The sequence below is a fragment of the Pseudomonas lopnurensis genome, from assembly GCF_015070855.1.
Taxonomy (GTDB): Bacteria; Pseudomonadota; Gammaproteobacteria; order Pseudomonadales; family Pseudomonadaceae; genus Stutzerimonas; species Stutzerimonas lopnurensis.
Genome location: NZ_JADDIX010000011.1, coordinates 1 through 48125, shown reverse-complemented (window position 1 = coordinate 48125; position 48125 = coordinate 1). Strand labels below are relative to the sequence as shown.

The window sequence follows — 48125 nt, the reverse complement described above, 5'->3', positions numbered from 1 at the left end:
GCCCCCACATCGGTGCGGCTGTTTTTTTCGCGGGCATGGCCCGCTCCTACGACGGATCGGCTGAACGAGTCCGGGGTCTGTTGCCATTTCGCACCGCGTGCCCTGGCTCGTGTCCGCAGCGCTGAACGCCTGCGCCGGTGCGAGCCTGCAGCACCTGGCCCGCTTTCGTAGGAGCAGGCCACGCCTGCGAACAGGGCCCCCACATCGGTGCGGCTGTTTTTTTCGCGGGCATGGCCCGCTCCTGCGACGGATCGGCTGAACGAGTCGATGACCGCCCCATGGCAATGCGAAGCACATCGAATCATGGCAATAGTCCCTTGACGTTGATCGGCTCCGCCTCGGCCTGCGCGGCTCCCTTGGGTTTGCCGGCGATCGCCAGGCCGGCGACGCGGTAGAAGTTGTAGTCCGGGTTCTTGCCGGGACCGGCGATCAGCAGGTCTTCCTTCTCGTACACCAGGTCTTGGCGTTTGTACTCGCCCATCTCGAAATCCGGCGTGAGCTGGATCGCTGTGGTCGGGCAGGCCTCCTCGCACAGCCCGCAGAAGATGCAGCGCGAGAAGTTGATGCGGAAGAACTCCGGATACCAGCGGCCATCCTCGGTCTCGGCCTTCTGCAGGGAGATGCAGGCCACCGGGCAGGCCACCGCGCAGAGGTTGCAGGCCACGCAGCGCTCCTCGCCGTCGGGATCGCGGGTCAGGACGATGCGGCCGCGGTAGCGCGGCGGCAGGTAGACGGGCTCTTCGGGATATTGCAGCGTGTCGCGCTTGCGAAAGGCATGGCCGAAGACCATCACCAGGCTGCGCAACTGGGTGTAGGTGCCGTGCAGCACGTCGCCGATGTACTTGAACATGTCGTGTCCTCCTTACTGCGTGGCCAGCACGAGCGTGCCGGTCAGCAGCAGGTTGAGCAGGGTCAGCGGCAGGCAGAACTTCCAGCTGAAGGCCATCACCTGGTCGTAGCGCGGCCGCGGAATCGAGGCGCGCAAGAGGATGAAGAGCATGATGAAGAAGCCGGTCTTGAGCGCGAACCAGACGAACGACAGCCATGGCAGGGCATCGAGGAAGGGGCCGTGCCAGCCGCCGAAGAACAGCGTGGTCAGCAGCGCCGAGACCAGCACGATGCCGATGTACTCGCCGACGAAGAACATCCCCCACTTCATGCCTGCGTATTCGATGTGGTAGCCGTCGGCGAGCTCCTGCTCGGCCTCGGGCTGGTCGAACGGATGGCGGTGGGTCACCGCGACGCCGGCGATGAAGAAGGTGGCGAAGCCGAGGAACTGCGGGATGATGAACCACAGGTGCTGCTGCTGGTACTCGACGATGTCGCGCATGTTGAACGAGCCGACCTGGGCCACGATGCCCATCAGCGACAGGCCCAGGAATACCTCGTAGGACACCGTCTGCGCCGAGGCGCGCAGGCTGCCGAGCAGGGCGAACTTGTTGTTGCTCGCCCAGCCGGCGAACAGCACCGCGTAGACCGTCAGCCCGGCCATGGCGAAGAAGAACAGCAGGCCGATGTTCAGGTCCGCCACGCCCCAGGTCGGGGTCACCGGCACCACGGCGAAGGCGATCAGCAGCGAGCTCATCGCCACCACCGGCGCCAGGGTGAAGATCGGCTTGTCGACGAACGGCGGCGTCCAGTCCTCCTTGAAGAACATCTTCAGCATGTCCGCGGCGAGCTGGAACATGCCGAAGGGGCCGACCCGGTTGGGGCCGTAGCGGTCCTGCCAGAGGCCCAGCAGGCGGCGCTCGACGAAGCTGAGCAGCGCACCGGCGACCACCACCACCAGCAGGATGACGATGGCCTTGAGGACCTGGACGATCACGTCGATCAGTTCGGGTGTCAGCCAGCTCATTGCGCAGCCTCCTTCAGGGCGGTGACCGTGGCACCGGCGAACACCGCCGGGATGCCCGGCAGCCCGGCCGGCAGACCGACCAGGCCGACGGCCAGTTCGTCGAGGATGCGCAGCGGCAGGCGCAGCGTGTCGCCGTCGAGCTCGAGGCTGAGCAGGGCGCCTTCGTCGACCGCCAGGCGCTCGGCTTCGGCCCTGTTCAGTGCCACGTAGGGCGTCGGCATGCGGGCCTGGATCGGCTCGGCGAGCGCCGAGGTCTCTTCGCTGCCGAACAGGTGATACAGCGGCACGGCCTGCCACTGGCCCTTCTGCGGGGCGAAGGCGGCGTTGACGGCGAACCAGTCGAGCGAGCGCCCGCTCGGCGCGAGCAGGCGCACGCCGGGATCGCCGGCGCGCAGGTGGCCGCCGACTTCGTCCTGGAACTTGTTCCAGGCCTGCGGTGAGTTCCAGCCCGGCGACCAGGCGAAGGGAATCTGCTGACGGTTTTCCGCGCTGCCGGCGTAGCCTTCCATGGAGTAGGCGAAGGCCGAGTCGTTGTCCTGCGGCTGGCGCGGTTCGCTGACGGCGATGTTCGCCCGCATGGCCGTGCGACCGCTGTAGCGGTGCGGCTCGCGGGCGAGCTTCAGGCCCTTGATGCGGAAGTCCGCCTTCGGCGCGGCGTCGCGGATGCCGGCCAGGCGCGGGAAGCTCGCGGCGCAGGCTTCGGTGACCGGGTCGAGCCGGGTCCAGTCGACGGCGCGCTTCTGGCAGGTCGCGTGCAGGGCGTGCAGCCAGCGCCAGCCCTCGCGAATCAGGATCTGGCCGTCGTAGTAGCTCGGCTCGAAGACCTGGAAGAAGCGCTGCGCGCGGCCTTCCTGGCTGACCAGGGTGCCATCGCCTTCGGCGAAGCTGGCCGTCGGCAGGACCAGGTCGGCCCTGGCCGCGGTAGCGGTCTGCTGATGATCGGCGACGATCAGCACCTCGGTGGCATCCAGTGCGGCATCGACGCGGCGGCGTTCGGCGCGCCGATAGAGATCGTTCTCCAGCACCACCAGCGCGGTGGCCTCGTTGGAGACGAGGGCTCGCAGGGCGGCATCGACCGAGCGGTCGACCCGTTCGTCGGCGAGCATCAGCGCCAGGCCCAGGCTGTTGGCTTCCGCCACCACCAGGCTGAGCGAGCCGTTCTTCTCGCGGTTCTTCAGCGCCCGGGCGATATTGCCGGCCGCCTCGATGACGGCCCGGGAACCGAGCGACGTGCCGGAAACCACCAGCGGACGCCGGGCCGCCAGCAGCGCATCGGCGATACGCCGGGCCAGTTGCGCCGCGTCGGCGTCCAGGCCGGGCACCGCCGGGGCGCTCGGGTCGATCGCATGGGCGACGGCGAAGCCCAGGCGGGCGAGGTCCGCGGGCGCGGCCTGCACGCTTTCGCTGGCGACGTCGTCGAGCCGGGTTTCGGCGAGGCTGGCGATGAACAGCGGGTTCAGCGCCTGCTGGGCGACGTTCTGCACCGCCGCCTGGTGCCATTCGGGAATCTTTGCCTGGGCGGCGATCTCGGCGGCCTTGCCCTTGACCGCCTGGCGCAGGGCGAGGGCGATCCGCGCGGCGGTCTGGGTCAGGTCCTCGCCGAGGACGAAGATCGCGTCGTGGCTTTCGATGTCGCGTATCGACGGCGTCGGCAGCGGGCCGTGTTCGAGCAGTTCGCGGATCAACTGCAGGTTTTCCAGCTCGCTGGCGGCGATACCGGCGTAGAAGTGTTCCGCGCCCACCAGTTCGCGCAGGGCGTAGTTGCTCTCCAGGCTGGCGCGCGGCGAGCCGATGCCGATCGTCCGCTGGCCGGCCAGCAGCTCGGCGGCCTTGTCCAGCGCGGCGTCGACGCCCAGCACGAGCTGCTTCTTCACCAGCAGCGGCTGGCGCGGGCGGTCCTTGCGGTTGACGTAGCCGTAGCCGAACCGGCCGCGGTCGCAGAGGAAGTAGTGGTTCACCTCGCCGTTGAAGCGGTTCTCGATCCGGCGGATCTCACCATAGCGCTCGCCCGGGCTGGTGTTGCAGCCGCTGGCGCAGCCGTGGCAGATGCTCGGGGCGAACTGCATGTCCCACTTGCGGGTGTAGCGCTGCGAATGGGTCTTGTCGGTGAATACGCCGGTGGGGCAGACCTCGGTGAGGTTGCCGGAGAACTCGCTTTCCAGCACACCGTCCTCGACGCGGCCGAAATAGACGTTGTCATGGGCGCCGAACACGCCGAGGTCGGTGCCGCCGGCGTAGTCCTTGTAGTAGCGCACGCAGCGGTAGCAGGCGATGCAGCGGTTCATCTCGTGGGCGATGAACGGGCCGAGCTCCTGGTTCTGGTGGGTGCGTTTGGTGAAGCGGTAGCGCCGGCGATTGTGGCCGGTCATCACCGTCATGTCCTGCAGGTGGCAGTGGCCGCCTTCCTCGCACACCGGGCAGTCGTGCGGGTGGTTGATCATCAGCCACTCGACCACGCTGGCGCGGAAGGCCTTGGCCTCCTCGTCGTCGATGGCGATCCAGGACTTGTCGGTGGCCGGGGTCATGCAGGACATGACCAGGCGCCCGCGGGTGTCGTTCTCGTCGCTGTACTGCTTGACCGCGCACTGGCGGCAGGCGCCGACGCTGCCCAGCGCCGGATGCCAGCAGAAGTAGGGGATATCGAGTCCGAGGGACAGGCAGGCCTGCAGCAGGTTGTCCGCCCCGTCGACCTCGTAGGCTTTGCCGTCTACGTGGATAGTGGCCATTTCTAGTGTCTTCTCACCCGCCTGCGCGGGTCTGGCTAATAGGAAAACGTTTCGCTCGAGGCTGAAGGCTCGAGGCCGGACGGGGTTCGAGTGGTTTTTTCGCCCAGCGACCAGCCTTCAGCATCTTTCAATTGTTCAAGCCGGCTGTCCGGCGGGGAGAGCCGCTTGGCTGACTCCCGCCTCGAACTCATGTCGGAAATACTTGATCGCACTGCCCAGCGGCTCCACGGCCCCCGGCGCATGGGCGCAGAAAGTGCGGCCGGGGCCGAGGAAGTCGACCAGTTGCAGCAGCGTGGCGAGGTCCTGCTCCGTCCCCTGGCCGCGCTCGAGCGCGCGCAGGATCTTCACGCTCCACGGCAGGCCGTCGCGGCACGGCGTGCACCAGCCGCAGGACTCGCGGGCGAAGAATTCCTCCATGTTGCGCAGCAGCGAGACCATGTTGATGGTGTGGTCGACGGCCAGCGCCAGGCCGGTGCCCATCCGCGTGCCGACCTTGCCGATGCCGCCGGCGTACATCTGCGCCTCGAGGTGCTCGGGCAACAGGAAGCCGGTGCCGGCGCCACCGGGCTGCCAGCACTTGAGGATGTAGCCATCCTTCATGCCGCCGGCGTAATCCTCGAACAGCTCGCCGGCGCTGATGCCGAACGGCAGTTCCCAGATGCCGGGGTTCTTCACCTTGCCGGAGAAGCCCATCAGCTTGCTGCCGTGGTCTTCGCTGCCGGGGCGCGCCAGCGACTTGTACCAGTCCACGCCGTTGCCGATGATCGCCGGCACGTTGCACAGGGTCTCGACGTTGTTGACGCAGGTCGGCTTGCCCCAGACGCCGACGGCGGCGGGGAACGGCGGCTTGGCCCGCGGATTGGCGCGGCGGCCTTCCAGGGAGTTGATCAGCGCGGTTTCCTCGCCGCAGATGTAGCGCCCCGCCCCGGTATGCACGAACAGCTCGAAGTCGAAGCCGCTGCCCAGGATGTTGCTGCCCAGCAGGCCCGCGGCTTTCGCTTCGTCGATGGCGCGGTTGAGGATGCGCGCCGCATCGACGTATTCGCCGCGCAGGAAGATGTAGCCGCGATAGGCCTTGAGCGCGCGGGCGCTGATCAGCATGCCCTCGATCAAGAGGTGCGGCAGCTGCTCCATCAGCAACCGGTCCTTCCAGGTGTTGGGCTCCATCTCGTCCGCATTGCACAGCAGGTAGCGGATGTTCAGCGCCTCGTTGGTAGGCATCAGCCCCCATTTCACGCCGGTGGGGAAGCCGGCGCCGCCGCGGCCCTTGAGGCCGGATTCCTTGACCCTCTGCACGATGTCGGCCTGGTCCATCTCGGCCAGGGCCTTGCGCGCGGCGGCGTAGCCGTTCTTCTGCCGGTATTCGTCGAGCCAGACCGGCTCGCCGTCGTCGCGCAGGCGCCAGGTCAGCGGATGGGTTTCCTCGCTGCGGGCGATGCGGTTGGCCGGGCCGACGGAGGCCAGTTGCTTCGTGACGCTCATGGATAGGCCTCCAGTAGCGCGGCGACGCCATCGGCATGCACGTCGCCGAAGGTGTCGTCGTCGATCATCAGCGCCGGTGCCTTGTCGCAGTTGCCCAGGCAACACACCGGGATCAGGGTGAAGCGGCCGTCGGTGGTGGTCTGCCCGGGGGCGATGCCCAGTTGCCGCTCGATGGCGCCGAGCACCGATTCGTGCCCGCCGATGAAGCAGGTCATGCTGTCGCAGACGCGGATGACGTGGCGGCCCACAGGCTGGCGGAATATCTGGCTGTAGAAGGTGGCCACGCCCTCGATATCGCTGGCGGGGATGCCGAGGATCGCGCCGATGGCCTCGGCGGCACCGTCCGGCACCCAGCCGCGGGCCTTCTGCACGATCTTCAGCGCTTCGATGCTGGCCGCGCGCGGGTCTTCGTAATGGTGCGTCTCGTGCTCGATGGCCGAGCGCTCGGCGTCGCTGAGGACGAAACGGTCTGTCTGGATAAGCGTGTTCATGTCAGCGGTCCACGTCGGCCATGACGAAATCGATGCTGCCCAGATAGGCGATCAGGTCCGCGACCATGCTGCCGCGGATCACCGAGGGGATCTGCTGCAGGTGCGGGAAGCTGGGCGTGCGGATGCGCGTGCGGTAGCTCATGGTGCTGCCGTCGCTGGTCAGGTAGTAGCTGTTGATGCCCTTGGTCGCCTCGATCATCTGGAAACTTTCGTTAGCCGGCATCACCGGGCCCCAGGACACCTGCAGGAAGTGCGTGATCATGGTCTCGATGTGCTGGAGCGTGCGTTCCTTCGGCGGCGGCGTGGTCAACGGGTGATCGGCCTTGTAGGGACCTTCGGGCATATGTTCGAGACACTGCTCGATGATCCGCAGGCTTTCGCGCATCTCGCCCATCTTGACCATGCAGCGGTCGTAGGCGTCGCCGTTCACGGCCAGCGGCACTTCGAACTCGAAGTGCTGGTAGCCCGAATAGGGGCGCGCCTTGCGGATGTCGAAGTCACAGCCCGTGGCGCGCAGGCCGGCGCCCGTGGTGCCCCATTCCAGGGCTTCCTTGGTGGTGTAGGCGGCCACGCCCTTGGTGCGGCCGATGAGGATGCTGTTCTTCAGCGCGGCCTTCTCGTATTCGGCCAGGCGCTTGGGCATCCAGTCGAGGAATTCGCGCACCAGGCGGTCCCAGCCGCGCGGCAGGTCGTGGGCGACGCCGCCGATGCGGTACCAGGCCGGGTGCATGCGAAAGCCGGTGATGGCCTCGATCACCTTGTAGGCGCGCTGGCGGTCGGTGAACGTGAAGAACACCGGCGTCATGGCGCCGACGTCCTGGATGTAGGTGCCGAGGTAGAGCAGGTGGTTCTGGATGCGGAAGAACTCGGCCATCATCACGCGGATGAACTCGACGCGCGACGGCACGGTGATCCCGGCCAGCTTCTCCACCGCCAGCACGTAGGGCAGGTTGTTCATCACCCCGCCCAGGTAGTCGATGCGGTCGGTGTAGGGGATGTAGCTGTGCCAGCTCTGGCGCTCGCCCATCTTCTCGGCGCCGCGATGGTGGTAACCGATCTCCGGCACGCAGTCGACGATCTCCTCGCCATCGAGCTGCAGGATGATACGGAACGCACCATGGGCCGAAGGGTGGTTGGGGCCGAGGTTGAGGAACATGTAGTCCTCGTGCTCGCTGCCGCGCTTCATCCCCCAGTCCTCGGGCTTGAAGCGCAGGGCTTCCTGCTCCAGGTCCTGCTTGGCGGCGGTCAGGCTGAACGGATCGAACTCGGTGGCGCGCGCCGGGTAGTCCTTGCGCAGCGGGTGGCCTTCCCAGGTCGGCGGCATCAGCACGCGGGTCAGCAGCGGGTGGCCGGCAAAGGTGATGCCGTACATGTCCCAGACTTCGCGCTCGTACCAGTTGGCATTCGGCCAGATACCGGTGGCGGTCGGTACGTTCAGGTCCCCCTCGGAGAGCGCCACCTTGATCATCACGTCGCTGTTCCGCTCCAGCGACATCAGGTGGTAGAAGACGCTGAAGTCGGCCGGCGGCAGGCCCTGGCGGTGGGTGCGCAGGCGTTCGTCGACCCCGTGCAGGTCATAGAGCATCACGTAGGGCTTGCTCACCTGGCGCAGGAAGGTCAGCACCTCGATGAGCCGTTCGCGCGGCACCCAGAGGACCGGCATGCCGGTGCGGGTCGGCTGCAGGGTGAAGGTTTCGGCGCCGAAGCGCGCATTCAGTTCGACGACGATGTGCTGGTCGTCAGCCTGGTAAGGCGGGATGTACAGAGCGCTGTCTGCAGTCATGGTCTCGATCGCTTTCGGTCAACGTCGGGGCGTGAGAGGGCGTTCCTGTCAGGAAAACGCAGGGCTCACACGTCGTCGGGGCTGCGCAGGTTGGTGACCTGGATACGCTGTTCGCGCCGCTGTTCCTTCTGCGACGGCATCTCGGCACGGTAGATGCCTTGATCGCCGACGACCCAGGACAGCGGCCTGCGCTCCTTGCCGATGGAGTCCTGCAGCAGTTGCAATCCCTGCAGGAACGCCTCGGGGCGGGGCGGGCAGCCCGGTATGTACACGTCCACGGGGAGGAATTTGTCGACCCCCTGAACGACCGAGTAGATGTCGTACATACCACCGGAGTTGGCGCACGAGCCCATCGAGATGACCCACTTGGGCTCGAGCATTTGTTCGTAGAGACGCTGGATGATCGGCGCCATCTTGATGAAGCAGGTGCCGGCGATGACCATGAAATCGGCCTGGCGCGGGGAGGCCCGGATCACCTCGGCGCCGAAGCGGGCGATGTCGTGCGGCGCGGTGAAGGCGGTCGTCATCTCCACGTAGCAGCAGGACAGGCCGAAGTTATACGGCCACAGGGAATTCTTGCGTCCCCAGTTGACCGCATTGCTCAGCACATCCTCCAGCTTGCCCATGAAGATGTTGCGATGAACCTGTCCTTCTAGCGGGTCGGCAACAGTCTCCTGCTGGCCGATCGGATAGCGGTCGTTGGCCGCCTCCGGATCGATCCGGGTAAGTTTGTATTGCATGGGAAAAGCCTCATTGTTTTAGCTTCGCCTGTCGTTCGCGACGGCTCGTGGGCGCCCAATCGAGCGCCCCGACCCGCCAGAGGTAGACAAGACCCGCCAACAGAATTGCTATGAATACGGTAGCTTCAATGAGGCCCGCCCAGCCGCTTTCGCGCACCGAGACGGCCCAGGCAAAGAGATATAGGGCTTCGACGTCGAAGATCACGAAGAGCATCGCGACCAGATAGAATTTTGCCGAGAAACGCAGCCGGGCGCCGCCGGTGGGGACGATGCCGGATTCGAAGGGCTCGTTCTTGCTGCGTCCCCATGCCTTGCTGCCGAGCAGGCTGGATACGCCGAGCATGAAGGCACAAAGGCCCAGAACGCCAAGCAGAAAAATAGCGAAGCCCCAATGATGGGCCGTGGAAACATCAGGCATGCCGGGCCCCTTAACGGAACGGCGTTGGAATGTCCAGCCTGTGGCTGGGGCGATTTGTCGCCCTGTCGATGGGCAGGCATTCTATGCTTCTAAAAATAGTAAATATATGTTTCTGCATGAAACTTATTGAATCAATTCGTCCGTTTTATTGATTGACTCTATCGCCTCCCATGGCAGGAGCGGGCGATGATCTGGCGTCAAATCAATCGCGGCGCAGGTTGCAGCCCATGAGCGCAGCGGACGGGGTGGTGTGTCCGTTCGCGCATTTCTTGGTTGTGTTCACGGTGGATGCTGTAGTGCGGATCGCCGGTGCAGGGCAAGCGCCATGCGCCGATCATGTTCACCACCGACCTCTCGCTGCGCTTCGACCCGGCCTACGAGAAGATCGCGCGTCGCTTCCTGGAGAACCCGAAGGAATTCGAGCGGGCCTTCGCCAAGGCTTGGTTCAAGCTGACCCACCGTGACCTCGGCCCGCGCACGCGCTACCTCGGCGCCGACGTGCCCAAGGAAGATCTGATCTGGCAGGACCCGATCCCGGCGCTCGACCACAAGCTGATCGACGCCAAGGAGACCGAGGCGCTCAAGGGCAAGGTCCTCGCCTCGGGCCTCACCACCGGCGAACTCGTGCGCAGCGCCTGGGCCTCGGCCGCTTCGTTCCGCGGTTCCGACATGCGTGGCGGCGCCAACGGCGCGCGCGTCCGTCTCGCCCCGCAGAAGGACTGGGATGCCAACGACCCGGCCGAACTGGCGAAAGTGCTGGGCAAGCTGGAAAGCATCCAGAAGGACTTCAACGCCGGCCTGAAGGGCGGCAAGAAGGTTTCGCTCGCCGACGTGATCGTGCTGGCCGGCTCTGACGCCGTCGAATCCGCCGCCAGGAAGGGCGGCTACGACGTCAAGGTACCGTTCATACCGGGCCGCATGGACGCCATGCGGGACCAGACCGACGTCAATTCCTTCGCCGTGCTGGAGCCCAGGGCCGACGCCTTCCGCAACTACTACAGCAAGGACGCCCGTCTCTCGCCGGCCGAAGCGCTGGTCGACAAGGCCAACCTGTTGACGCTCACCGCACCGGAAATGACCGTGCTCGTCGGCGGCCTGCGTGCACTCGAGGCCAACACCGGCGGCACCAGGCACGGCGTGCTCACCAGCCGTCCGGGTACGCTGTCGAACGACTTCTTCGTCAACCTCGTCGACATGTCGACCGCCTGGTCGAAATCCTCGACCGACGGGTTGTACGAAGGCCGCGACCGCAAGACTGGCGAAATCAAGTGGACCGCGACCCCGGTCGACCTGGTGTTCGGCTCCAACTCGGAGCTGCGGGCGCTCTCCGAGTTCTATGCCGCCAGCGACGCCAAGGCGAAGTTCATCGACGACTTCGTCAAGGCATGGACCAAGGCCATGAATCTGGATCGCTTCGACATCTGATCGAGCGGACGCGAGGCTGGCCCATGCAGCGCCCCGGTCGNGGGGCGTTTTGCGTTGATTTCTCCGCAGGTCGCTGCCGTGCTTCGCCGCTCAGGCGCTCCGGCTCAGGGCCTGCATGGCAGCTTGCGCAGCGACTTCGCCGATCACCAGGATCGCCGGACTCTTTAGCTGGAAAGCCAGGGCATCGCGGCACATGCCGGCCAGGCTTGAGCGGCATTCGCGCTGCTGCGGCAACGAGGCGTTCTCGATCATCGCCACTGGCGTCGAGGCGGCGAGGCCGCCTTCGAGCAGGCCCGCCTGCACCTGTTCCAGCCTGCTGACGCCCATGTAGACCACCAACGTGGTGCCGCTCTGCGCCAGGGCCTGCCATTCGGGGCTGCTGTCGTCCAGGGTGTGCGCAGTCACCAGGGTCACGCCGCGGGCGATGCCGCGCTGGGTCAGGGATATTCCGCATTGGGTGGCGCCGGCCAGCCCGGCGGTGATGCCATTGACCAGTTCGACCTCGATGCCGCGCGCGCCGAGCCATTCGGCTTCCTCGCCGCCACGGCCGAAGATGCAGGGGTCGCCACCCTTGAGGCGCACCACGCACTTGCCTTGCCGGGCGTAACGCAGCATCAGCCGGTGGATGAAGGCCTGCGGCGTGGAGCGGCAGCCGCCGCGCTTGCCCACCGCAATCACCCGGGCATCCGGGCAGTGTTCGAGTACGGCAGGGTTGACCAGATCGTCGATCATGACGATATCGGCTTCGCCCAGTGCGCGTACCGCCTTGAGGGTCAGCAACTCGGGATCGCCGGGGCCGGCACCTACCAGCCAGACTTTTGCGCTCATATGTGCTTCCTCATCGTTGTGTCATGCCCGGTGCGCGTAGCGCATCCTGTGGGGCTGCGTTTTCGTGGGTACGCTCCGCGCACCGCTTGGCGGATCGTAGGGCGGGTGAAACCCGCCGGTATGGAGCTGCCATGTGCCACGAACGGCGGGTTGCAACCCGCCCTACGTTCGCTCAGGCATCTAGGCACTCGCTGGCAAGGCTGCCTGTGCCAATAACCGTTTGATTTCCGGTACGCACGAGCCGCAGCTGGTGCCGCAGCCCAGTTCCTGCTTGAGCCCGGCGAGGTCGAGGCCACGCTCGATGCCGGCGCGGACCGTGCTCTGGCTGACGTTCATGCAGTTGCACAGCGTGCGTTCGGTGCTCACCGCGGCGCCGCCCGGCGGCGCGCTGAGCGGGGCCAGCAGCCAGCGGCGCAGCTCGGCATCGGCCGTGCCGCTTTCCCAGAGGCACCTGAGCCACTGGCGCGCGGCGGTCTCGCCGGCCAGACGCAGAGCGACGATCCGCCCGTTCTCGATGCGCACCCGCTTGCCGACCGCGCGGCGTGGGTCGTCGTAGGCCAGCACCGGCCCTGCCTCGAGGCCGAGCAGGCGATCGAGGGTTTCCAATTCCGCGGCGGTAGGCGCCTCGTGGCTGGCGGCACGGATCAGCAGCGCCGGCCGCTCGCGTCCGCCAAGGCTGAAGCTGGCGTAGGCGAACCGCTCGAACAGCGGCCGCAGCGCCTCGAAGCGTTCCTGTACCGAGCCTTCCACCAGGGCGAAGAACTGCCAGGGCAGCTCGACCGCTTCCACCTCGATGCCGGCATGCTTGAGTTCGGGCTGTTTCGACAGCGGATCGACGCTGGCCAGGGTCAGTACGTTGCTGCCCAGGCCCTTGAGGAAACGGTCGCCCCAGTGCATCGGCAGGAAGGCCTGGCCGGTGCGCAGGCTGTCGTCCTTCTGTACCGGCAGGATCAGGCTGCCGCGGCGGCTCCTCACCTTCACCAACTGGCCATCGAGCAGGCGCCGTCGGCGCATGTCGTCGCCACTCATGCCGAGCAGCGCTTCCTCGACGTGGCCGAACAGCCGGGCAGCGGTGCCGGTGCGGCTCATGCCGTGCCACTGGTCGCGCAGGCGGCCGGTGTTGAGGGTCAGCGGGAAACGCGCCTCGCGCTTTTCCTTGGGCGCCTGGTACTGCTCGGCGACGAAGCGCGCACGGCCGCTTTCGGTGGGGAAGAGGCCGTCGGCATACAGGCGGGGCGTGCCCTGTTCGCTGCCCGGCGGGAATGGCCATTGCTGCGGACCGCGCTCGTCGATCAACGCATAGCTCAGGCCGCTGTAGTCGAGGTCGCGGCCGGTGGTGAGCGGTTTGTACTCCTCGAACAGCGTTTCGGCATTCTCGAAGGCGAACAGGCTCGGCTGTTCCGGGCGCAGGCGGCGCTCCAGGCGCCGAGCGAAATCGCAGGTGATCGCCCAGTCGGCGCGGGCCTCGCCCGGTGCAGGTACGGCGCGGCGCACGTGGCTGATGCGGCGCTCGGAGTTGGTCACCGTGCCTTCCTTCTCGCCCCAGCTGGCGGCTGGCAGCAGGAGATCGGCGTGGCGGCAGGTTTCGGTGGTGAAGAAGGCTTCCTGCACCACCACGAAGGGACAGGCGGCCAGGGCCTGGTGAACCTTCTGCTGGTCCGGCAGCGATTGCGCCGGGTTGGTGCAGGCGATCCACAGCGCCTTGATGCGCCCGTCGCGTACCGCCTCGAACAGCTCGATGGCGGAAAGTCCAGACTGTTTGGGCAACTGCTCTACGCCCCAGTAGTCAGCGACTTCGGCGCGGTGTTCGGCATTGGTTGCGTCGCGATGACCCGGCAGCAGATTGGACAGGCTGCCGGTTTCACGGCCGCCCATGGCGTTCGGCTGGCCGGTGAGCGAGAAAGGCCCGGCGCCCGGCTTGCCGATCTGTCCGGTGGCCAGGTGCAGGTTGATCAGTGCGCTGTTCTTCGCGCTGCCGGCTGTGGACTGGTTGAGGCCCATGCACCAGAGACTGAGGAAAGTCGGTGCGCTACCGATCAGCCGCGCGCAGCTCTGCAGGTCGTCGACGCTGATGCCGCAAAGCTCGGCGACCATGGCCGGGCTATAGTCGCGCACCAGGCTTTTCAGCGCATCGAAGCCTTCGGTATGGGTGTCGATGAAGCGGCGGTCGATCCAGCCTTCCCACATCAGGATATGCAGCAGGCCGTGGAACAGCGCGACATCGGTGCCCGGCAGGATCGGCAGGTGCAGGTCGGCCAGCTCGCTGGTGTCGGTGCGCCGCGGGTCGACGACGATGATGGTCATGTCCGGCCGCTTCGCCTTGGCTTCCTCCAGACGACGGAACAGCACCGGATGCGCGTAGGCCATGTTGCTCCCGGCGATCAGCAGGCAGTCGCTCTGCTCGATGTCCTCGTAGGAGCAGGGCGGGGCGTCGGCGCCGAGGCTGCGCTTGTAGCCGACCACCGCCGAGGACATGCACAGCCGGGAGTTGGAATCCAGGTTATTGGTGCCGACCAGCGCGCGGGCCAGCTTGTTGAAGGCGTAGTAATCCTCGGTCAGCAACTGCCCGGAGACATAGAAGGCGACGCTGTCGGGGCCGTGTTCGCGGATGGTTTCGGCGAACACATTGGCGGCATGCTCCAGCGCGCTGTCCCAGTCGGTGCGGCTGCGGGCCAGGCCCTTGCCCAGGCGCAGCTCGGGGTAGAGCGCGCGGGCATCGAGGTCGCCGGTCAGGTGCAGGGTCGAGCCCTTGCTGCAGAGTTTGCCGAAGTTGGCCGGATGGCTGGGATCGCCGGCCACGTCGAGGATGCGCTCGCCGTCGTGCTCGATCAGCACGCCACAGCCGACGCCGCAGTAGCAGCAGGTCGAGGCGGTTGTCATACGCATGGCGTGGTCTCCAGGAAAGTATCGTCGGGTTAGGACTGTAGGGTGGGCTTCAGCCTTCAGCCCACCGGTTATCCGGCTTTCGCCACGAGTGACTCGGTGGGCTGAAGCCCACCCTACGGGCAGGTCCTATGCCGCACATTCCTTGCGCGCATTCAGCGCCAGCAGCACGCGGCCGGCCTCGATGCGCGCCTCGTGGCGATGGGCGCAGCCGACGTCGGGGGCCAGCGCTTCGCCGCTTTGCAGGTCGATCTGCCAGTTGTGCAGCGGGCAGGCGACCTGCTTGCCGTAGATGATCCCCTGCGACAGTGGGCCGCCCTTGTGCGGGCAGCGGTCGTCGAGGGCGAAGACCTGATCGTCCGAGGTGCGGAAGATGGCGATGTCGCCCTTGGGGCCGGCAACGATGCGCGAGCCGAGCGGGTTGATCTCATCCAGTGCGCAGATGTCGAGCCAGTTCATGCTGTTTCTCCAGATAGGGTGGCCGGCTGATACTCAGGCGGTTTCGGTTTCCAGCTGCTTGACGGCGATGCGGTCGAATTCCTTCTTCAGCTGCGGCTTGGAGAGCTGCTCCTGCCAGGGGTCCTGCTCGAAGGAGAGCGAGAACAGCAGGCGCTGGTGCAACGCCTGGCGCCGCTCGGCGTCGTCCAGCACGGCCTTCTTGATGTGGTCCATGCCGACGCGCTGCAGGTAGTGCACGGTGCGTTCGAGGTAGAAGGCCTCTTCGCGGTAGAGCTGCAGGAACGCCAGGCTGTATTCCATGACGTCCTCGGCAGTCTTCACCTTGACGAAGAACTCGCCGGCCTCGGTCTTGATGCCGCCGTTGCCGCCGATGTACAGCTCCCAGCCGGAATCGACGCCGATGATGCCGACGTCCTTGATGCCGGATTCGGCGCAGTTGCGCGGGCAGCCGGAGACCGCCAGCTTGACCTTGTGCGGCGACCACATGTTGAACAGCGCGTGCTCCAGGTCGATGCCCATCTGCGTCGAGTTCTGCGTACCGAAGCGGCAGAACTCGCTGCCGACGCAGGTCTTCACGGTGCGGATGGACTTGCCGTAGGCGTGGCCGGAGGGCATATCCAGGTCCTTCCAGACGCCGGGCAGGTCTTCCTTCCTGATGCCGAGCAGGTCGATGCGCTGGCCGCCGGTGACCTTGACCATGGGCACCTGGTACTTGTCCGCCACGTCGGCGATGCGCCGCAATTCGGCGGCGTTGGTGACCCCGCCCCACATCCGCGGCACCACGGAGTAGGTGCCGTCCTTCTGGATGTTGGCGTGGGCGCGTTCGTTGATGAAGCGCGATTGCGGATCGTCCTTGGCTTCGCCCGGCCAGGTCGAGATCAGGTAGTAGTTCAGCGCCGGCCGGCAGGTGGCGCAGCCGTTCGGCGTGCGCCATTCCATGAAGGCCATGGCCGCCGGGATGCTGGTCAGGTGGTGCTCGCGAATGGCCTTGCGCACCTGGCCGTGGTTGAGATCGCTGCAACCGCAGATGGCCTTCTCGCTCTTCGGCTTGACGTCCGCCGCGCCGCCGACGGTGTTGATCAGGATCTGCTCGACCAGGCCGGCGCAGGAGCCGCAGGAGCTGGCGGCCTTGGTGTGCTTCTTCACCTCGTCTACCGAGAACAGGCCGTGTTCCTGGATCGCCTTGACGATGGTGCCCTTGCACACGCCGTTGCAGCCGCAGACTTCCATATCGTCGGGCATCGACATGGCCTTGCTCTGGCCCTGATGCCCGGCATCGCCGATGGCATTCTCGCCGAACATCAGATGATCGCGGATCTCGCTGACGTTCTGCCCCTCGCGCACCTGGCGGAAGTACCAGCCGCCGTCGGCGGTGTCGCCATAGAGGCAGGCACCGACCAGTACGTCGTCCTTGATCACCAGCTTCTTGTAGACGCCGCCGATGGGGTCGGAAAGGGTGATGGTTTCGGTCCCCTCGCCACCGATGAAGTCGCCAGCGGAGAACAGGTCGATGCCGGTCACCTTGAGCTTGGTCGAGGTCACCGAACCCAGGTAGCGGGAGAAGCCGAGCATGGCCAGATGGTTGGCGCAGACCTTGGCCTGTTCGAACAGCGGCGCGACCAGGCCATAGGCGGTGCCGCGATGGTTGGCGCATTCGCCCACGGCATAGATGCGCGGGTCATAGGTTTGCAGGGTGTCGTTGACCAGGATGCCGCGGTTGCAGGGGATGCCGGCCTGCTCGGCCAGTTCGCTGTTGGGTCGAATGCCGGCGGCCATCACCACCAGGTCCGCGGGGATCACGTCGCCATCCTTGAACTTGACCGCGCAGACCCGGCCTTCGCCGTTGTCCAGCAGCTCGGCGGTGTGCTTGGGCAGCAGGAACTTCAGGCCGCGGCTTTCCAGCGCACTCTGCAGCAGGGTGCCGGCGGTCCTGTCCAGCTGGCGCTCCATCAGCCAGTCGCCGATGTGCACCACGGTGACGTCCATGCCGCGCAGCTTGAGGCCGTTGGCCGCCTCGAGGCCGAGCAGGCCGCCACCGATGACCACCGCGTGCTTGTGGGTTCTGGCGGTTTCCATCATCACCTGAGTGTCGGCGATGTCGCGGTAGCCAATCACGCCCTGCAACTGGTTGCCGGGGATCGGTAGGATGAAGGGATTGGAACCTGTGGCGATGAGCAGGCGATCGTATTCGGCCTCACTGCCGTCGTCGGCGATGACCCGGCGTTTGACCCGGTCGATCTCCACTACCTTGCGGTTGAGCATGAGGCGGATGTCGTTCTCGGCGTACCAGTTCAGATCGTTGAGCACGATCTCTTCGAACTGCTGTTCGCCAGCCAGTACCGGGGAGAGCAGGATGCGGTTGTAGTTCGGGTGCGGCTCGGCGCCGAACACCGTGATGTCGTAGAGATCGGAGGTGAGCTTGAGCAGTTCTTCCAGCGTCCGCACGCCGGCCATGCCGTTACCGATCATCACCAGTTTGAGTTTCTTCATGCCGTTCTCCGCGCCGGAGCGTCTGACGGTTGCCGTTACCCGGCCCCAAAATTTCAACAACAAAAAAGGCGTCCCACTGGTTACCCAGTGAGGACGCCTTTGTCCGTGTCCCGCTCAGTCGGGAAACCTGCCGCTCCACGTTGAGGGTCAGGTCGTATGTTTTCTTCGCCATTCGCTTTGCAGAGGTTGTGCCAACTTGGCAAAACCCTTGTTTCAATAGGTTATGAGCGGCTCTGCGAACCGGGACGGTGCTCGAGATGCACCCTTATGCGGCAGGTTTGCGCTGCCATGGTGCATATTCGGGCGGGCAGGGCAGCCCAATGGCGACGGCCGCCAGCCACTCGCTGGATGGGCTGGGCGGATATTGCCGATTGACAGTTGGCGGTCGGCTTCCTAAAGTTTCGCCCATGCGCCGATTTAGTCAGCTACTTGCGGGGCGCCTGGAGCCGATGGCTTCGAAATACCGCTAAAGCGCTGGTTCCGGTGTCGCCTCCCACCGCTGCCCAGCGGAATTCTCGAGGCGGAAGTCGAACAGCATGAACGTGAAGCACGCCCAGTTGCGCCTGGCCCCGATCACCAGCGGGCCGATCCGATCCCATTCCAAAGTCCTTCTCGGCGGTGCCCACCAGCCGTCCCTGCTGCGCTACCTCGACGGCTGGCCGCGCCGCAACGGCAAAGCCAGGGCATTGCTCGTGCAGTTCGCTACGGCGGATGAATCGCTGGCACGTTTCGCCAGCGACAGCTTCGACCTGGCGGTGATCCAGGCGCCTGCGGCCGAAGCGTTGCAGGACTGTATCCGCGAGTTGACACGGGTGGCGCGGCAAGGGTTGATCGTCCGGCGCTAGTGGTCTGCACGGGCTTCAGGGGGCAGCCTCAGATCACTCCCGAGCAAGCCGCCTGTGCACACCGCGCCCGTAGGAGCCCGGAGGGACGCCGAGTCCTTGCCGGCGATCATCGGCGTTGCGGCCGATCGCCTGCAAGCGGGCTCCTACGGTGGGCAAAAGGGTGATCCGCGTTCATGCCCGGCAGACGCGTGGGCAAGGCTTCGCCGTTGCCCACCCTACGAACCGGCGCTTGTTGCGCAGGCCTCGGCACCCCCGCGCAATGAGCCACGCTTGGGTGCATACAGGTGCCAGAAGCTCCAGCTTCGCAAGTCGGGTTGAACGTAACGAAGCCCAGCGAACGTGATGCCAGGCGGTGCTTTCGTGTGGGGTGGGCTTGATGCTGCGGATTTCAGGTGGGCTGTCCGCCCGGCCTGTGCGCTAGCCGGCTGGTTCGCTTGTTGGGCTTCGCAGGCTCAGGCTAGGCGCCCCCACCCAACAAACATCCAGAGCCGTTGATATTCCGCTACGAGCTGCAGCCAGGCGGCTGGCGACGAAAGGGACGGCAGCGATGGGCCCGTCCCGCTGCGGTGCCCGGGCGTTTCGTAGATACTCCGCGCACCGCAGGGCTGACGTCCTGCTCACCTGAACTTGCCAGTCCTTCAACTGCAATGCGCGGCCATTGCCGGCCATCAGCGCGCGGCATCTTCCTCCTTACCACATGGCGTCCCCCTGGCCTTGAATACCTTGACCACCTCGCTGACGAAACTCACCACCAGCATCCGTTCGTTTTCGGGCAGGTCCTGAATCATTTCCCCGATGGACTGGGCGTGGTCGGCAGCGTTGGTGGGGCCGGTGCGGAAAAGATCGCTCGGCGAACATTCCAGAATGTCGGCGATCTGCTGCAGCCGGGGTAGTGTCGGTGATATCACGCCGTTTTCCATGCGGCTGATCGTTTCCTTCTCGACGCCCATGATTTCTGCTACCTGTGCCTGGGTCAGCCCTTTGGCCTTGCGGCGGACGGCGATCACCATGCCCACCTCGTATATCAATCCTCTGTCCTTCATGCGCTTGGCCTCTCACGTCATTGCATATGACGTTTTGAGTTATTTTCTGAGTGCAAGCGCCACAAGCGAAGGACGTTTAACGTCTACATGATAGACGCTATAAGTCATTTTGCTGTTGACCCTCCTCACAGCGGGGAGCGATAGTTGTGCCCTTGAGGCGCTATCTAGAGAGCGCTGCCGGAGCTTTCACGGGGAAATGGAATGCTGGCCAACTTGAAAATACGCACAGGGATATCGATCGTCCTTCTCACGCTGATTGCGGCCCTGCTGGTGTCGACGTTCACCGCCTGGAGAGGCGCCAAGACCAGCATGGAGCAGATCCAGAACCTGTATCAGCAGGGGATCGAGCGCGGCGGCCAGTTGCAGAAGGCCTATGCGCGCCTGTTGCGCGCCCGTGTCGGCCTGGCCGGAGCCTTCCTGGAGACCAGCGCCGGGGAGCTGGACAAGGCGCAGGCCACCCTGGCCATCACCCAGAGACTGGTCGACGAGGCGGACGCCGCCTTCGCCGCATTCATCGGCAACAGCGCCGGGGATTCCTGGCAGGCTCTCGAGCAGAACCTGCAGCAGGCGTTCGTCGCCTACCAGGCGACCCTGGAAGAACAGCTGCGGGCGCTGCAAGCCGGTTCGCAAAGCCGCTACATCGAGGTCAACCTGACGGCCCGTGCGGCGAACGACGGCTTCGACAAGGCGCTGCAGGCCTATGAGCAGCGCATGGACAGCCATACCGCTGCGGTCATGCAGGACGCCCATGATCGTTATGCCCTGGCCTTGACCGAGGCCATCGTCCTGACCCTCGTTACCCTGTTGCTGGCGGCTGGCTGCGGATGGTTCATCGCTACCCGCGTGCTCGTGCCGCTACGTGAAGTCGGCAGCATCTTCGGCCGCATCGCCACGGGCGATCTGACCAGCCGGATCGAGGTGCGCTCCACCAACGAGATCGGCGTGCTGTTCGCCTCGCTCGCACGCATGCAGGACAGTCAGCGCGAAACGATCGGCAGGATCACCAATTCGTCGAACCAGCTCGCCTCGGCGGCCGAAGAACTCAGTGCCGTCACCGAGGAATCCAATCGCGGATTGCACCAGCAGCACCAGGAACTGGAGCAGGCGGCGACCGCAGTGAACGAGATGACCACCGCCGTGGACGAAGTGGCGCGCAATGCGGTGTCCACGGCGCAAGCCTCGAACGACTCCAATGAACTGGCGCAGCAGAGCCGCGTCCAGGTTCAGGCCACCCTCGCCGAGGTGGAGGCCATGACCCAGGATATCGAGGGCACCTCGCAACTGGTGCGGGAATTGGCCGAGCAGGCGTATAGCATCGGCAAGGTGCTCGACGTGATCCGTGCGGTGTCGGAGCAGACCAACCTGCTGGCGCTCAACGCCGCCATCGAAGCTGCGCGTGCCGGCGAGGCCGGGCGTGGTTTCGCCGTGGTCGCCGACGAAGTGCGCACCCTGGCCCAGCGGACCCAGCAATCGACCGGTGAGATCGAGCAGATGATCGACCGTATCCGCAACGGCACCGAGGAGGCCGTCGAGTCGATGACGGTCAGCACCCGCAGGGCCCGGTCCTCGCTGGATTCGACCCGCAGTGCGGGCCAGGCGCTGGAGGATATCTTCCAGAGCGTGATGCAGATCAGCGAACGCAACCTGGTGATCGCCAGTGCGGCGGAGGAGCAGGCCCAGGTGACGCGCGAAGTGGATCGCAACCTGATCAATATCCGCGACCTTTCCACCGGCGCCGCGGCGGGCGCCAACCAGACCAGTGCGGCCAGTAACGAGCTGTCGCGCCTGGCGGTGGAGCTCAATGAGATGGTGATGCACTTCAAGCTCTAAGGTCGCCAGCCCATTCCTTCGAGCAGAGGCCATCAGAGAACCGTCTTATGCCAAGCGCACGCGAACTCATGGACCTGACCCGCAAGGCGATTGCCAGCCTGCTGCGGGCGGTCTCCCTGCAGGAGCAGGTGACCCTGATCTGCCAGGAGATCGAGCGCATCGCCCCGGATATCATCGCCTTCATTCTGCGCGCCGACGAGCAGGGGGCGTTGCGTCCGCTGGCTGGCTCCGGCCTGTCTGCCCGGCAGATCCTGGCGCTGGAGGGGCTGGCCATCGACAGCCTGTACGGTATTGCAGACGACGCGCTGGCGGTTGGTACAGAAGATGCGGCGCAACCGGGCCTGCATGACCTCGGCGTGTCGCACGGAGCGAAACGCTTCTGGGCGGCACCGGTACGGTCCGGCGATGGCCGGGTGCTCGCCATGCTGGCGATACAGCCGCAGCAGACGGCTACGCTTACTGCGCTGCATCGGCGCCTGATCGATACCTGCCTCCCGCTCTGTGCCCTGGCCCTGGAGCGCGAGGAAAGCCGCACGCGAATCGATCGGCTGGCGTTCTACGACGAGCTGACCGGACTACCCAACCGCCGCCTGCTGCAGGTCCGGGCCGAGCAGGCCATCGCCCGGGCGCAGCGCGACAGGAGCCCGCTCGCAGTGCTGGTCATCGACCTCGACCGCTTCAAGCGGATCAACCATGCCCTCGGTCAGCCCGGTGGCGATGAATTGCTGCGCCTCGTCGCCCGGCGCCTGGAGGAGGGCCGGCGTTTCTGCGATATCGTCGCCCACCTGTCGGCGGACGAATTCGCGCTGGTGGTGCCGTACTGCGATGCCGAGCAGGCCGCTGCATCGGCGCGCTGCCTGCTGGCGGCCCTGAGCAGGCCTTGCCGGATTGCCGACGTACCGCTCGGATTGTCGGCCTGCCTGGGGATCAGCCTGTTTCCCGGCGACGGGCAGGACATCGATACGCTGATCCATCGTGCCGACATGGCCATGCAACGGGCGAAGGCTTGCGGACTGGGCCGCTTCTGTTTCTTCAGCGAGGAACTGAAACGCTCGGCTGTGGAGCTGTCGCTGGAAGAGGCGCTGCGGGTCGCCATCGAACGGAATCAGCTGCGGCTGCATTACCAGCCGCAGGTCTATTTCAAGGACGGTCGGTTGCGTGGCGTGGAAGCGCTGGCTCGCTGGCATCATCCGCAACTGGGCGATATATCGCCCGCCCGCTTCGTTGTCCTGGCGGAACAGTGCGGGCTGATCGACGAACTCGGGCGCTGGGTGCTGCACGAAGCCTGTCGCCAACTGGCTGACTGGCGGCGTCGAGGGCTGGCGATTCCGGCGATATCGGTCAACCTGTCGCCCTCGAACTTTCACGATGCCGACTTGCCGGCGACGATTGCCCGCACGCTCGCGCAGCACGGAATCCGGCCCGCCGAGCTGATGCTGGAAATAACCGAAAGCGTGTTGATGGACACCAACCCCTCTTTTCTGAAGATACTTCGCGAGGTCCACGCCCAGGGCGTCCTGCTGTCGATGGACGATTTCGGCACCGGCTTTTCCAGCCTGAGCCACCTGCATCGCCTGCCGGTGCAGGAGCTCAAACTGGATCGCAGCTTCGTCTTCGATCTGGAGCACGATGGTGCCAGCCGGACCCTGAGCGATGCCGTGCTCCACCTCGGCGAGAGCCTGCGGCTGTCGGTGGTGGCCGAAGGGGTCGAGACCGAGGCGCAGCGGCGCATCCTGGAACAGCTGGGCTATCAGGTGGGGCAGGGGTATCTGTTCTCCGCGCCACTGCCACCCGCGGAGCTGGAGGCGTGGCTGGCCGCCAGGCCTGGGCAGGCGAAGCGCCTTGCCGATGCGCTCATCCCTGACTGAGGCATCCCCGCAGATCATCAATGCCTACTGCGCACGCGTCAGCAATATCAGCAGCGCCAGGTTCAGCAGCAGCGAAATCAACGCCACGCTGCGCCACACCTTGAGCGGCTCGCGTTCGAGCAACGGCCGCGGCCGTGGGTTCGGTGTCTGGCGCTCGCCCTGTTCCAGTTGCAACAGCCATTGCTCGGCCGTCTCGAAACGGTGCTGCGGGTCGGCTGCCAGGGCGCGCTCGAGGATTTCGTCCAGCCAGGAGGGGGCGTCCGGGCGATAGCGGCTGGCCGGCGTCGGCTTGCCGAAGCGCGGATGCTGGAACGGTTCGATCTCGCCGTAGGGGTAGTGGCCGGTCAGCAGGTAATAGAGCGTCACGCCGGTCGCATAGAGATCGAGGCTCATGCTCGGCGCGCCGCCGGCAAAGGCTTCCGGGGCGAGGAAGCTGGGTGTGCCGGGCAATTGGTGCGGCTGGTCGCGGGATAATCCCGGGCAGAAGGCCAGGCCGAAATCCAGTATTCGCAGCTCGCCATCCTCGCCCAGGTGCAGGTTTTCCGGCTTGATGTCGCGGTGCAGGATATTGCGCCGGTGCAGCAGGCCTACCGCCCGGATCAGCCGCGGCGCCAACTGCAGCCAGTCGGCGAGCGGCATCGGGCCCTGGCTCTGGAACCGCTGCGCCAGCGTCGTCCCGGCGTATTCGCGCTGCACGTAATAGATGTGCTGGCGCTGCGGCAGCGGATGGACTTCGGCGAAGCTGCGTCCGGCGACCCGGCGCAGGAACCATTCCTCCTGCAGCAGGGCGGGCGCGGCGTCATGTTCGTCCTGGCGGCTCGACGGTAGCGTCTTCAGCAGCCAGGGTTGCGCGTGCGCGTCGCGCACCCGGTAGAGCAGCGATTGCCGGGATTCGGCCAGCAGCGCCTCGACCTGCCAGCCCTCGAACGTCTGGCCAGGGCGCAGGCGTGGCGGCAGCGGCCAATGGTCCAGTTGCGCCAGGGCGTCCGCCAGCACGGCTTCGGGCAGCCTGTCGACGCGCAGCAACAGCGCGCTGGCGTTATCCTGGCTGCCGCTCTGGTGGGCGAGATTGACCAGGGCGCGCGCCGCCGCGGGCAGGTCCGGCTGGTCGTGCAGCACATGTGCGAGGTCGCGCTCGGTAATGCTCGACCAGACGCCATCGCTCAGCAGCGCGAAGCAGTCGCCCTCGCGCAGATCGCCGTCCAGGTAGTCCATCAGCAGATGCTGGTCCAGCCCCAGCGCGCGCTTGAGTACGTGCTGCATGTCCGGCTGCTCCCAGACATGGTCCTCGCTGAGGCGTTCCAGTTGCGCGCCGTTCCAGCGATAGGCGCGGCAGTCGCCGACATGGGCGAGGGTGAAACGGCGGCCGCGCAGCACCAGGGCGGTCAACGTCGTCAGCAGCGGCTGGCCGCCACCATTGGCCTGCAGCCAGCGGTTGTGCGCCACCAGCACGCGGTCCAGCGATTGCGCCACGGCCCAGGTTTCCGGTGTCGCGTAATAGTCGAACGCCAGCGTCTGCAGGGTGGTGCGAGCGGCCAGCGCGCCGTCGGCGCACTGGCTGACGCCATCGGCGATGGCGAACAGATAGCCCTTGCCGGTTGCCAGTGAAGGGGCCGGCGTGACGATGCGGATCGCGTCCTGATTCTCCGGGCGAGGCCCGGCGGCGCTGGCCTCGCCGTAGCTAAGGTGCAGGGGCATACGGGTTTCCGGTGCGGTTGGTGCAGGTAGATTCAAACCCGTGCCACGGTTATGGCCGCCGAGCCCCAGGTGGTCCGCCAGCGACGCTTGACGCCATGCAGGCCGAACCAGGCCAGCACGCCGAGGCTGGCGAACAGCCAGAGACCGAGCTGGTAGTCGCCGGTCGCTTGCTTGATCGCGCCCAGGCCGGCGGTCAGGAGGAAGCCGCCGATGCCGCCGGCCATGCCGACCAGGCCGGTCATCACGCCGATTTCCTTGTTGAAACGCTGCGGTACCAATTGGAACACCGCGCCGTTGCCGGCGCCGAGGCTGAGCATGGCGACCACGAACAATGCCAGGGCAGCGGTCGCGCTGGGCAGGTTGAAGCCCACCGCGGCGAGGCAGATGGCGGCCACGGTGTACATCACCAGCAGCGCGCGAATGCCGCCGATGCGGTCGGCCAGCGCACCGCCCAGCGGGCGCAGCAGACTGCCGGCGAAAACGCAGGCGGCGGTGTAGTAGCCGGCCTTCACCGGGTCGAAGGCGTACTGGTCATGGAAGTAACCGGGCAAGGTACTGGCCAGGCCGAGGAAGCCACCGAAGGTGACGCTGTAGAAGAACATGAACCACCAGCTGTCGCGGTCGCCGAGGGCTTTCAGGTAGTCACCCAGCGACTTCGGCGCGGGGCGGTTGGGCGCGTTCTTCGCCACGCTGGCGAAAATGATCAGGGTCAGCGTCAGCGGAATCAGCGCCAGGCCGAAGACATTGTTCCAGCCGAACATGGCAGCCAGCACCGGGGCGAACAACGCGGCCAGCACCGTGCCGGAGTTGCCGGCACCAGCAATGCCCATCGCCTTGCCCTGATGCTGCGGCGGGTACCATTGCGAGGCGAGGGGCAATGCCACGGCAAAGGAGGCGCCGGCCATGCCGAGGAACAGCCCCAACAGCAAGGCCTGCTCATAACTGTGGATACCGTGCAACCAGGCGATGAACAGGGCCACGATCACCACGCTCTGCCCGAACAGGCCGGCGGTCTTGGGTGAGGTGCGGTCGGCGAGAATGCCCAGCACCAGGCGCAGTACCGCGCCGGCGAGAATCGGCGTGGCGACCATCAAGGCGCGCTGCTGGGTGGTCAGCCCGAGATCGGCGGCGATCTGCACGCCCAGCGGGCCGAGCACGTACCAGACCATGAAACTGAGGTCGAAATAGAGGAAGGACGCAAACAGGGTCGGCGTGTGGCCGGCTTTCCAGAAACTCGTATTCATCGGATCGGCTCCAGGGCGTTCGTTACGCGGCAATGCCCGCGAATGCTGCTCAAGCCGCCCCGGCAGTGGGGCGGAAAAACAAAAAGGCGCCGCAGCACGCCTGCCGGAGCAGGGTGTTGCGACGCCTTTGTCGTGTGTCGGAGACCGCCGTTGGCCTGCCGTGACAACGATCAAGCATCTAGCGTGCCAGTCCGCATGCGAGCCGCGCAGCAGGCGTCCAATGGGCCGCGGGGCGCAGTTTGGACGATCTGCTGCACGATTAGCGCGCATCCCTGGGCCAAATCGGGGCAGGTGATCCAATGCGGCCGGGCGAGCGCAGCCGCTGCGGTTGCTGATAGGCTTGGCGTGCGAAACGAGGAACGAGCGATGCCCTTTATTGCGACCCTGACCCTCAACCCGGCGATGGATCTTTCGGTCGGTACCGCCCGGGTGGTGAGTACCGACAAGCTGCGTTGCTCGCTGCCGCGTCATGATCCGGGCGGTGGCGGTATCAACGTCGCGCGGGTAGTCAAGACTCTGGGTGGCAAGGCGCTGGCCGTCTACCCGGCGGGCGGGCCCTTCGGCGAGCTGTTGCAGCGTTCGCTGGATGAGCTCGGCCTGGTGCACCGGCCGGTGCCCATCGGCGGCGACACGCGGGAAAGCTTCACCGTGGACGAATTGGAAACGGGGCTGCAATACCGCTTCGTGCTGCCCGGCCCGTCGCTCGCACCACAGGAACTGCAGCGCTGCCTGGACACCTTGGCGGCGCTGCATCCCACGCCGCACTACCTGGTGCTCAGCGGCAGCTTTCCGCCCGGGGTGGGTATCGGCTTCTTCGACGAGTTGCTCGCACTGACCCGGCGCATCGGCGCCAGGCTGGTGGTGGACCTGTCCGGCGAACCTCTGGCGTATGCGGCCAGCCAGGGTGGTATCTACCTGATGAAGCCGAGCCTCAACGAGCTGGCCAGCATCATGGGCCACCCGGTAACGGACGCGGCTCGGCAGGAGGAGGCGTTGCGCAGCCTGATCGCGCGAGGCAGCGCCGAGATCGTGGTGCTGTCGCTGGGCGCGGAGGGGGCGTTGGTCGCCTGCGGCGAGCACCTGGAACGGGTGCCCTCGCCGGACGTCCCGGTGCTCAGCGCCGTGGGGGCGGGCGACAGCATGCTCGGCGCCATCGTCCTGGCCCTGGCCGAAGGCCGCGAGCTCGGTGCTGCCGTGCGCTGCGGCGTCGCCGCGGGGGCCGCCACGGTGATGCGTCCGGGGACCGAGCTCTGCCATCGCGAGGACGTGCAGCGACTGATTGCCGAGCTCGGCCGCACTGGCCTTTAGAGCTTGCAGTCACGTAGGTTGGGTTGAGCCGCGCAGCGGCGAAGCCCAACATCGCACGGAGCCCAGGCCGGCTTCCCGTATGCCGAGAAATTCATATTTTGCGAATGTATCGCCTGATACCTCGCTCGTTGGGCTTCGCAGGCTCAACCCAACCTACTCGACAGCCCCTAGTCGACGCGATTGACCCGCGGGAACTTGGCGGCGAACTCCTCGGGCATGGCGATGACGCGGCCTTGCACATAGTCGTAGAAGACGAAGCCTGACTTGGCCATGGCGATCAGCCTGCCGTCGGCCGGGCGGGTGATGCGGAAGGTGATGTCGCCGCCGTACCTGTTGAAATCCATCACCCCGACCTCGAACAGCAGTGCGTCACGCGCATGGGCCTCGGCATTGTAGGTGGTGGCGAGGTCGGTGACGATGATGCCGTTGCCATCCTTGCGGGTCTCGGCGATGCCGTAGGCGAACAGGAAGCGCGCCCGCGCTTCGGAGATCATCGAAATCATCGAATCGTTGGCCAGATGGTTGGCGGCGTTGATGTCGGTGATACGCACGGTGAGCTGGGTGGAAAAACAGAACTGGTCTTCCGGGAACTGCAGGGTGAGGCGCGCCATGATGTGCTCGGTCGGGGAGGTATGGCGTGCATTCTAGGGCAGTACGTTTTCTGCGGCGAACGGCTCCGGCTTGAGCTTCGTCGGCAGTCCTGAGGCTCGCTTCGCCGCTCCCGATGTCTTCATTGGCCCAGCAGTTCGTTCATCGCGATGATCTGCTCGGCCACCTGAATCAGCTTCTGCTGGCGGCTCATCGCCTGCCGGCGCATCAGGGTATAGGCCTCTTCCTCCTTGCAGTCGCGCATCTTCATCAGCATGCCCTTGGCCAGTTCGATGCGCTTGCGTTCGGCCAGCTGCTGTTCGCGCGCCTGTAGCTGCGCGCGGATGGCCTGGTCGCTCTCGAAGCGGGCCATGGCCACATCGAGGATCGGCTTCAGGCGCTGGGCCTGGATGCCCTCGACGATATAGGCGCTGACGCCGGCGCGGATCGCCTGGCGCATGGCGTCCGGGTCGCTGTCGTCGGTGAACATGACGATGGGGTGCGGCTGGTCCCGCGTGACCAGTACCACCTGCTCCATGACATCGCGGCCGGGCGAGTCGGTGTCGATCAGCACCACGTCCGGACGAACCGCTTCCACCCGCTCGGGGAGGTCGATGGTAAGACCGGTTTCTTCGATGACTTCGAAGCCAGCCTCGATCAGCGCGCTTTTCAGGCGGCCGACCTTACGCGGGGTGTCGTCGATGAGGAGAATACGCAGCATGCCGATCTCCTTCAGAGCGCCTGGACCATGGGGTCGTCTGCCAGGGCGTGCAGGGCGAAGCTGCGTGCATAGCCGGCCGGGTCGGTACCGTCCCAGCAGCTGCCGTCCATCAGGATGGAGGTGCGCATCGGGCTCTCGGGAACGCTGATGCCCAGGGCGCTGGCGGCCTGTCGGTAGAGGGCGGTCTGCTGTACGGCGCGGGCGACGGCGAGGTAGTCGGGATCCTCGCGCAGCAGGCCCCAGCGCCGCAGTTGGGTCATGAACCAGAGGCCGTCGGAGTGGTAGGGCATGTTCACTGCGCCACCGGCGAAGAAGCGCAGGGGATGGGCGTCCTGCCAGGCGTTGCCGAGGCCGTCCTGATAGAGGCCGAGAAAGCGCGGCTCGATGGAGGCCAGCGGCGCATCGACGTACTCGCCGCCAGCGATCAACTGCGCCGCGCTGCTGCGATTCTCCTGGCCCTGGTCGATGAAGCGGCTGGCTTCGAGCACGGCCATTACCAGTGCGCGCGCGGTGTTGGGGTACTGCTCGACGAAGGCGCGGGTGCAGCCGAGTACCTTCTCCGGGTGATCCGGCCAGATCGACTGGCTGGTCGCCAGGGTGAAACCGACATCCTCGGCGATCGCCTGGGCGCCCCAGGGTTCACCTGCGCAGAAACCGTCGATGCGCCCGGCGCGCAGGTGCGCGACCATCTGCGACGGCGGCACCACCCGGGTTCTGACGTCCTCCAGCGGGTGGATACCGTGGGCGGCCAGCCAATAATACAGCCAGAGGGCATGGGTGCCGGTGGGGAACGTCTGGGCGAGGGTGAGCTGGGCACCACTTTGGAGCGCTCGGTCACGCAATGCCTCGGGATCGGTCACGCCAGCGGCCTTCAATGGTGCGGACAGATTGATGCTCTGGCCGTTCTGCGCGAGCCCCATGAGAACGGCCATATCCACCGCCGGGCTGCCGCCGATACCCAGGTGCACCGCGTAGATCAGCCCGTACAATCCGTGGGCCGCGTCGAGTTCGCCGCCGATCAGCTTGTCACGCAGGCCCGACCAGGAGTTCTGCCGATGCAGGTTGAGGGTCAGGCCGAACGGCTGGGCGAAGCCCTGGGTGGCGGCGACGATCAGCGAGGCGGCGTCAGTGAGGGGTAAAAAGCCGAGGTTCACCGTGCTCTTTTCCGGGGCATCGCTACCGGCGACCCAGGCCAGGGCGTCGGTGCGGGGTGCTGTGGCGGAGTCAGTCATGCAGGGCGTACCTTGTGAAAGTGCGGGCGCGCACTGCGGATCGCAGGTGGCGTCGAAGGAATGCTGCCATGAGCGTAGCAAGCGATATGCCAGGGGGTGGCCCCGGCCTCCCTGGCGAGCATTCCGTAGGAGGCGCCTGCGTGTCTTCGTCGCAGCGCTGTCGCGCAGCAAACAGGGTGCAGCCGCGAGAAAGCCGCATGTGCACGCGGCGATCATCGGCGTTGCGGCCGATCGCCCGCAGGCGGGCTCCTAGCGGTGGGGCAAAAGGATACGGATACAGCGGCAGGGCCGGCCATCGTAGGGTGCGCTTCACGCAGCGATATCTGCGCAGCGGCGTTCAGGGATCAGCGCGGATACAGCGGTGGCAGGGCGCTTTGTTCCTGTTCGGCGCTCGGGCTGGCTGCCGGCGGCAACGCCTGGATCGCCTGCCACAGCGCCTCGCCCTGCCAGCGCTGGCCGGTTTCGCTGTACAGCGCGCCGTTGAGGCCGTCCAGCGCATCGGACAGCGGTACGAAGCGGGCAGCCATGTCCGCGAGGGTCTCCGGTTGTTGGCGCGCCCAGGCGTCCAGGGCCTGGCGGGTGGCCTGGGGATCGTTGGCCTGGCAGGCGCGGCGCAGGTCGTCGAGCAGGCTGCGCGGCGTCGGCCCGGCCTGGAGGGCGCGCTGCACCGCCGGTTGCCGCCGTGCGCGCAGCCAGAGCCCGAAGCCGGCCAGGGTACTGGCCGCGAGCAGTACCGTGCTCAGTTGCCACGGCCAGAGCGGCGGCGGTTCGGCGCCGGATTGCAGCATGATCGGTTGCTCGGGCGGCGGCTGCAGCAGGTCCGGATTGTCGGCGACCTGCAGCGTGCGTTCGGCCAGCGTGGCGCGTTCCAGACGATCCTCGAGGGTGTTCCACCAGACCACTTCCAGCGCCGGCAATTGCAGGGTGCCGCTGCGGGTCGGAATCAGCGCTTCGCGCTGTTCGCGACTGCCGACGATACCTGTCGGGCTCACCTCGTTGGCGAGGCTGGGCTGGTCCGGATAGCGTCGCAGTTCGGCACTTTGTGGCGAGCCGATGGCCGGCAGCTGGGTGCCGGTCAGGCCTTCGGCCTTGAGCAGCAGGCTACGGGTGAGGGATTCGCCGGCCTGGGCCTGGTCCGGCTCGGGGCTCCAGGCTTCGACCAGGGTGAGGCTGCGTGCCGGCAGCCAGGGCACATCGGCGGGGTAGTCCGCGGGCTTGGTCTTGACCGACAGTGGAATGCTCGGCGATCTGACCTGGGTCGAGCGGCCCGGCCGGGGTCCGAACAGCGAGTCGTTACCGGTCGCCACGGTGGTGGCGCTGAAGAGCTGGGCGGGGATTGTCAGCTCGCCGCTCTGCTGTGGAAACAGCGCGTAGCGGACTTCGATGACGCCGTGACGAATGCCGTTGATGGTCTTCTCGTAGGTACGCGGCTCGCCGAGCCTTTCCACCAGCGCGTCGGGCATCTGCAGGGGCGACAGGCTGCTGTCGTCGTACAGCGAGACCGAGTGATAGATGCGCAGGGTGAGGGTGACCTGGGCTTGCACGTAGACGCTGTCCTGGTCGAGGCTGGCATCGATGAAAATCGGCGCCAACTGGTCGCTCTCATCCTTGGCGCGTGATTCCTGCACCAGCAGGGTGATCGGTTCGCTGCGCCATTCGCCGAGTTGCAGCGGCGGGATGATGACGTAACCGGTCTGCCGCGGGCGCAGCGTGATCAGCCAGCGGGTGATCGCCCGGGTTTCACCGTTGCTGCTGGAAAGCTGGTTGACCTGGCGCGTGTCGAAGACTTCGAACGATTGCTCCAGCGGTTGCAGATCGGGCCTGCCGAACATCGTATTGCCCTGGGATTCGAGGCTCAGTTCGAGGGTCTCGTCGATACTCAGCTGGGTACGGTCCACGCTGGCGAGCAGCCCGGAAGCGCTGGCTTGGGCGGCAAGCATGCCGAGCAGAAGAAAAGTCATCAGGCGCATCATCGGTTCACTTCCTGGCGCTTGCGTTGTTCGTAGAGGAACTTGCGCCGCAGCAGCTCACCGGGATCGTCCGGGACCTGCCGCAGCCATTGCTCCATGGCCTGCTGCCGCTCCATGTCGGGAAGCGCCTCGTGCTGCACCTGCGCCTGGGTGGTGGTCGAGTCCGCTGCGTGCGACCGTTGCTCAGCGGTGGGGGGCGGCGGCAAGGCGCCGCTGGCTTCACCGGGCTCGCTGGTCGGTTCGCCGCTGGCGCTCTCCGGCGTCGGCGGGCTGGCGGCAGCGCTGCCTTGCCGTGGCTGCTCCGGCTGCGGCTCGTCGGGCTGCGAACCCTCCTGCGGCTGCTGCCGACGTTGTTGCAGCAGCTCTTCGACCAGTGCCTTGTTGCGCTGGGCGATGTGCAGGTCGGGCTGCAGTTCGAGCGCTTGGTCATAGGCCTCGATGGCCGCCTCGAAGGCTTCGCCGCGGGCCAGGGCATTGCCACGGTTGTAATGATCGGCGGCGCTAGCACCCTCGGCGAAAAGCTCGGCCGCGCCTGAATAGTCACCGGCCCGATAGCGGGCGACTGCCTGCCAGCGTCGATCGGTGAAGCGCTCGGCGGCCTGTTCCGGCTGCTGCGCTTCGAGTAGACGCTGGCCCTGCTGATCGGGACGCAACCAAAGATCGCCGAACTCGAAGGCGCTGGCCGGTTGCGCCTGCAACAGCAACAACGGCAGGCAGAACAGCCAGCCGCGGCGGCCGGCACAGGCGGCCAGCAGGAGCAGGGGCAGCAGCAGCCAGTGGCCCTGATCCAGCCAGGCTTCGAGGCGGGTGACGTCGTCGTGCTGCAGCAGCGCGCCGGCTTCGTCGAGCAGGCCGAGCGCCGCCAGGTCGCCATCGCCCAGGCGCGCCTGTTGATAGCGCGCGCCCAGCTCGCTGGCGAAGCGCCGCAGGCCGGCATTGTCCAGGCGCGGAATCAGGATCGCGCCCTGTTCGTCCTTGAGGAAGCTGCCGTTCTCTCCGGCGATCGGCGCGCCCTGTTCGGTGCCGACACCGAGCATCAGCAAGCGCTGGCCCTGGTCGCGCATGAGCGTGGCAATGGCGCTGCGCTCCTGGCCGTCCAGGCCGCTGCCGATCAACAGCAACCGGCCCTTGCCCTGACCGGCCTGCTCGAGCAGCGCGAGGCCCTGGGCGACCGCCAGGTCGGCGCGTTGTCCCGGTTCGGGCATCAGCGCCGGGTGCAGGGCATCGAGCAGGTTGCGCGTGGTGGCCAGATCGTCCGACAGCGGCACCAGGGTATGGGCGCTGCCGGCGAACACCACCACCGCGGTCTGCACGTCCTGTCGGCTTTCCAGCAGGTCGAGCAGTTTGCGCTTGGCCTGCTCCAGCCGCGTGGGCGGAGCGTCGCCGGCGAGCATGGCGGGCGTCAGTTCCAGCAGCACGACCAGCGGGTCGGCGCGTTTCAGGCTGGGCTGCTCGAGTCGCTGCCAACTGGGCCCGAGCAGCGCCAGCACGGCCAGCAGCCAGGCCAGACCCAGAACGATCCATGGCAGGCGGCTGTCGCGCAACTGGCCGCGGGTCAGCAGGGCGGCATGGAAGGCTTCGGGCAGCAGGCGCTGCCAGCGGCCAACCTGCCGTTGCCGATGCCAGAGGCGCCACAGCAGCCAGAGCAGCGCTGGCAGGACGAGCAGCCAGAAGGGCCTGAGCAGGTGCGGCAGCCAGTCGCTCATCGACGTTGCTCCCGGCGCCAGGCCAGGCGTTGCAGCTGCGCGCTCCACAGGCTGGCGGCCACCAGCAACAGGCTGATCAGCAGCGCCGCCGCAAGCGGCCAGGCGTACAGGGCCTCGGCAAGGCGCGCCTGGGTCGGCTGCTGGGCGGCCGGTTCCAGGCGATCGAGGGTTTCGCCGATCGCTTCGAGCTCGGCACTGGTGCGTGCCCTGAAGTATTCGCCGCCGGTGCGCTCGGCGATGGCGCGCAGCGTCGGCTCGTCCAGCTCCAGCCCGGGGTTGAAGCCGAAGCGGCTGAGCACGCCGCCTTCCTCGGGATCGGCGCCGATCCCGATGGTGTGGATTCGCACGCCTTCCTCGGCGGCCAGGGTCGCTGCCAGCAGGGGCTCGATTTCGCCGCCGTTGTTGGCGCCGTCGGTGACCAGGACCAGCACACGGTTGTCGGCCGGGCGCTCGCGCAGGCGCTTGACCGCCAGGCCGATGGCATCGCCAATGGCGGTATTGCTGCCGGCGATGCCCACCAGGGCTTCGTCGAGCCAGATGCGCACGGTGCGCCGGTCGAAGGTCAGCGGCGCCTGCAGGTAGGCCTTGCTGCCGAACAGGATCAGGCCGACGCGATCACCATGGCGATCCTCGATGAAGTCGCCGAGCAGCCGCTTGACCAGTTCCAGGCGGGTGAGTTCCTCGTCGTTCCATTGCATGTCGGGGTAGTCCATCGACCCGGAAACATCCACCGCCATCAGCAGGTCGCGGCCGCTGACGGGCAGCGGCAGGGGCTCGCCGAGCCATTGCGGGCGGGCGGCGGCGAACAGCAGCAGCAGCCAGATGGCCAGGTAGGGCAATTGCTGGCGCCAGGCGGGCAGGGCGACGCGGGCGCGCCGGCCGGCGAGGCTCTGCAACTCATCGAGGAAGCTCACCCGCAAGGCCGCCTCGCCGCGATCCGCGGCCGGCAGCAGCCCGCGCAGCAGCCAGGGCAGCGGCAGCAGCAGGAAGACCCAGGGCCAGGCCAGCTCAAACATGCTTGCGAATCCAGGTATCGACGGCCTGCTCGAGACCATCGATGGCCTTGTCGTCCAGCCGGCATTCGGCGCGATAGGCGCCTTCGACGAGCACCATCCAGCGGGTCAATCCGGCTGCCGGGCAGCGACTGTCGAGAAACGCCAGCCAGGCGCGCCCGCTCAGCGTGTGCGGATGGTCGCCGGGGTAGCGGATGCGGCACAGCCGCTTGAGCAGCGCGTTGAGCTGCTGCAGCCAGTGGCTGGCCGGCTGGCCGCCGTAGGGCTTGCTCAGGCGCGCCAGTTCATCGAGGGCTTCCTGGCGCTGCGGCGCCAGCGGCGGCTCGCTCGCGGCGCGGGGGTTGCGCCGCGGCAGACGATGGCGCAGCCGCCAGAGCAGCCCCAGGCAGAGCGTCGACAACAGCCCCAGCAGCCACCAGCCGGGCGCCGGAGGCCACCAGGAGATCGGCGGCGGGCTGATCAGCGGCGCCAGTTGGTCGAGCGGGTTCATGGGCGGGCGCTCGGGTGCCGTACACTCAGATGATCGCGCAACTGCTCGACCAGATCGTATTGGGTGTCGAGCGGCATCAGCGGCACCCGCAGGCGATCGGCCAGCCGCTGCCAGCGGGCGCTGCGGGCTTCGCCCTGCTGGCGGTAGCGCTGGCGCAGCGCGGCATCGTGGGTATCCAGTTCCAGGTGCGCGGCGCCCTGGCTGAAACTCAGCAACCCGGCGGCGGGCAACGCGTGGTCGAGCGGATCGAACAGCGGCAGCAGCAACAGGTCGACGTGGCGCGCCAGCAGGCTCAGCTGCTGCTCGGCGGCATCGTCCAGGGTCCGCTCGTCGCAGAGGATCACCGAGAGGCTGCCGGGCCGCAGCACTTCGCGTGTCCTGCGCAACGCGAGGCTGAACGCTTCGGGATCGCAGGGGCTTTCCGGGTGCAACTGGCGGTTGGCCCTGGCCAGCCGGTCCAGCAGCTGCAGCAGGCTCTGCTTGCTGCGCCGTGGCTTGATTTCCTGCTGCTCGCTGCCGCCGAACACCAGCCCGCCGACCCGGTCGTTGTGGCTCAGCGCGGCCCAGCCGATCAGGCCCGCGGCCTGGGCCGCGAGCACCGACTTGAAGGCGCGGCCGCTGCCGAAGAATAGACGCCGGCTCTGTTCGGCGACGATGTAGATCGGCCGCTCGCGTTCTTCATGGAAGAGCTTGGTATGGGGCTCCTGGGTGCGGGCGGTGACCCGCCAGTCGATGGTGCGCACGTCATCGCCGGCCTGATAGATGCGTACCTGGTCGAAATCCACGCCGCGGCCGCGCAGCTTGGAGTGATGCAGGCCCACCAGCGGGCTGCGCCGGTGCGGCGTCGAGAACAGCGGGACTTCACGGACCCGGTGGCGGATATCGATGAGCTCGGCCAGGGTGACCCTGATGCCGGCCTCGTCTTCGAGCGGCTGCCCGGCGTTGCGAGCCTGCGCCTGCATCAGGCCACCGCCACCACGTCGAGGACGCGCTGGATGACGCGCTCCTGATCGATGCCGGCGGCCTCCGCCTCGAACGAGAGGATGATGCGATGGCGCAGCACGTCGAAGAGCATCGCCTGGATGTCCTCGGGGCTGACGAAGTCGCGCCCGGCGAGCCAGGCGTGCGCGCGCGCGCAACGGTCCAGGGCGATGGAGCCGCGTGGGCTGGCGCCGTAGGCGATCCATTCGGCCAGCTCGGCGTCGAACTTGGCCGGCGTGCGCGTGGCCATGACCAGTTGCACCAGGTATTCCTCCACCGCGTCGGCCATGTACAGGCCGAGGATGTCCTTGCGTGCGGCGAAGATCGCCTGCTGGCTGACGCGCTGTTCCGGCGCCGCCTCGCCATTGATCGCTTCGCCACGGGCCTGTTGCAGGATGCGCCGCTCCACCGAGGCGTCCGGGAAGCCGATCTTCACATGCAACAGGAAGCGGTCGAGCTGCGCTTCGGGGAGCGGGTAGGTGCCTTCCTGCTCGATGGGGTTCTGCGTGGCCAGCACCAGGAACAGCGGTGACAGATCGTAGGTGCTGCGGCCGATGCTGACCTGACGCTCGGCCATGGCCTCCAGCAGCGCCGACTGCACCTTGGCCGGGGCGCGGTTGATTTCGTCGGCGAGCACCAGGTTGTGGAAGATCGGCCCCTGCTGGAAGACGAAACTGCCGGTTTCCGGGCGGTAGATCTCGGTCCCGGTGATGTCCGCGGGCAGCAGGTCCGGGGTGAACTGGATGCGATGGAACTCGGCCTCCAGGCCTTCGGCCAGCTCCTTGATCGCGCGCGTCTTGGCCAGCCCGGGAGCACCCTCGACGAGCATGTGGCCGTCGGCGAGCAGGGCGATCAGCAGGCGCTCGATCAGCCGCTCCTGACCCAGGATCTGGGTGGAAAGGAACTGTCGCAACGCGATTATCGATTCACGGTGATCCATCGTCTCGATTCTTCCAGGTGGCGGTGACCCGGCCCGCCGTACCGGCGGACCCGCTTGCCGTAGCCGGCTGCAACGAACGCTCGCAGAGGGGCGGAGGGAATGCGCCACTTTACTGTATTAAGCCGTGTTAGGGGCTGTTGCCGTTTCGTCGCGAGCCGTGAACGAAATGGCAACAGCCCCTAGACTATCCTGAACCTTCGTCCTGTGGTGCCAGTCACTACCGGCAACCTTCCCCAGCAAGCCAAGCGGAGCCATACATGGCGTTCTTCTCAGCGGCCAGCAAGGCCGACTTTCAGCAGCAATTGCAGACAGCGCTGGCGCAACACGTAGACCCCCGACTCCTGCCGCAACTAGGCCTGTTCGCCGAACAGTTCTTCGGCATCGTCGCCCTGAGCGAACTCACCGAACGGCGCATGACCGACCTGGTCGGCTCGACCCTGGCCAGTTGGCGCCTGCTCGAGCGCTTCGATCCGGCCACGCCCGAGGTACAGGTCTTCAACCCCGATTACGAGAAGCACGGCTGGCAGTCGACCCACAGCGTGGTCGAGGTGCTGCATCCGGACATGCCGTTTCTGGTCGACTCGGTGCGCATCGAGCTGACCCGTCGCGGCTACAGCATCCACACCTTGCAGACCAGCGTGCTGCAGGTCCGCCGCGATGCCGACGGGACGCTGCTCGAATTGCTGCCCAAGGACACCCGCGCGCCGGACAGCCACGCCGAATCGCTGATCTTCGTCGAGATCGACCGCTGTGCCAGTGCCGCCGCGTTGCGCGAACTGGAACAGTCGCTGCAGGGTGTGCTGGCCGACGTGCGCCAGGTGGTCGCCGACTTCGCCGCGATGAAGGGCAAGGCCGAAGAACTGCAGGCGCGCCTGGAACGGGTCAACCTGCGCATCGACGCCGACGAGCTGGACGAGATAAGGGACTTCATGCGCTGGCTGGCCGAAGACCATTTCACCTTCCTCGGCTACGAGGAGTTCTCCATCGTCGAGCAGCCGGAAGGTGGGCGCATCGTCTATGACGAGGGGTCGCTGCTGGGGCTGTCGCGCAGCATGCGCACCGGGCTGTCCAGGGAGGAGCAAACGCTCACCGGCCTGTCCGTCAGCTATCTGCGCGAACCCTTGCTGCTCTCGTTCGCCAAGGCGGCGATGCCCAGCCGCGTGCATCGCCCGGCCTATCCGGACTTCGTGTCGGTTCGCGAGTTCGACGAAGAAGGCCGGGTGGTCCGCGAATGCCGCTTCCTCGGCCTGTTCACCTCGTCGGTGTATACCCAGAGCGTGCGGCGCATTCCGTTCATCCGGCGCAAGGTCGAGGCGGTGGTGCGGCGCGCCAACTTCGGCAGTTCGGCGCACCTGGCCAAGGAGCTGGTGCAGGTGCTCGAGGTGCTGCCGCGCGACGAGCTGTTCCAGGCGCCCATCGACGAGCTGTTCGAGAACGCCATCGCCATCGTGCAGATCCAGGAGCGCAACCGGCTGCGGCTGTTCCTGCGCTTCGATCCCTACCGGCGCTTCTGCTACTGCCTGGTATACGTGCCGCGTGACAGTTATTCCACCGAGACCCGGCTGAAGATCCAGCAGGTCCTGCTGGACCGGCTCGAGGCCAGCGGCTGCGAGTTCTCCACCTATTTTTCCGAATCGGTGCTGACCCGGGTGCAGTTCATCCTGCGCCTGGACCCCAACAGGCCGGTGCAGGTCGACCCGACGCGCCTCGAGCAGGAAGTCCTGCAGGCGTGCCGCAGTTGGCACGACGACTACGTCAGCCTGATGGTCGAGCGCTTCGGCGAGGCGCAGGGAACCAACCTGCTCAACGAATTTCCCAAGGGCTTTCCGGCCGGCTATCGCGAGCGCTTCTCGCCGCAGTCGGCCACGGTGGACATGCAGCACGTGCTCGCCCTGAGCGAGGAGCGCCCGCTGGTGATGAGCTTCTACCAGCCGATCAGCACCGACGAAAACCGCCTGCACTGCAAGCTCTACCATATGGACACGCCGCTGCCGCTGTCCGACATCCTGCCGATCATGGAGAACCTCGGGCTGCGGGTGATCGGCGAGTTTCCCTTCCGGCTGCGCAACAAGAGCGGCCGCGAATACTGGATGCACGACTTCGCCTTCACCTATGCCGCCGGCCTGGAAATCGACCTGCTGGAAATCAACGAGCCGCTGCAGGACGCCTTCATCCATATCTACGCCGGGCTCGCGGAGAACGACGCCTTCAACCGGCTGGTGCTGACCGCCGGGCTGACCTGGCGCGAAGTGGCGCTGCTGCGTGCCTATGCGCGCTACCTCAAGCAGATCCGCATGGGCTTCGACCTGGGCTACATCGCCAGCGCCTTGCTCAACCACACCGACATCGCCCGTGAGCTGGTGCGCTTGTTCAAGATGCGTTTCTACCTGGCGCGCAAGCTCGGCGACGAGGATCTCGCCGACAAGCAGCAACGACTCGAGCAAGCGATCCTCGGTGCGCTGGACGAGGTCGCGGTGCTCAACGAGGATCGCATCCTGCGGCGCTACCTGGCGCTGATCAAGGCGACGCTGCGCACCAACTTCTACCAGCCGGATGCGAGCGGCCGGGCGAAGGACTACTTCAGCCTCAAGCTCGACCCGCGGGCGATCCCGGAAATGCCGAGGCCCGCGCCGCTGTACGAGATATTCGTCTACTCGCCACGTGTCGAGGGTGTGCACCTGCGCGGCGGCAAGGTGGCGCGCGGAGGGCTGCGCTGGTCCGATCGCGAAGAGGACTACCGCACCGAGGTGCTCGGCCTGGTCAAGGCCCAGCAGGTGAAGAACGCGGTGATCGTGCCCGGTGGCGCCAAGGGCGGCTTCATTCCGCGCCGGCTGCCCGGCAGCGGCACCCGTGACGATATCCAGGCCGAAGCCATCGCCTGCTACCGGATATTCATCAGCGGGCTGCTGGACGTGACCGACAACCTCAAGGAAGGTCGGGTCGTGCCGCCGGCCAACGTGCTGCGCTACGACGATGACGATCCTTATCTGGTGGTCGCCGCGGACAAGGGCACGGCGAGCTTCTCGGACATCGCCAACGGCATCGCCAGCGAGTACGACTTCTGGCTCGGCGATGCCTTCGCTTCCGGGGGCTCGGCCGGGTACGACCACAAGAAGATGGGCATCACCGCACGGGGTGCCTGGGTGTCGGTGCAGCGGCATTTCCGCGAACGCGGAATCGACGTGCAGAACGACGCCATCAGCGTGATCGGCATTGGCGACATGGCCGGCGACGTCTTCGGCAACGGCATGCTGATGTCCGAAACGCTGCAACTGGTGGCTGCGTTCAACCATATGCACATCTTCATCGACCCGGATCCCGATCCCGCCCGCAGCTTCATCGAACGCAAGCGCCTGTTCGAGTTGCCGCGTTCGTCCTGGACCGATTACGACCGCTCGCTGATCTCCGCCGGCGGCGGCATTTTCCCGCGTTCGGCCAAGCGCGTGGAAATCACGCCACAGATGAAGCAGCGCTTCGCCATCGAAGCGGACCAGCTGACGCCGGCCGAGCTGATCCATGCCCTGCTCAAGGCACCGGTGGACCTGCTGTGGAACGGCGGCATCGGCACCTATGTGAAGAGCAGCGGCGAAAGCCATGCCGAGGTGGGCGACAAGGCCAACGATGCGGTGCGGGTCAACGGCAGCGAACTGCGCGCCAAGGTGGTGGGCGAGGGCGGCAACCTCGGCATGACCCAGTTGGGCCGGGTGGAGTACGCCCTGCATGGCGGCGCCAGCAATACCGACTTCATCGACAACGCCGGCGGGGTAGATTGCTCCGACCATGAGGTGAACATCAAGATCCTGCTCAACGAGGTGGTCAGCGTCGGCGACATGACCGGCAAGCAGCGCAACCAGCTGCTGTTCGAGATGACCGATGCGGTGGCCGAGCTGGTGCTGCACAACAACTACAAGCAGACCCAGGCGTTGTCGCAGGCGCAGTATCGTGCGCGCGAGCGTGGCGGCGAGTACATCCGCCTGATCACCGCGCTGGAGGCCGCGGGCCAGTTGGACCGCAGCCTGGAATTCCTGCCGTCGGACGAGGAATTGGCCGAGCGGGCGAACCTGGGCAAGGGGCTGACCCGTCCCGAGCTGTCGGTGCTGATCTCCTACAGCAAGATCGAGTTGAAGAGGGCGCTGCTGGAGTCGCGCGTGCCGGACGATGCCTATCTGGCCCGGGAAATGGACAGCGCGTTTCCACAGTCGCTGGTCGAGCGTTTTCGCGAGGCGATGCTGCAGCATCGCCTCAAGCGCGAGATCGTCAGCACGCAGATCGCCAACGACCTGGTCAACGACATGGGCATCACCTTCGTCCAGCGGCTCAAGGAAGCCACCGGGATGAGTGCGGCCAACGTCGCGGGCGCCTACGTCATCGTGCGCGACATCTTCCATCTGCCGCACTGGTTCCGTCAGGTCGAGGCGCTGGATTACAAGGTGCCTGCCGAGTTGCAGCTGACCCTGATGGACGAGCTGATGCGCCTGGGACGGCGGGCGACCCGCTGGTTCCTGCGCAACCGGCGCAACGAGCTGGATGCGGCCCGCGACGTCGCCCATTTCGGCCCGCGGGTGGCCGCGCTCGGGCTCAAGCTCGACGAGCTGTTGCAAGGCGCCACGCGCGAGCGCTGGCAGACCCGCTATCAGCAGTACACCGAGGCCGGCGTGCCGGAGCTGCTGGCGCGGATGGTGGCCGGAACCAGCCATCTGTACACGCTGCTGCCGATCCTCGAAGCGGCGGACGAGACCGGACAGGCGCCGGCGCAGGTCGCCGCGGCCTATTTCGCCGTCGGCGGGGCGTTGGAGCTGCCGTGGTATCTGCACCAACTGACCAACCTGCCGGTGGCCAACAACTGGCAGGCGCTGGCACGCGAAGGTTTTCGCGACGACCTGGATTGCCAGCAGCGCAGCATCACCGTATCGGTGCTGCAGATGGCGGATGGGCCCGAGCAGATCGGCGAGCGCGTCGACGCCTGGTTGGCGCAACGACCCTATCCGCTCGAACGCTGGCGCGAGATGCTGGCCGAACTGCGCAGCACCAGCGGCAGCGACTATGCGATCTATGCCGTGGCCAGCCGGGAACTGCAGGACCTGGCGCAATCGTCGGGGCAGGGCTGAGGGGGTCGTCCATCATGCTGCGCGGGTGAAGCTCGCAGCATGATGTTTAGGCGCGTATGCGATGTGCCACGGGCTTTTCGTAGGGTGGGTCGGGCGGCGATCCGCTTCAGCCCACCATGGAAAGATGTCGATCTGGCACACCAGCCGGTTCGAGTCACAACGCACTTGAGCTCGGCGCCGGTTGCCCGCGCTTGAAACGGGTGATCTGCGGCAGGTCGCGCAGATAGCGGACCAGGTCCGGCGCGCCGGCGAGCTTGAGGCCTTCGCCGATGGCGTTGGCGGTGGGTTCGCGCTTCTCCAGCAGCAACAGTTCCGAGTTGCCGGCATTGCGCAGCAGCGTCAGCCGCGCATAGGGCACCTGGGTGTCGAGCAGCAACGCCATGAAGTCACGGTCGCTCCAGGCCTGGGCGGGCATGGTGATGGCGTGGTACTCGGCATCGAGTGCCTGAACGCCGGCCCGGTCGAGACGGTAATCGGTTACTTCGGCTGGCAGCATGACCTCGAGGCCGCGCAGGCGGGCGTAGGCGACGGCGCAGGCGAAGGCTTCGATGTGATGCTCGCCGGCCCAGTAGAGGCGTTCGCCGAGCCAGCTGGCCTGGCGAAGTTCTATCGGCGTGCCTTTGTCGAAGCCGGGCAGGGCGGTGCCGAGGGCACGCAAAAAATCCTTGTAGCTGATGATGCGCACCAGCCGGCAGGCGGGTGTGGCGGCAAAGGCTTCGATGCCCGGGTAGCTGATGCCGTCGCTGCCGTAACCGCCGAGCCCGTCGATCTGGCGCAGATCGATCTCGCAATGGAAGTCGCTTTCCTTGCGGATCAGGCGGGTCAGGGCGGCATGGGCACGGGCCTTGTCTTCCTGCACCGGGCCGGACAGCGCGCCGCGGGGCAGCTCCAACAGGCGTTGCAGGCAGGGGCCGTCATTCCAGAAGATGCTTGGTTCGGGCTCGGGGAGCCGCGCGAAGGGGAGCTGCAGGCCGCTGGCGCGCTCCAGCGCCTGCTGCGAGGCCTTGGCACTCAGTCCGAAGCGTTGCGCCAATCTGGCGAGATGGGATGTCAATGAAGGCATTGGCTCGGGCAGGCTCATCATGCGTGAGCTCTCAGAATGAGGGGCTGTCGAGATTCCACCGCGGCCGCGAATGAACGACCGACAGAGCCTTGGGCCGGAGTGTGGCAGACCGGAGGCGTTTGCGCACGGGCTGCACTGCAAATATGCACCATTCGCATCGGGGAATGGGCGTGCCGGACCTGGATGGCCGTGCCGCGTCGATGTGGCAATATCGCTGAATGGATCAATGAGGAGCCTCCATGCCAAACCTGGTGCTGGACATCGCACTGTCCGCCGATCGAATGAAGGCGGTGTATCAGGGCCGCGCCAATCGAGTCCTGATTCGGAGCCGTGACGGAACGCGCGTCAGCCTGCCTGCGCATCACCTGCGTCCGTTTCTGACCAGTGAAGGCGTCTATGGTTCCTTCGAACTGGAATTCGCCGAGCAGGGGCAGCTGCTGCGCTTGCGGCGCCTGCAATGAGCGCAGGATCCAGACCGTCGGCGAGCCGCTGGAAACCGCGCCGGCCTGCTATACTCCGCGGCCACACTTTCCGAGACGTTAGGCTGCGTATGTATAACCTGGCCCGCCAGTTGTTGTTCAAGTTATCCCCGGAAACTTCCCACGAGCTTTCCCTCGAACTGATTGGCGCAGGTGGCCGTCTTGGGCTCAACGCGATGCTGAGCAAGCCGCCGGCGAGCCTGCCGGTGCGGGTGATGGGGCTGGATTTCGCCAACCCCGTGGGACTCGCGGCCGGGCTGGACAAGAATGGCGAGGCGATTCGCGGGCTGTCGCAGCTGGGTTTCGGTTTCATCGAGGTGGGTACGGTGACGCCGCGCCCGCAGCCGGGCAATCCCAAGCCGCGTATCTTCCGGCTGCCCGAGGCCGAGGCGATCATCAACCGCATGGGTTTCAACAACCATGGCGTCGACGCGCTGCTGGCGCGGGTGGAGGCAGCCAGGTTCAAGGGCGTGCTGGGCATCAACATCGGCAAGAACTTCGATACGCCGGTGGAGCGTGCCGAGGACGACTACCTGCTGTGCCTGGAAAAGGTCTATCACCACGCCAGCTACGTCACCGTGAACGTCAGCTCACCCAACACGCCCGGATTGCGCAGCCTGCAATTCGGGGATTCGCTCAAGCATCTGCTCGACGCATTGCGGCTGCGCCGTGAGGATCTCGAGCTGATGCATGGCAAGCGCGTGCCGCTGGCCATCAAGATCGCCCCCGACATGACCGATGAAGAAACGGCGCTGGTGGGCGAGGCGGTATTCCAGGCGGGGATGGATGCGATCATCGCCACCAACACCACCCTCGGGCGTGAGGGCGTTGCCGGGCTGGCCCACGCCGACGAGGCGGGCGGCCTGTCTGGCGCCCCGGTGCGGGACAAGAGCACCCATATCGTGAAGGTGCTGGCGCAGACCCTGGGTGGACGCTTGCCGATCATCGCGGTGGGCGGCATCACCGAAGGTCGTCACGCAGCCGAGAAGATCGAGGCCGGCGCGAGCCTGGTCCAGTTGTATTCGGGCTTCATCTACAAGGGGCCGGCACTGATCCGCGAGGCGGTGGATGCCATTGCGGCACTGCGCTCACAAGCGGGTTGAGTGGGATTCTACTGCCGGAATGGGGCTCCTGTCGGAGCCCCAGGGCTGCTAGCCCGCCGCCCGGATGGGGCGTGCCGTTTGAAGTCGGAAAGAGCGGTGAATCAGCCGACCGCGTGAAGTTCGTTGAGTCTATGCAGACCGGCAGTACCGGTCAGACCATCCCAGTTGTCGCCGCGACCCTCCCGCCAGCCGTTGATCCAGGCTTGGCGAACAGTGGGATGTGAAAAAGGACAGAGGTCGCGAGATTTGCCATGTATGCCATGTTGATAACCGCGCAGAAATGCTCGTTCCATCGGATCACGCTTGAGTCTTCTCATTGGGTATTGCCCTCAGTGGTTGACTGGTGTTCCTGGTGGCCTCATGGCGAGACCGGGCAGCTGGGCTGCCAGTGAAACCCGCTGCCGGCGTGGCGGGTTTCGCCGGGCACCATTGCGGTGCCGGCCTGAGGTGAGTTCTAACCCAATGCCCGAGAGGCTGGAATGATCGTTTTGTCATAAGTAAGTAACGAAACTATGGTTCTACCCATAAGCCGCGTTTACTGCGGCACCTGAACCTCATCCCTGGGCCGCCTCACTCGTCGCCGGACGTTTTCTACCGAGTCGCAATCTTTTTTCCTGCTGGGCTTGTTCCGACGAAAGGGTCGCAGCGGTCCGAAGCATATTTCCTGGAACTGCCATGACCGATCGCCATGAACTGATTCTCACCTGTCCCAAGGGGCTGGAAAGCCTGCTGCTCGAGGAAGCCACCAGTCTGGGGCTGGAGGAGGCCCGCGAGCAAACGTCCGCGATTCGTGGCTTCGGCGGGCTGGAAGTGGCCTACCGGCTATGCCTGTGGTCGCGCCTGGCCAACCGTGTGCTGCTGGTGATCAGCCGCTTCCCCACGACCGACGCCGACACCCTGTACCAGGGCGTGCACGCGGTCGACTGGGCCGAGCATCTGCAGCCCGGGGGCAGCCTGGCGGTGGAGTTCAGCGGTCGTGGCTCGGGCATCGACAACACGCACTTCGGTGCGCTGAAGGTCAAGGACGCCATCGTCGATCGGCTGCGCACCGCCTCCGGCGAGCGGCCGAGCGTCGACAAGCTGAATCCCGATCTGCGCGTGCACCTGCGTCTCGACAGGGGCCAGGCGGTGCTGTCGCTGGATCTCTCGGGGCACAGCCTGCATCAACGCGGTTACCGCCTGCAGCAGGGCGCGGCGCCGTTGAAGGAGAACCTCGCCGCCGCCATTCTGATTCGCGCCGGCTGGCCGCGCATCGCCGCCGAGGGTGGCGCGCTGACCGACCCCATGTGCGGCGTCGGCACCTTCCTGGTGGAAGGCGCGATGATGGCGGCGGACATCGCGCCGAACCTCAAGCGCGAGCGCTGGGGCTTCAGCGCCTGGCTGGGTCATGTGCCGGCGCTGTGGAACCGCCTGCACGCCGAAGCACAGGCGCGGGCGCAAGCCGGGCTGGAACGGCCGCCATTGTGGATTCGCGGCTACGAGGCGGATCCGCGGTTGATCCAGCCCGGGCGCAACAATGTCGAACGCGCCGGGCTGGCCGAGTGGATCCGGATCTACCAGGGTGACGTGGCCACCTTCGAACCGCGCCCGGACCAGAACCAGAAGGGGCTGGTCGTCTGCAACCCACCCTATGGCGAACGCCTGGGGGACGAGGCGAGCCTGCTCTATCTCTATCAGAACCTCGGCGAGCGTCTGCGCCAGGCCTGCCTGGGGTGGGAGGCGGCAGTGTTCACCGCCGCACCGGACCTCGGCAAGCGCATGGGTATTCGCAGCCACAAGCAATATGCCTTCTGGAACGGCGCGTTGCCCTGCAAGCTGCTGCTGATCAAGGTCGAGCTGGACCAGTTCGTCACCGGCCAGCGTTCGTCTTCGGGCGAGCGGGCAGAGCAGCAGGCGCCGCTGGAACAGGCGCGGCTCAGCGAGGGCGGGCAGATGTTCGCCAACCGCCTGCAGAAGAATCTACGCCTGCTCGGCAAATGGGCGCGTCGCGAGGGCATCGAGTGCTATCGGCTCTACGACGCCGACATGCCGGAATATGCGCTGGCCGTCGATCTGTACCGCGACTGGGTGCACGTGCAGGAATATGCGCCGCCACGCTCCATCGATCCCGAGAAGGCCCAGGCGCGTCTGCTCGATGCACTGGCGGCGATCCCGCAGGCGCTGGGTATTCCCCGCGAGAAAGTGGTGGTCAAGCGTCGCGAGCGCCAGACCGGCACGCGCCAATACGAGCGCCAGGCCTCCCAGGGCGAATTCCTCGAGGTGAACGAGGGGGGCGTGAAGCTGCTGGTCAACCTCACCGACTACCTGGATACCGGGCTGTTCCTCGACCACCGCCCGCTGCGCCTGCGTATCCAGCGCGAGGCCGCCGGCAAACGCTTCCTCAACCTGTTCTGCTATACCGCCACCGCCACGGTGCACGCCGCCAAGGGCGGCGCGCGCAGCACCACCAGTGTCGACCTGTCGAGGACCTACCTCGACTGGGCGCGGCGCAACCTGTCGCTCAACGGCTTCTCGGACCGCCAGCGATTGGAGCAGGGCGACGTGATGGCCTGGCTGGCGGATGATCGTGGCGAATACGACCTGATCTTCATCGATCCGCCGACGTTCTCCAATTCCAAGCGCATGGAGGGGGTATTCGACGTGCAGCGTGACCATCGCGCTCTGCTCGATCTGGCCATGGCGCGGCTGGCGCCGGGCGGTACGCTGTATTTCTCCAATAACTTCCGCAAGTTCGTGCTGGATGCGGGCCTGAGCGAGCGCTATGCCGTGGAGGAAATCACCGCGGCCACGCTGGACGAAGACTTCCGCCGCAACAACCGGATTCACCGCGCCTGGAAGCTGCGGGCGCGCTGAACGCCCACAGCGAGCGTGCTGCTCTGCGTAGGTGGCGCCTGCGCGTCTTCGTCGCAGCGCTGTCGGGCAGCAAACAGGGTGCAGCGCCGAGAAAGCCGCCTGTGCACACCGCGCCCGTAGGAGCCCGGGGGGACGCCGAGTCCTTGCCGGCGATCATCGGCGTTGCGGCCGATCGCCCGCAAGCGGGCGCCTGGCGGTGGGGCAAAAGGATAGGCTCTGTCCGAGTTGGCTGTTGCGGATAGACGTATCCCTGTAGGAGAGGGCGGGGACGCCGAGTCCATGCCCGCGAATATTCCAGCGCGCAAAGCTYCGCGGGCACGGCCCGCTCCTACGGAGGTTCAGAACACCTCGACACTTCGAGCAACACGCAATTGGGACAGAGCCAAAGGATAATCCGCGTTCATATCCGGCAGCCGCGTGGGCAAGGCTTCGCCGTTGCCCACCCTGCGAACTGGCGAAATC

The 48125-nt window shown here is 66.3% G+C and carries 34 protein-coding genes and 1 pseudogene; 9 read left to right on the top strand and 26 right to left on the bottom strand.

Features of this window, described 5'->3' with window-relative positions:
* Positions 1–301: 301 nt before the first annotated feature.
* The 8 genes from nuoI to IN820_RS02110 all read right to left on the bottom strand — a co-directional run bounded on the left by nuoI (position 302) and on the right by IN820_RS02110 (position 9495).
* Complete coding sequence (gene nuoI / locus IN820_RS02145; RefSeq protein WP_193679400.1) at positions 302–850, bottom strand: NADH-quinone oxidoreductase subunit NuoI; 549 nt, start codon at positions 848–850, stop codon at positions 302–304.
* A 12-nt stretch (positions 851–862) separates the two neighbouring features.
* Complete coding sequence (gene nuoH, locus IN820_RS02140; RefSeq protein ID WP_193679399.1) at positions 863–1855, bottom strand: NADH-quinone oxidoreductase subunit NuoH; 993 nt, start codon at positions 1853–1855, stop codon at positions 863–865.
* Entirely contained in the window at positions 1852–4581 is a 2730-nt protein-coding gene (gene nuoG, locus IN820_RS02135) for an NADH-quinone oxidoreductase subunit NuoG (protein ID WP_193679398.1), read from the bottom strand. Before nuoG ends, nuoH begins: the two co-directional genes overlap by 4 nt.
* Before the next feature lie 135 nt (positions 4582–4716).
* Positions 4717–6063 carry an NADH-quinone oxidoreductase subunit NuoF gene (nuoF, locus tag IN820_RS02130; protein WP_193679397.1) on the bottom strand — a complete coding sequence of 449 codons (1347 nt, stop codon included), beginning with the start codon at positions 6061–6063 and terminating at the stop codon, positions 4717–4719.
* Positions 6060–6554 (bottom strand): NADH-quinone oxidoreductase subunit NuoE, encoded by a 495-nt coding sequence (nuoE, locus tag IN820_RS02125; RefSeq protein ID WP_193679396.1) that lies wholly within the window; start codon positions 6552–6554, stop codon positions 6060–6062. The genes nuoF and nuoE overlap by 4 nt, the downstream gene beginning before the upstream one ends.
* 1 nt (position 6555) lies before the next feature.
* Positions 6556–8337 carry an NADH-quinone oxidoreductase subunit C/D gene (gene nuoC / locus IN820_RS02120; protein WP_193679395.1) on the bottom strand — a complete coding sequence of 594 codons (1782 nt, stop codon included), beginning with the start codon at positions 8335–8337 and terminating at the stop codon, positions 6556–6558.
* Between the two features lie 65 nt (positions 8338–8402).
* Positions 8403–9077: a NuoB/complex I 20 kDa subunit family protein gene (locus IN820_RS02115; RefSeq protein ID WP_193679394.1), complete on the bottom strand. Its 675-nt coding sequence runs from the start codon at positions 9075–9077 to the stop codon at positions 8403–8405.
* Positions 9078–9087: 10 nt separating this feature from the next.
* Complete coding sequence (locus tag IN820_RS02110; protein ID WP_193679393.1) at positions 9088–9495, bottom strand: NADH-quinone oxidoreductase subunit A; 408 nt, start codon at positions 9493–9495, stop codon at positions 9088–9090.
* Between the two features lie 318 nt (positions 9496–9813).
* Here IN820_RS02110 and IN820_RS02105 point away from each other — a divergent pair.
* A pseudogene (locus tag IN820_RS02105) lies at positions 9814–10920 on the top strand (peroxidase family protein); the annotation flags it as partial.
* A gap of 90 nt (positions 10921–11010) precedes the next feature.
* On the opposite strand, the gene cobA reads toward IN820_RS02105, so the two are convergent.
* The 4 genes from cobA to nirB form a co-directional block, all read right to left on the bottom strand.
* On the bottom strand, positions 11011–11748 hold the full coding sequence (gene cobA, locus IN820_RS02100; RefSeq protein WP_193679392.1) for a uroporphyrinogen-III C-methyltransferase: 738 nt from the start codon (positions 11746–11748) through the stop codon (positions 11011–11013).
* A 180-nt stretch (positions 11749–11928) separates the two neighbouring features.
* A complete protein-coding gene (locus IN820_RS02095; RefSeq protein ID WP_193679391.1) occupies positions 11929–14634 on the bottom strand; it encodes a nitrate reductase in 2706 nt (901 codons plus the stop codon).
* A gap of 126 nt (positions 14635–14760) precedes the next feature.
* Positions 14761–15090, bottom strand: a complete 330-nt coding sequence (nirD, locus tag IN820_RS02090) for a nitrite reductase small subunit NirD (RefSeq protein ID WP_193679390.1) — start codon at positions 15088–15090, stop codon at positions 14761–14763.
* Positions 15091–15123: 33 nt separating this feature from the next.
* Entirely contained in the window at positions 15124–17580 is a 2457-nt protein-coding gene (nirB, locus tag IN820_RS02085; RefSeq protein WP_193679389.1) for a nitrite reductase large subunit NirB, read from the bottom strand.
* 536 nt (positions 17581–18116) lie between these two features.
* Here nirB and IN820_RS02080 point away from each other — a divergent pair.
* Complete coding sequence (locus tag IN820_RS02080; RefSeq protein WP_193679388.1) at positions 18117–18425, top strand: class I SAM-dependent methyltransferase; 309 nt, start codon at positions 18117–18119, stop codon at positions 18423–18425.
* 668 nt (positions 18426–19093) lie between these two features.
* Here IN820_RS02080 and IN820_RS02075 read toward each other — a convergent pair.
* Positions 19094–19435, bottom strand: coding sequence for a helix-turn-helix domain-containing protein (locus IN820_RS02075; RefSeq protein WP_235989050.1), 342 nt, complete (start codon positions 19433–19435; stop codon positions 19094–19096).
* Positions 19436–19669: 234 nt separating this feature from the next.
* On the opposite strand from IN820_RS02075, the gene IN820_RS02070 reads away from it, so the two are divergent.
* Both IN820_RS02070 and IN820_RS02065 read left to right on the top strand, forming a co-directional pair.
* A complete protein-coding gene (locus IN820_RS02070) occupies positions 19670–21298 on the top strand; it encodes a methyl-accepting chemotaxis protein (RefSeq protein WP_193679386.1) in 1629 nt (542 codons plus the stop codon).
* Between the two features lie 47 nt (positions 21299–21345).
* The gene (locus IN820_RS02065) at positions 21346–23166 is read left to right on the top strand and encodes a putative bifunctional diguanylate cyclase/phosphodiesterase (RefSeq protein ID WP_193679385.1); all 1821 of its coding nucleotides are present in this window, start codon (positions 21346–21348) and stop codon (positions 23164–23166) included.
* A 24-nt stretch (positions 23167–23190) separates the two neighbouring features.
* Here the strand turns inward: IN820_RS02065 and IN820_RS02060 are convergent, their stop codons facing one another.
* A complete protein-coding gene (locus IN820_RS02060; RefSeq protein ID WP_193679384.1) occupies positions 23191–24864 on the bottom strand; it encodes a bifunctional protein-serine/threonine kinase/phosphatase in 1674 nt (557 codons plus the stop codon).
* 32 nt (positions 24865–24896) lie between these two features.
* Positions 24897–26108 carry a nitrate/nitrite transporter gene (locus tag IN820_RS02055; protein ID WP_193679383.1) on the bottom strand — a complete coding sequence of 404 codons (1212 nt, stop codon included), beginning with the start codon at positions 26106–26108 and terminating at the stop codon, positions 24897–24899.
* Between the two features lie 366 nt (positions 26109–26474).
* Between IN820_RS02055 and IN820_RS02050 the strand changes: the two genes are divergently transcribed.
* Positions 26475–27416 carry a 1-phosphofructokinase family hexose kinase gene (locus IN820_RS02050; protein WP_193679382.1) on the top strand — a complete coding sequence of 314 codons (942 nt, stop codon included), beginning with the start codon at positions 26475–26477 and terminating at the stop codon, positions 27414–27416.
* A 167-nt stretch (positions 27417–27583) separates the two neighbouring features.
* Here IN820_RS02050 and IN820_RS02045 read toward each other — a convergent pair whose 3' ends face one another.
* The 9 genes from IN820_RS02045 to IN820_RS02005 all read right to left on the bottom strand — a co-directional run bounded on the left by IN820_RS02045 (position 27584) and on the right by IN820_RS02005 (position 37057).
* Positions 27584–28027: a thioesterase family protein gene (locus IN820_RS02045; protein ID WP_193679381.1), complete on the bottom strand. Its 444-nt coding sequence runs from the start codon at positions 28025–28027 to the stop codon at positions 27584–27586.
* Positions 28028–28146: 119 nt separating this feature from the next.
* Positions 28147–28725 (bottom strand): ANTAR domain-containing response regulator, encoded by a 579-nt coding sequence (locus tag IN820_RS02040; RefSeq protein ID WP_193679380.1) that lies wholly within the window; start codon positions 28723–28725, stop codon positions 28147–28149.
* A gap of 11 nt (positions 28726–28736) precedes the next feature.
* Entirely contained in the window at positions 28737–29957 is a 1221-nt protein-coding gene (locus IN820_RS02035) for a CmpA/NrtA family ABC transporter substrate-binding protein (protein ID WP_193679379.1), read from the bottom strand.
* A 344-nt stretch (positions 29958–30301) separates the two neighbouring features.
* Entirely contained in the window at positions 30302–31930 is a 1629-nt protein-coding gene (locus IN820_RS02030; protein ID WP_193679378.1) for a BatD family protein, read from the bottom strand.
* Positions 31927–33633, bottom strand: a complete 1707-nt coding sequence (locus IN820_RS02025) for a VWA domain-containing protein (protein ID WP_193679377.1) — start codon at positions 33631–33633, stop codon at positions 31927–31929. Before IN820_RS02025 ends, IN820_RS02030 begins: the two co-directional genes overlap by 4 nt.
* A complete protein-coding gene (locus tag IN820_RS02020) occupies positions 33630–34649 on the bottom strand; it encodes a vWA domain-containing protein (protein ID WP_193679376.1) in 1020 nt (339 codons plus the stop codon). The genes IN820_RS02025 and IN820_RS02020 overlap by 4 nt, the downstream gene beginning before the upstream one ends.
* Positions 34642–35136 (bottom strand): DUF4381 domain-containing protein, encoded by a 495-nt coding sequence (locus IN820_RS02015; RefSeq protein ID WP_193679375.1) that lies wholly within the window; start codon positions 35134–35136, stop codon positions 34642–34644. The genes IN820_RS02020 and IN820_RS02015 overlap by 8 nt, the downstream gene beginning before the upstream one ends.
* The gene (locus tag IN820_RS02010; protein ID WP_193679374.1) at positions 35133–36098 is read right to left on the bottom strand and encodes a DUF58 domain-containing protein; all 966 of its coding nucleotides are present in this window, start codon (positions 36096–36098) and stop codon (positions 35133–35135) included. Before IN820_RS02010 ends, IN820_RS02015 begins: the two co-directional genes overlap by 4 nt.
* Positions 36098–37057, bottom strand: a complete 960-nt coding sequence (locus IN820_RS02005; RefSeq protein WP_193679373.1) for an AAA family ATPase — start codon at positions 37055–37057, stop codon at positions 36098–36100. Before IN820_RS02005 ends, IN820_RS02010 begins: the two co-directional genes overlap by 1 nt.
* Positions 37058–37314: 257 nt before the next feature.
* Here IN820_RS02005 and IN820_RS02000 point away from each other — a divergent pair, with 257 nt between their 5' ends.
* On the top strand, positions 37315–42165 hold the full coding sequence (locus tag IN820_RS02000) for an NAD-glutamate dehydrogenase (RefSeq protein WP_193679372.1): 4851 nt from the start codon (positions 37315–37317) through the stop codon (positions 42163–42165).
* Between the two features lie 154 nt (positions 42166–42319).
* On the opposite strand, the gene IN820_RS01995 is transcribed toward IN820_RS02000, so the two are convergent.
* Positions 42320–43249, bottom strand: a complete 930-nt coding sequence (locus tag IN820_RS01995; RefSeq protein ID WP_193679371.1) for a DUF6685 family protein — start codon at positions 43247–43249, stop codon at positions 42320–42322.
* Positions 43250–43467: 218 nt separating this feature from the next.
* Between IN820_RS01995 and IN820_RS01990 the strand changes: the two genes are divergently transcribed.
* Positions 43468–43689 (top strand): DUF2835 domain-containing protein, encoded by a 222-nt coding sequence (locus IN820_RS01990; protein WP_193679370.1) that lies wholly within the window; start codon positions 43468–43470, stop codon positions 43687–43689.
* A gap of 89 nt (positions 43690–43778) precedes the next feature.
* Positions 43779–44810, top strand: coding sequence for a quinone-dependent dihydroorotate dehydrogenase (locus tag IN820_RS01985; protein ID WP_193679369.1), 1032 nt, complete (start codon positions 43779–43781; stop codon positions 44808–44810).
* 101 nt (positions 44811–44911) lie between these two features.
* On the opposite strand, the gene rmf is transcribed toward IN820_RS01985, so the two are convergent.
* Complete coding sequence (gene rmf, locus IN820_RS01980; protein WP_003295213.1) at positions 44912–45127, bottom strand: ribosome modulation factor; 216 nt, start codon at positions 45125–45127, stop codon at positions 44912–44914.
* Between the two features lie 358 nt (positions 45128–45485).
* Here rmf and rlmKL point away from each other — a divergent pair, with 358 nt between their 5' ends.
* Positions 45486–47663 carry a bifunctional 23S rRNA (guanine(2069)-N(7))-methyltransferase RlmK/23S rRNA (guanine(2445)-N(2))-methyltransferase RlmL gene (gene rlmKL, locus IN820_RS01975; protein WP_193679368.1) on the top strand — a complete coding sequence of 726 codons (2178 nt, stop codon included), beginning with the start codon at positions 45486–45488 and terminating at the stop codon, positions 47661–47663.
* Positions 47664–48125 lie beyond the last annotated feature (462 nt).

Coding starts and splice junctions, on each gene's coding strand:
- IN820_RS02010 (WP_193679374.1), bottom strand. CDS start 36,098: ATGCAGGCGCAGGCTCGCAACGCCGGGCAGCCGCTCGAAGACGAGGCC.
- nuoI (WP_193679400.1), bottom strand. CDS start 850: ATGTTCAAGTACATCGGCGACGTGCTGCACGGCACCTACACCCAGTTG.
- IN820_RS02095 (WP_193679391.1), bottom strand. CDS start 14,634: ATGCGTATGACAACCGCCTCGACCTGCTGCTACTGCGGCGTCGGCTGT.
- IN820_RS02025 (WP_193679377.1), bottom strand. CDS start 33,633: ATGAGCGACTGGCTGCCGCACCTGCTCAGGCCCTTCTGGCTGCTCGTC.
- IN820_RS01985 (WP_193679369.1), top strand. CDS start 43,779: ATGTATAACCTGGCCCGCCAGTTGTTGTTCAAGTTATCCCCGGAAACT.
- IN820_RS02035 (WP_193679379.1), bottom strand. CDS start 29,957: ATGACTGACTCCGCCACAGCACCCCGCACCGACGCCCTGGCCTGGGTC.
- IN820_RS02080 (WP_193679388.1), top strand. CDS start 18,117: ATGAACGTGAAGCACGCCCAGTTGCGCCTGGCCCCGATCACCAGCGGG.
- IN820_RS02005 (WP_193679373.1), bottom strand. CDS start 37,057: ATGGATCACCGTGAATCGATAATCGCGTTGCGACAGTTCCTTTCCACC.
- IN820_RS01995 (WP_193679371.1), bottom strand. CDS start 43,249: ATGATGAGCCTGCCCGAGCCAATGCCTTCATTGACATCCCATCTCGCC.
- IN820_RS02040 (WP_193679380.1), bottom strand. CDS start 28,725: ATGCTGCGTATTCTCCTCATCGACGACACCCCGCGTAAGGTCGGCCGC.
- nuoF (WP_193679397.1), bottom strand. CDS start 6,063: ATGAGCGTCACGAAGCAACTGGCCTCCGTCGGCCCGGCCAACCGCATC.
- nuoC (WP_193679395.1), bottom strand. CDS start 8,337: ATGACTGCAGACAGCGCTCTGTACATCCCGCCTTACCAGGCTGACGAC.
- nirB (WP_193679389.1), bottom strand. CDS start 17,580: ATGAAGAAACTCAAACTGGTGATGATCGGTAACGGCATGGCCGGCGTG.
- IN820_RS02110 (WP_193679393.1), bottom strand. CDS start 9,495: ATGCCTGATGTTTCCACGGCCCATCATTGGGGCTTCGCTATTTTTCTG.
- IN820_RS02030 (WP_193679378.1), bottom strand. CDS start 31,930: ATGATGCGCCTGATGACTTTTCTTCTGCTCGGCATGCTTGCCGCCCAA.
- IN820_RS01990 (WP_193679370.1), top strand. CDS start 43,468: ATGCCAAACCTGGTGCTGGACATCGCACTGTCCGCCGATCGAATGAAG.
- IN820_RS02075 (WP_235989050.1), bottom strand. CDS start 19,435: ATGGTGATCGCCGTCCGCCGCAAGGCCAAAGGGCTGACCCAGGCACAG.
- IN820_RS02020 (WP_193679376.1), bottom strand. CDS start 34,649: ATGTTTGAGCTGGCCTGGCCCTGGGTCTTCCTGCTGCTGCCGCTGCCC.
- cobA (WP_193679392.1), bottom strand. CDS start 11,748: ATGAGCGCAAAAGTCTGGCTGGTAGGTGCCGGCCCCGGCGATCCCGAG.
- IN820_RS02055 (WP_193679383.1), bottom strand. CDS start 26,108: ATGAATACGAGTTTCTGGAAAGCCGGCCACACGCCGACCCTGTTTGCG.
- nuoE (WP_193679396.1), bottom strand. CDS start 6,554: ATGAACACGCTTATCCAGACAGACCGTTTCGTCCTCAGCGACGCCGAG.
- IN820_RS02115 (WP_193679394.1), bottom strand. CDS start 9,077: ATGCAATACAAACTTACCCGGATCGATCCGGAGGCGGCCAACGACCGC.
- IN820_RS02045 (WP_193679381.1), bottom strand. CDS start 28,027: ATGGCGCGCCTCACCCTGCAGTTCCCGGAAGACCAGTTCTGTTTTTCC.
- nuoG (WP_193679398.1), bottom strand. CDS start 4,581: ATGGCCACTATCCACGTAGACGGCAAAGCCTACGAGGTCGACGGGGCG.
- IN820_RS02060 (WP_193679384.1), bottom strand. CDS start 24,864: ATGCCCCTGCACCTTAGCTACGGCGAGGCCAGCGCCGCCGGGCCTCGC.
- nirD (WP_193679390.1), bottom strand. CDS start 15,090: ATGAACTGGCTCGACATCTGCGCACTGGATGAGATCAACCCGCTCGGC.
- nuoH (WP_193679399.1), bottom strand. CDS start 1,855: ATGAGCTGGCTGACACCCGAACTGATCGACGTGATCGTCCAGGTCCTC.
- IN820_RS02065 (WP_193679385.1), top strand. CDS start 21,346: ATGCCAAGCGCACGCGAACTCATGGACCTGACCCGCAAGGCGATTGCC.
- IN820_RS02050 (WP_193679382.1), top strand. CDS start 26,475: ATGCCCTTTATTGCGACCCTGACCCTCAACCCGGCGATGGATCTTTCG.
- rlmKL (WP_193679368.1), top strand. CDS start 45,486: ATGACCGATCGCCATGAACTGATTCTCACCTGTCCCAAGGGGCTGGAA.
- IN820_RS02070 (WP_193679386.1), top strand. CDS start 19,670: ATGCTGGCCAACTTGAAAATACGCACAGGGATATCGATCGTCCTTCTC.
- IN820_RS02015 (WP_193679375.1), bottom strand. CDS start 35,136: ATGAACCCGCTCGACCAACTGGCGCCGCTGATCAGCCCGCCGCCGATC.
- rmf (WP_003295213.1), bottom strand. CDS start 45,127: ATGAGAAGACTCAAGCGTGATCCGATGGAACGAGCATTTCTGCGCGGT.
- IN820_RS02000 (WP_193679372.1), top strand. CDS start 37,315: ATGGCGTTCTTCTCAGCGGCCAGCAAGGCCGACTTTCAGCAGCAATTG.